Below are 55,758 nucleotides of genomic sequence, written 5' to 3'. Positions count from 1 at the left end.
CTGACCTCTACACAGACCGACAGCACATGTTCGCAAGCACGGGATGCCAGCAGCGCCCGACCCATTTGCATGTTCGGCAATGCCGCAGCGCAACCCTGTCCTACCAGGTCAAAAGCCTGCACGTTGCCGCGCAGACCCAGGCGCTCGGCCACATAGCCCGTAAGCCCGGGGCACACATAACCGGTGCACGTGCTGACAACCACAGCCCCGATGTCCTGCGCACGGAGTCCGGCGGCATCCAGTGCCTGGGTGGCCGCAGCAGCAGCCAAAGTGGGTGCGTGTGCCAGGAAGCGTTGGGCCAGCGTGTCGGGATCAATGTGGAACACTTCATCCAGCGTGTTGACCGCCAGCCGCCGCGCGTCAATGCCGTTGTCCCGTTTGAGGACGGTACGCGCGATCAGGTGGGACCGCGTGTCCAGCCGGTTGTACCAGTCGGATTTCTCGAAGGCTACCAGGCAGTCAGCCTTGGTGTATCTCGTCGGGGGGGTGGCGGTACCAATGCCGCGGATGAACATGCCACCCGCAACCGCCGTATGCTGGATTGTTGGAAGAGGTGTATTCATGGCCGCAGTCTACGCCCGGGAAAAAGGGAATTCTGTGCGCTGGCGTACCAAAAAACTCAAGCGACAAAGAAGAGCACGGTAAAAAAGTGGCTGCTGCTGCCGCCCAGTACAAAGAGGTGCCACCAGCCATGGCCATGGCGCACCCGCTGGTCAGCAACATAAAAAACGATGCCCACGGTGTAGAGGATTCCCCCCATGGCCAGCAACCCAAAGCCACGGGGTGTCAGCGCGTCCCACAGCGGCGAAACAGCGAACAATGCAAGCCAGCCCATCAGTACATAGATGACCAGCGACAGCACGCGAGCGCCCTTGGCAAACCAGATCTCCTGCAGGACGCCAAACAAGGCCAGCGCCCACACCACACCCAATAGGGACCAGCCCCATACGCCGCGCAGTGACACCAACGCGAACGGAGTGTAAGTGCCGGCAATCAGCAGATAGATGGAGCAGTGATCCACCTTGCGCAAGATATTTTTGGCCCGCCCGCGCACGCTGTGGTACAGCGTGCTGGCCACATACAGCGTCACCAGCGTGGCACCATACACACTGAAGCTGATGAGCTTCCAGGGATCGCTCATGCGCGCTGCCACCACGATCAACACAGCAGCGCCCACCACCGCCAAGCAGGCGCCCGCCAAGTGGGTGATGCTGTTGAAGCGCTCGCCGTGGTACATGGTGCTCAGGTATGGGTGGCAAAAGCAATGCTTGGAAAGATAGCCCGCTGTGCCTTCGCGTCTGTTGATCGTGGTCAACCGGTACGCAACTTCTTACAAACTCACTCGGATATGCCTTTACCGAACTTTGCCTGAATAATTGGTATTGACTTGGCACGCCAGCCCCGCCCCTGGACTTGACCGAACAGGAACAATTGGTTAAATTACTAACCAATCAGTCATTAACCAAATGCCCACTTCCCTCAACCTCTGTGGACTTGCCGCTACGGTCCGCGCCAAGCGTGAACGGCGCAAAGATGCGCGCCCGGGGGAACTCCTGGACGCCGCACTGGAGCTTTTTGTCGAGAAGGGCTTTGCAGCCACCCGTGCCGAAGAGGTGGCCAAACGCGCCGGGGTGTCCAAAGGCACCCTGTTTCTCTACTTTTCCAGCAAGGAAGAGTTGTTCAAAGCCGTGGTGCGCGAGAATATTTCAGGGCGCTTGGGAGAGTGGCATGCCGAGATGGACAACTTTCAGGGCAGCACGGCTGACCTGCTGCGCCACAGCATGAATGCCTGGTGGGCCCAAATCGGGTCAACCAAAGTCTCGGGCATTACCAAACTGATGATGAGCGAGGCGGGCAATTTTCCTGAACTGGCCGCCTTTTATCAGGCTGAAGTCATAGAGCCCGGCAACCAATTGCTCCGGCGGGTGTTGCAGCGTGGCATGGACCGCGGCGAATTTCGCCCGATCAACCTCAAATACGGCGTCTATACGGTGCTGGCACCCATGATGTTTCTGGCGATGTGGAAGCATTCGTTCGGCACCTGTAGCAAAGCGGCCGCACAACTGGTGCCCGAAGAATACCTGGCTGTGCAAATCGAAACCATCCTGTACGGCCTGAGCGCGCAACCGGCCCCCTCCCCTTCTAACAAGAAATAAGCACAATGAAACGCTGGTTGAAATGGATTGTCATAGGCCTGATCGTGGCCGTTCTAGCTCTGGGCGCACTGCGGACTTTGTCGGCCCGCAAGGCAAAAAAAGAAGCACTTCAAGCCCAACAGGATTCACAAAAGACGCAGACGGCGATTGAAGTGGCGCCCACGGATGTGGTGCGGGTCAAGACACTGGAGCTGGTGCAGGGCCTGGCCATTTCCGGCCCCCTCAAGGCGGTCAATTCCGCGTTTGTCAAAGCGCGGGTTGCAGGTGAACTGCAAGGACTGACGGTACGCGAGGGCGACGTGGTCAAAAGTGGCCAGGTGATCGCCCGGGTGGACTCCACCGAGTTTCAGGCGCGCGTGCGCCAGGCGCAACAGCAGGCGGAATCCGCCAAGGCCCAGGTCGAGATTGCCAAACGCAGCTTTGATAACAACCGCTCCCTGGTGGATCAGGGCTTTATTTCCAAAACAGCGCTCGATTCCTCGATCGCCACACTGTCCTCCGCTGAAGCCAATTACCAAGCCGCTCGGGCAGGTGCCGATGTAGCGTCCAAGTCGCTTGATGACACCGTACTGCGCGCACCCATTTCAGGTCTGATTGCGCAGCGCCTGGCGCAGCCGGGGGAGCGCGTCGCCATCGACGCACGCATCGTGGAAATTGTGGACCTCAGCCGCCTGGAGCTGGAAGCCAGCGTGAGCGCAACCGATTCGCTGGGTGTTCAAGTAGGTCAGACTGCCCAACTGGCGATTGAGGGCGCGTCCAAACCCCTGCAAGCCAAGGTCGTGCGCATCAACCCGAGTGCGGCGGCATCCAGCCGTGCCGTGCTGGCCTATCTGGCGATCGAGCCCAACCCGGGTCTTCGCCAGGGCCTGTTTGCCCAGGGCATTTTGGCCACCGGCATGACACAGGCCCCCGCCGTGCCCCTGAGCGCGGTGCGCACCGACAAGCCGCAACCCTATGTGCAACTCATCAGCAATGGCCAGGTGGTGCACCAGACGGTGGTGATGGGCGCGCGTGGCGAGTTCGAAGGCCAGACCATGGTGGGCATTCAAGGCGTTGCCGAAGGCACCACGGTATTGGGTGGAAGCGTGGGCAGCATCCGCGCAGGCACGCTGGTCAAGATAGCCGCAGGCGCAAAGTAAGCCATGTGGTTCACCCGCGTCAGTCTTAAAAATCCGGTCTTTGCCACCATGGTCATGCTGGCCCTGGTCGTTCTGGGCATTTTCTCCCTGCAGCGGCTGCAGGTTGACCAGTTTCCCAACATCGACTTTCCCGTGGTGGTGGTCATCGCCGACTACCCCGGCGCCTCGCCCGAAATTGTGGAGAGCGAAGTCTCCAAAAAGATTGAGGAAGGTGTCAACTCCATCGCCGGCATCAATGCATTGACTTCACGCAGCTACGAAGGCCAGTCGGTCGTCGTGATCGAGTTCGGCCTACATATTGATGGACGCAAGGCCGCCGACGATGTGCGCGAGAAAGTGGCCGCCGTCAAGCCCACACTGCGTGCCGAGGTCAAAGAGCCGCGTGTTCTGCGCTTTGACCCGTCCGCGCGGGCCGTGTGGTCGGTTGCCGTTCTGCCCGACACCACCGTGGGCAAAGACAAAACCCTGAGCGCCGTCGAGTTGACCAACTGGGCGGAACAAACTTTCAAGAAGCGTCTGGAAAACGTACGCGGCGTGGGCTCCGTCACCGTCGTCGGCGGTACCAAGCGCGAAATCAATGTCTACTTGAACCCGCAGGCACTGGAATCTCTTGGCATTACGCCGGACCAGGTGGTCGCCGCAGTGCGCAATGAAAATCAGGATCTGCCCGTGGGTTCCATCCGCTCAGCGGAGCAGGAGCGCGTCATCCAGATCGCAGCACGCATGCAGCGACCAGAAGACTTTGGCAAGATCATTGTGGCGCGCAAGAATGGTGTTCCCGTGCGCGTGGACCAGGTGGCCCGCATCGCTGATGGTGCGCAGGAGATTGACAGCCTGGCGCTCTACAACGGCGCGCGAACGCTGGTGCTCAACGTGCAAAAGTCCCAGGATGAAAACACCATCGCTGTGGTCGACGGGCTGCAAAAGACGCTGGCCGAAATGCAAAAGCAATTGCCTCCAGGCCTGAAGCTGGAGCAGATTACCGATGGCTCGCGGCAGATTCGGGTGTCGGTAGACAACGTGCGCCGCACCTTGATTGAAGGCGCAGGGCTGACCGTGCTGATCGTGTTTTTGTTCCTGAACTCCTGGCGCTCCACCGTCATCACGGGTCTCACGCTGCCCATTGCGCTGATTGGCACGTTCCTGTTCATGAACATGTTTGGCTTCACCATCAACATGATCACACTGATGGCGCTGAGCCTGTGTGTGGGCCTGCTGATTGACGATGCGATTGTGGTGCGGGAAAACATCGTGCGCCATGTGCAGATGGGCAAGACGCCGTACCAGGCCTCGCTCGACGGCACGCAGGAGATTGGTCTGGCTGTGCTGGCAACCACGCTATCCATCGTGGCGGTGTTCATGCCTATTGGCTTCATGGGCGGCATCATTGGCAAGTTCTTCCATGAATTCGGCATCACCATCGTGGCGGCTGTGCTGATCTCGATGTTTGTGAGCTTCACGCTCGACCCCATGCTGTCCTCCATCTGGCACGACCCGAGCATTGAGGAGCATGGCAAACACCACGCACCGGTCACGTTCTACGACAAGACCATTGGCCGTGTCACCGGGTGGTTCGACCACGCCACTGACTGGTTGGTGGATGCTTACCAGACGATTCTGCGCTGGGCCCTGGTGCACAAGCTGGCCACGGTGGGGCTGGCGATTGGCATCTTTGTAGCGAGCATCTTCATGGTGCCGCTGCTGGGAACCGAGTTTGTACCCAAGTCAGACTTTTCCGAAACCACGCTGAGCTTCAACACGCCGGTGGGCTCGTCGCTGGAGGTTACCGAGGCCCGGGCGCGCCAGGTGGAGGCCATCATCCGCGCGTTTCCCGAGGTGCGCTACACGCTGACCACCATCAACACCGGCAACGCGCAGGGCAAGATATACGCCAGCATTTACATCCGGCTGGTGGACCGCAAAGCGCGCAAGCTCAGTGTGGACCAGATGTCGGTCACACTGCGGGAACGCCTCAAACAGGTACCGGGCATTGCCGTCACCCACGTGGGCCTGCTGGACTCCGTGGGGGGACAAAAGCAGATTCTCTTCTCCATACAAGGGGCTGATACCGCCGAGCTGGAACGGCTGACCCAACTGAGCATGGAAAAGATCCGCACGGTTCCCGGGCTGGTGGATCTGGACTCGAGCGTCAAGCCCAACAAACCTGCGCTTGACGTGCAGGTCAAACGCGACGTCGCATCGGACCTGGGGCTGAGCGTAGCGCAAATTGGCTCTGCCTTGCGCACGCTGGTAGCCGGGCAAACCGTGGGTAACTGGCGGGCACCGGACGACCAGACCTATGACGTGAATGTGCGCCTGGCACCCGATGCCCGCAACAGCCCGCAGGACCTGGACCAACTACCGTTCACCGTGGGCACCAATGCCGACGGCAGCGCGCGCATCGTTCGGCTCAACCAGGTGGCGAATGTGCGCGAATCCACCGGACCCAACCAGATCAACCGCCGCGACCTGACCCGCGAAGTGGCCATCAGCGGCAACGTGTCGGGTCGATCGGCGGGCGAGGTATCGGCCGATATCAAGACGGCTATGGACAGCATCGCCATGCCACCGGGCTACAGCTACAAGTTCAGCGGCTCCACCAAGGACATGGCCGAAGCCTTTGGCTACGCCATCTCGGCGCTGGTACTGGCCGTAGTATTCATTTACATGATTCTGGCAAGTCAGTTCAAGAGCTTCCTGCAACCGCTGGCGCTGATGACCGCCCTGCCCCTGACGCTGATTGGCGTGGTGCTGGCCCTGATGCTGTTCAATTCCACGCTATCCATGTTCTCGGTCATCGGTGTGGTGATGTTGATGGGCCTGGTCACTAAAAATGCGATCTTGCTGGTGGACTTTGCCATTCGGGCGCGTGAAGACGGCATGGAACGCCACGACGCCCTGCTAATGGCGGCCAAGGTGCGGTTGCGCCCCATATTGATGACCACACTGGCCATGATTTTTGGCATGGTGCCACTGGCATTTGCCCTGACCGAGGGGTCCGAAATGCGCGCCCCCATGGGCCAGGCGGTCATTGGCGGGGTCATCACCTCATCCTTGCTGACTCTGGTGGTGGTGCCGGTGGTTTACTGCTACATGGATGATCTGGCGCAATGGGCGGGACGCTTTTGGCGTGGAACAAAAGCCCCTTCCCGGTAAAATTTACCATATTCGGCTAACATACCCCGTGGAGTATTAAAAATGAACATCGAAAAAGCCCGCTTCAACATGATCGAGCAGCAAATCCGCCCCTGGGACGTGCTGGACCTGTCCGTGCTGGAACTGTTGTCCGTGGTCAAGCGCGAAGACTTCGTCCCTGCTGCGCTGAAGGGTATGGCCTTTGTCGACATGGAAATCCCGCTGCTCAGTCCCAGCGAAGACGCCATGCGTCTGGGTCAATGCATGCTGGCGCCGCGCCTGGAAGCGCGTTTGCTGCAAGACCTGGCCCTTCAGCCAACCGACACCGTGCTGGAAATTGGTGCGGGTTCGGGCTACATGGCCGCCCTTCTGGCGCACAAGGCACACCGGGTTGTGTCACTGGAGATCAACCCAGCACTGGCAAAAATGGCCCGGGACAACCTGCGCAATGCAGGCATCCAGAATGCGGAAGTCCGTTTGGCCGATGGTGCAGAACCTGTGCCAGCCGAGGGCAGCTATGAAGCGATCCTGCTCAGCGGGTCTGTGGCAGAAGTGCCGCACAACCTGCTGGCGCTGTTGAAGGTCGGCGGACGGCTGGCCGCCATCGTCGGGGGTGAGCCCGTCATGCGCGCCACCATCGTGACGCGCACCAGCGATACCAATTTCCGTACGGTTCAGAGTTGGGACACGGTCGCCCCCCGTTTGCAAAATTTCCCTGAGCCGTCACGCTTCAAGTTTTAATTTTTATTGATTGTGAGTCCCGCATGATTGCCCAAGTCCGCCCCCGCGATCTGGCCCAATGGCTTACGGATGCGAGCCCGCACGGCAAGCCCGTGGTGCTGGATGTGCGCGAGCCGTATGAACTGCAAACCGCCAGCGTCAAGGAAAATGGTTTCTCGTTGGTGGCCATTCCAATGGGTGTCATTCCACCGCGGCTCTCTGAACTGGATCCGCAGCAACCCATTGCCTGCCTGTGCCACCACGGCGGTCGGAGCATGCAAGTCGCCCACTTTCTGAAAAGCCGGGGGTTCGCGCATGTTGCCAACATCGCGGGCGGCATCAATGCCTGGTCTGCCGAACTCGACCCGACCATTCCGCGCTATTGACCCTGTGCCCCCTACTTTTATGAGCCTGAGAAAGACCACCATGTCCAGCCCCCATTACCTGCCTAATTTCCGGTTGATTCCCCTGATGCTTGCGTTGGGAGCGACCCTGTCTTTCTCGGCCCAGGCCCAGAGCCTGGTCGACCTGTACTCCGCCGCACGCGGATATGACGCCACCTACCAGGCGGCCAAGTCGCAATTTGATGCGACCTTGGCCAAGGCGGATCAGGCCAAGGCGGGCGTTTTGCCCACGGTTGGTTTGTCGGCGGGTGCCAGCCAGACTAATCAGGACGTTCTGTCCCCGAAATCCGTCAACTACACCTACAACGCCCAATCTGCAACGATTGCTGCTTCACAACCCTTGTACCGTCCCGCCAACTGGGCCACCTATGAACAGGGCAAGAAGCAAGCAGAGCTGGCGCAAGCCCAACTCGCTGCTGCCGACCAAGACCTGATCGTGCGTGTCACTCAAGCGTACTTTGACGTGCTGGCTGCCAGCGACAACCTGACGTTTGTGAAGAGCCAGAAAACTGCAGTGGGCGAACAATTGGCCTCAGCCAAGCGCAATTTTGAGGTTGGCACTACCACCATCACCGACTCACGCGAAGCGCAAGCGCGCTCTGACTTGGTGGTGGCACAGGAACTGGCTGCTGAAAATGATTTGCTGGTGAAAAGCCTTGCATTGAACCAGTTGGTGGGGCAGCAAAGCACCACGCCCAAGCCTTTGAAGGCACCGGTGGTTCTGGCGCCTGTGGAGCCGCCGGATGTGGAGCAGTGGGTCGCTCAGTCTGAAGCCAATCACCCCAGCATTCAGCAGGCCGCCATCGCACTCGACGTGGCCCGCCTCGAAACCCGGAAGGCCGAGGCCGGCCACAAGCCGACGCTGGATCTGACAGGAGGTTACACCGCCTCGAACTCCAGCAACGGGACGTCCAACGGCCCTTCCACGGCAGATAGCCGAGCGAATATCGCCACCATCGGCCTGAGCTTCAACCTACCCCTGTTCGCCGGCTTCTCGACGCAAAATCGCATCAAGGAAACGATTGCTCTGGAAGAAAAAGCCCGTGCCGATCTGGAAAACGCCAAACGCAGCGTGGCGCAGGCCACCCGCACAGCCTATTTCGGTGTGCAATCGGGTCAGGCACAGGTCAACGCGCTGCAGGCCGCAGAGGCCTCCAGCCAAAGCGCGCTGGACGCCAACAAACTGGGCTACCAGGTTGGCGTGCGCATCAACATCGATGTGCTGAATTCACAAAGCCAGTTGTTTGACACCAAGGCCAAGCTGGCCAAGGCGCGTTACGACGTGCTGGTGGGGGGACTCAAATTGCGCCAGGCCAGCGGCACCTTGAAGGCGGACGACCTGCAGCCCATCAACAGCCAGCTAGCCCCGTAATAGCTGCTGCACCGCTTCGGAGGTGCGTTGGGCCGCACCCCGGTGTGCCAGCCCCAGGTTGCGGGCGGCATCGCGGGCACTTTGCAGGGCTTTTGGCGACTGCACCAGCGCAAGGGCTTTGTTCACCGCCTGCGACATATCCGCTTGCGCAAAGGCGGCGCCTGCCGCTTGTGCCAGTTCAGCGGCCTGGGCAAAGTTGAAGGTATGTGGCCCCATGACCACCGGGCATTCGCAGGCCGCCGCTTCGATCAGGTTTTGCCCCCCCAGCGGTGCAAAACTGCCGCCCAGCAAGGCCACATCGGACAGGGCGAAGTACATCGCCATCTCGCCCAGCGAATCACCCAGCCAGACGTCTGCCGCTTCAGGGCTCTGCGCCCAGCTGCTGCGACGTGAAACGGTAAACCCATAGGCCTCACACAAACGGGCAACCTCGTCAAAGCGCTGGGGATGGCGGGGCACCATCAGCCACTGCACACCCGTCGATGCGCTTTCATTTGCTATATTTTTCATAGCTTCCTGCGCAGCATGGACGGGGGCTAGAGCCCTTATTTGCTTCAATTTCTCCAGCAACATCACCTCTTCACCCTCGCGCGAGCTGGCAAACATCACGACCGGCCGCGCCTGCTCGGTGCGCCACGCTTGGCCCACGGCAAGTTGCGCCGCATCGGGGGTGGCGTCAAATTTGAAATTGCCCATGACACCCTGCACCGGGGCATCCAGTTGCCGCAGGCGCATGGCGTCTTCATCGGTTTGGGCCCATACGGCGCGCAAGCCACGGTAGGCCGGGCGCGACAGCCAGGCCACGTGCTGCGCCTGGCGCAAGGACTTGTCACTCAGGCGGGCGTTGACCAGACACAGGGGTATGTGGGCCTTTGCGCAGGCCGCCACCATGTTGGGCCAGACCTCGGTTTCCACCAGCAGGCCAACGCGCGGCTGGAAATGCGCCAGAAACCGCTGCACTGCCCCCGGGGTATCCCACGGCTGCCACACCTGCACATCACCACTTTGCAGCAGCGCGCGGCCCTGTTCGCGACCGGTGGCGGTGCCATGGGTCAGAAGCAGCCGCATGCCAGGCAACGCCAGGCGCAACTGCGCCACCAGTACCTCGGCCGCCCGTGTCTCGCCCAGCGATACGGCGTGCACCCAGACATAAAAATCGTTCCTGCTGGAGCCCACGTTGGCGGCTGGCCGTGTGTAGTAGCCAAAGCGTTCTTCGATGGCCTCTCCATACGCGGGCTCCGCCTGGGCGCGGCGGTGCAGCTTCGCACGCACCAGCGGCTGCAACAGCCACATCACCAGCGAATACAACCCACGCGTCATCGACAAAAAACCGGTGTCGCCAGACTTTCCCAGGCCTGCCAGACGGCATCGACCGTGGGATGAGGCGATGCGAACACGCACACCTGCGAAGCCGCCTTGGGCCCACCGGGTTGTGGCCCGGTGCGCCACGCGGTGTCGAAGTTGTAGATCTGCACATGCGGCAGGCCCAGGGCGACGGCAATGTGGCTCAAGCCACTGTCCACGCCGACCACGCCCGCGCAATGCGCCATGGTGTCGGTCAGGGCGTCCAGCCCCATCGACGGCCAGACCCACGCATCCACCAATTGGGCTGCAATGGCCTCGCTGGTGGCTTTTTCTGCTGCGTTGCCATGCGCCAGCGCAACCGCAAAACCGCTGTGGTTGAGCCGCTGGCCGAGTTCGACCCAGGACGCGACAGGCCACTGCTTGTCGGCGCGCGAGGTGCCGTGCACCAGCGCCACGCAGGGTGTGCGGGGTGCAAAGGAGTTGACAGCCAACCCGGCAGGCACCGGTGCCTGTGCAGCCAGATTGCCGGGTGCCAGCCCAAAACGGACCGACTCGGGAACCGCATACCCCAGAGCAGCAGCGCACAGCAGACGCGAGCGCTGCACTGCGTGCACATGCGGCTCCAGCGCAATCGCCACGTCGGCCACCCAGCGGGCGGGGGCTTCAAAACTGGAGCCATCCGTCTGGTTGGCGAGGCCGAAGCGGCGCCCCTGCGGTGTGGTGCGCGCCAGCCACGACACCAGCGCCGACTTGGTCAGCCCCTGCAGATCAATTACGGCGTCATAGGCCGTGGATTGCAGCGCGGCTTTAAAGGCGCGCCATTCCTGGCGCGTGCGGGCGCTGAATGGCGCTTTGCGCCAGCGACGCAGGTCGCAGGTGATCACCTGCCCAACGCCTTCGCAGCGGGCAACCAGCGGCGCAAAAGCGCTCTCCACGGCCCAATCCACGTGCACACCCGGTAGCGCCTTGCGTAGGTCCTGCACCGCAGGCATCGCGTGGACCACGTCACCCAGGGATGACAGTTTGACGATCAGTACTTTCAGCGCGACCTGGCTTGCGGGTGGTTTCAATGCGCTGCCTCGGCAAAACTGGCATCAGGCTTGACGGAGCGCAGCAGTTGCAGCATGTCCGACTGGATGCGCTCCAGCGCTTCGAGCGTATGTCCTTCAAAACGCAGCACCAGCACCGGGGTGGTGTTGGAGGCGCGGATCAGTCCAAACCCATCGGGCCAGTCCACGCGAATGCCATCAATCGTATTGATCGTGGCGGGCGCCGCAAAGGCGGCTTCGGCCACCAGTTGATCGACCAATGCATGCGGCTCGCCTTCTGCACACACCACGTTGAGTTCGGGTGTCGAGAAGCTGGTGGGCAACGCGTTGAGCAGGGCACTGGCATCCGCCACCCGGCTCACAATCTCCAGCAAGCGGCAACCGGCATAGGTGCCATCGTCAAAGCCGTACCAGCGTTCCTTGAAGAAAATGTGGCCACTCATCTCGCCGCCCAGAGGCGAGCAGATCTCGCGCATCTTGGCCTTGATCAGCGAATGGCCGGTCTTGTACATCAGTGGTACGCCGCCCGCCGCTTCAATGGTCGGCGCCAGGCGCTGGGAGCACTTCACGTCAAACAGAATGGTGCCCCCGGGTACGCGCGTGAGCACGTCGCGCGCAAACAGCATCATCTGGCGATCCGGGTAAATATTGGTGCCGTCCTTGGTGACGATGCCCAGGCGGTCGCCGTCGCCGTCAAAAGCCAGGCCCAGCTCAGCGTCGCTGGCCTTCAGGGCGGCGATCAGGTCGCGCAGATTTTCGGGCTTGCTGGGGTCCGGATGGTGGTTGGGAAAATTGCCATCGACTTCGCTGTACAGCTCCGTCACCTCGCAACCGATTGCACGCAGAATGCCGGGCGCTGACGCACCGGCAATGCCGTTGCCCGAATCGACCACGATCTTGATGGGGCGCGCCAGCTTGATATCACCGACGATGCGCGCGCGGTAGGCTTCCAGCACGTCAGCGGACTGGCGGGAACCACCGGCTTGCAAGGTCCAGCTCTCGGTCTCCATCATGGTGCGCAAAGCCTGGATTTCATCCCCATAAATAGCGCGACCGGCCAGCACCATCTTGAAGCCGTTGTAGTCCTTGGGATTGTGGCTGCCGGTGACCTGAATGCCGCTGCGGCACAGGGTGTTGGCCGCAAAGTAGAGCATGGGCGTGGTCACCATGCCGACGTCGATTACCGTGATACCCGCGTCCTGCAGGCCCTGCATCAATGCGTCGGCCAGGGATGGGCCGCTCAGGCGTCCATCACGCCCGATGGCCACCGTGGTCTCGCCCTCGGCCCGTGCCACCGAACCGAAAGCACGACCCAGCCCACGCGCGACTTCCTCGTTGATGGTGCTCGGCACAATGCCGCGAATGTCATAGGCTTTGAAAATGCTGGCTGAGATTTGCATGACTGGATTTCCCTGTGCGAATGTTTTTTGCTGCTACGGTGACGCCCTCGCCCGTACCCTGTCGAAGGCATTGTAGGCGCGGGCGGTAGGAACAACAGGTCCGAAAACGGCTACTTTGCAGCGGCATCGTGCGTATTATCCCCACCATGTCCACTGCAGCCGATGCAATTCCCACAGCCCCCGATGGCGACGCCCAATACCGGGCGCTCCTGGCGCGGGATGCGCGTTTCGATGGCCGATTTTTCACCGGCGTGACCTCCACCGGCATTTACTGCCGCCCGGTCTGCCGGGTACGCGCACCGAAGCGCGAGAACTGCCGCTTCTTTGCGCTGGCCGCCCAGGCCGAGTCGGCGGGCTTTCGCCCCTGCCTGCGCTGCCGCCCCGAGCGCGCACCCGGGGGCCTGCCATCCGGCGGCTCGTTGATGGATTCCGGCGTGCCGTGGTCCCTGCAGGACGCCGCATCCATCCTGGCGCAACAAGCCACACAGCTGCTGGATACACCCGATCTGTGGCGCGAGAGCCCGCCCAGCATCGCCGGCCTGGCGACCCGGATAGGGGTGAGCGCCCGCCACGTGCGGCGTATTTTCGAGGCCCACTGGGGCGTCTCACCCCTGCAATATCTGCAGACCCGGCGCTTGCTGATGGCCAAGCAACTGCTCACCGATACCCGCCTGCCCATTGCCCAAGTAGCGGGCCTCAGCGGTTTTTCCAGCGTCCGGCGTTTCAATGCGGCCTTCGCCGAACACTACCGGCTGCAGCCCCGCCAATTGCGCGAGACCGACTACCCAGCGAACAAGAGCCCCGCCGGGTCGGGCATCACGCTCAAAGCGTCGTACCGGCCGCCCTATGACGTCGCCGCCATGCTGGGCTTCTTTGCCACGCGCCAGATCGCCGGAATGGAAGTGGTGGACGTTACGCAGCAAACCCTGATGCGCAGTCTTTCGCTGGACGTGGCCGGACGCGCCCTCAGCGGCTGGGTCCATGTGCAGTTTGAGCCGGACCGTTGTACGGTTGTCTTTCATATCAGCGAGTCCCTGAGCGCTGCGCTGCCCACCGTGCTGGCGCGGCTGCGGGCCATGCTCGATCTCGATGCCGACCCCTGGGCCATCAACGCCGGCATGCGCGGTGATTTTCCGGGTGCCGAGGGCCTGCGCGTGCCCGGCAGCCTGGATGGGTTCGAACTGGGCGTGCGCGCGATTTTGGGGCAACAAATTACCGTGCGCGCCGCCTGCACCCTGGGTGCGCGGCTGGTGGAACGCTATGGCGCCCCACTTGTAACCCCTCTGGAAGGATTGACCCGGCTGTTCCCCACGCCACAGGCCCTTGCGAATGCACTGGGCGAGGATCTCGGAAAGTTGGGCATCGTGCGCCAACGCCAGCGGGCCATACAGGCGCTGGCGCAGGCAGTCGCCAGTGGTGCCTTGGCCCTGCATCCGGGTGCGGATGTACCCGCCACCCTGGCCGCGCTACAGGCCTTGCCTGGCGTTGGCCTATGGACCGCCCACTACATCGCCATGCGTGCACTGCGCTGGCCCGATGCCTTTGTGGCGGGCGATGTGGCCCTGCAAAAGGCACTGGGCGTGCGAGACGCCCAAAATCCGCAGCAGGCAGCCGAACTGGCATCCGAGCGCTGGAAGCCGTGGCGCAGCTACGCCGTTGTGCGCGCCTGGGCCAGGCTCGCCCAGTCGCCTGTTTTGCTATGATTTTTATAGCTGCTTACGCAATTAGAATGGGGGCTAGAGCCTGATTCACGATGAAATTTAACCCCACTCCCACTCCCGCTCGCTGCACCCTGTCAAGCCCCTGGGGCACCATGACGCTGGCGGCCCATGACGACGCACTGGTCTGGGCCGGATTTGACGGCCAGGCACACGAAGTCGACACCCACCACTGGCCAGTGGCCAGCAGCCATCCCATTTTGCAAAGGACGGCAGAGCAGTTGCAGGCGTACTTTGCGGGCGAGCGCCCGCATTTCGATGTGCCGCTGGACCTCCACGGCGGCACCGCGTTCCAACAGCGCGTATGGCAAAGCCTGCTGGGCATCGCGCCGGGTACCACCAGCACCTATGGCGCCATCAGCCTGCAAATGGGTCAGCCCGGTGCGGTGCGCGCGGTGGGGGGCGCCATTGGCCGCAACCCCATCAGCATCATCGTGCCGTGCCACCGGGTGGTCGGTGCCAAGGGCGCCTTGACAGGTTACGCCGGTGGGCTGGACCGCAAGGTCGCCTTGTTACAACTTGAAAGCCACTATTGAGCTCCCCTGCCAACGCCGTCACGTCCACCCAATCGGCCCCATCTGCCCAGTCCAGAACTTGGGTGATTGAGTTCATTTTGCTCGCGGCCATTTGGGGGTCGTCGTTCATGTTCATGCGGCTGGGCGCCGTGGAGCTGGGCGCATTGCCCACCGCCGGCTTGCGCGTGGGCATTGCAGCGGTTTTTTTGCTGCCCATTCTGCTGCTACGGGGACATGGCCCGGCCTTGCGCCAGCACTGGAAGCTCACCTTTGTGGTTGGCATCCTGAACTCGGCCATTCCCTTTGCGTGCTTTACCTATGCCTTGTTGTCCATCACCACGGGCTTGTCCTCCATCCTGAATGCCACGGTGCCGCTGTTCGGCGCAGTCATCGCCTGGCTGTGGTTGAAAGACCGGCCCAACGGCTCGCGCATTCTGGGTTTGCTGATCGGGTTTTTGGGCGTGGCACTGCTGGCATGGAACAAAGCCAGCTTCAAGCCCGATGCGTCGGGCAGCTCCACCGGCTGGGCCGTGATGGCGTGCCTGCTGGCCTGCCTGTGCTATGGCGCCGCAGCCAGCTTTACCAAACGTTATATGACCGGCCTGCCCTCGCTGGTGTCCGCCACCGGCAGCCAGATAGGGGCAGCCATCGGGCTGGCGCCCCTGGCTTGGTGGTTCTGGCCAAATCACCCGGTCCCAGTCAACACCTGGCTGGCTGTGGTGGCACTGGGTGTGCTGTGCACTGGCGTGGCCTACATCCTGTTTTTCAGATTGATCGAACATGCGGGCCCGGCCCGCGCGCTGTCGGTCACGTTTGCCATCCCCGTATTCGCAGTGCTGTACGGCGTGGTGCTGCTGGGCGAGGTGGTCACACCGTGGATGGTGGGCTGCGGGCTGGTGATCGTGCTGGGCACCAGCCTGTCCACCGGGCTCGTCCGCCTGCCCAGGTAATTACCAGTTTGGTCCGCTGGCGATTGTTCTTTCATCCCAACGGCGAGACTCCAACGAGCAAGTGCTGGTAGCCGAAGAATTTCTGCCAGTGACTGTTTGTGGCAGATAGCCGGGGCTTCCGGTTTGATCACCACGGTCGGCAGCGGGCCCACGGCAGTCGCATGACTTGGATCTGCCAATGGATGGTGACGCTGGTACAGCGGTCACTCAAGTGGGTCCGTCAGATCTCAGGATCCGACCCACTGCTGACATTGCGACTACTCAAATGATCGCCTGAAAGCAGTCATTCAAGCGCACACGATTCCTGGCTTCAAATTTCCGCTTCAGGGAAGCTCAATCCGATTGTTGAACTTCACGTGATGACCAGAAGCGGTCATACGATCCGATCGCCGCTGTTGCAAGTCAAGGCACGAAGCGGGCGCACACGACAGTCCAGTTACTGGCGGCCAGGCGAAAGTACAGTTGAGCCGTGATTTGTTGAAATTTGACATGCGATTAACTGATGGTCGCAGCAGTGTCGGAATGAGGGCAATAGTGTTTAAATTGTCCGGAGCTGTATGAATATTTCACTTTTCCTTGAATCTCCTAGAGTGGCACGATGCCATGTCCATGTGGTAGATCCGATAGAGGTGTTTGGTAAGCGTGCTAGGTACCCGCTCAGCGTCTGGTTTTTTGTATAGGGCTGAGGCATGCGCGCCATTACAGGGTTAGATTCCACCCTGCAAGTCCGTGGCGGTGGCAGAGACTCCGCGAAGCTGGCGGTGCTTGAGCCTGTAGGCCAGTTGCGGGCGGGTCATTCCCAACAGGCGTGCGGCTTCAGACAGGTTGCCGCGGGCGCGCCCCACCGCCAGGTCCAGCACCAGCGCATCGATATCCTCCAGAGCGCTGCCGCTGTCCAAGATGCGTGCGCACAAGTCATTGTCGTGCGCACTGGGCAGTTTGGTGAGATGCCCATGCGCGTCCAGACTGGTCTGCGCGGCCTCCGGCTGGTTCGGAAACAAGTGCTCCACCTCAACCATGCCGGACTGACTGGCCAGGATGACGCCGCGCTCCACCAGATTTTCCAGCTCGCGCACATTACCGGGCCAGGCATGTTGCTGCAGCGCTTGCAGCGCGCGCTCTTCAAAGCCCAGCACTCGTTTACTGTGCAGCGCGCAGAAGCGCGTGAGCATGGCCTGGGCCAGTGGCTCTATGTCGGTCTTGCGCTCGCGCAAGGGTGGAATGCAGATCGGGTACACATTCAGGCGGTACAGCAGATCCGCCCGGAAGCGCCCGGCCAGCACTGCCTGCTGCAGGTCGACGTTGGTGGCCGCCACCAGGCGCACATTCACCCGGCGGGTGGTCTCGCCACCCACGCGTTCAATCTCGCCCTCCTGCAGCACGCGCAGCAGTTTGGCCTGCGCTGCCAGCGGCAGCTCGCCCACTTCATCGAGCAGCAGGGTGCCGCCATCGGCACGCTCAAAGCGGCCTATTCGCATGGAGTGGGCGCCGGTGTAAGCACCCTTTTCCACGCCAAACAGTTCGGCCTCCACCAGCTCGGAGGGTAGGGCAGCGCAATTTACCGCCACAAAGGGTTTGTCGGCACGGCTGGAGAGTTCATGCAGGGCGCGTGCAAAGCGCTCCTTGCCCACGCCGGTCTCGCCGGTGAGCAGCACCGTGGCCTGGGTGGATGCTACCTTTTGCATTAGCGTGTAGGCCTTGCGAAAGGCGCTGGAGTTGCCAATCAGCTGGCCGCCCTGCGTGGAGGGCTCCAGCGTCGACTTCAAGGCATCCACCTGCGACTGCAGAGCCTCCATCTTTTCCATCAACGAGTCGTCGTTGAAGTAAACGCGGTGCGCCTCGCCATCGGGCCATTCTTCAATCGGGCGCCCGACGATCTGGCAATGCTCTGCACCGCAGGCAGCGCACATGGTTTCTTTATAAAGAATCAGCCGGCCCATGAAGGCGCTGGTGTAGCCACTGGCATAACCCAGCAGCGTCCAGCAGGCCGGGTCGGTATCCAGCCCGTATTTCTGCTGGTGCGCATAGGCCTCCCACGAATGCTCCCAATTGAACTCGCCGTAAAACTGGCCGGCCTGGATATCGAAGTTGAGCTTGACCGGCGTGACATGGGCCGCACCTTCGAGCATGAAGAGTTGCGGGCCCACCAGAAAGCATTCGTTCAGCGACATTTCGGGCCGCGTCTTGCGCGCGTACTCGGCATCGCACATGCCTGCGGCATAGCCCATGCGCGTCAGGATACGCCGCGCGTGCTCGGCGCCGACGGAAGTGATCAGGTCCTGGCGCAAGGCAGTCAGGGCCATGGTGTGCATCAGCACCATGCGCCGGTCACCGAGCCAGATGGCGCCGCTATCCGGCTCAAAACGCAACAGGCGCCGCAAGTCGTCATTGGGTGGATATTTGAAGCTCATTGGCATATCCCTTGTGGTGGTGGCGTATAGCCATTTTCTCGATATTTATCTTTTGACCATCGCCAAGGTGCGATAGGGGGGCTTCTGCCGGCTTTTGATCATCCAAACAAATCTGGCGCCTAACGCTTGTCCTATTGGTAAATATAACCTTGAAAGCTCGGAGATCAATCCGAGGGAAAGCCCTATTGCGCCGCAGTTAAAAAACCCAATCGGTGCAGAAAACGCTTACCGTAGTTAGGGGTTATCCCTATAAATCTCGAGATTTATGACGTCCAAGACAAAGTTGGCAAGGAGCTTGCAAAGTCAGCCAGGCAAGACCTGCCATTTCCTGCAGGCCACTTCGCCCATCTAAAACGAGGAGACTTTCAATGGCTTTGCTGAATCGAATGGACTGGTACGACATTGCCAGGGCCACCAACTGGTCACCGAAATACGTGACCGAACTGGAGCTGTTTCCGGCCGAGATGGCTGGCGACTACGGCCTGCCGCAGGAGGCCTGGGAAAAATACGACGAACCCTACAAGCAGACCTATCCCGAATACGTGAAGGTGCAGCGCGAAAAAGACGCCGGCGCCTATTCGGTGAAGGCCGCGCTGGAGCGTTCGCACATTTTTGAAAACTCCGACCCGGGCTGGAAGTCGGTGATCAAGGCGCACTACGGCGCGCTGGCGCGGCTCGAATATGCCGCCGCCAGTGCCGAGGCGCGCATGATGCGTTTCTCCAAGGCACCCGGCATGCGCAACATGGCCACGCTGGGCTGCCTGGACGAAATGCGCCACGGCCAGATCCAGCTGTACTTCCCGCACGAGCATGTGTCCAAAGACCGGCAAATGGACTGGGCGCACAAGGCGCTGGACACCAACGAGTGGGCCATGATTGCCGCGCGCCATTTCTTCGACGACATCATGATGACGCGTGACGCCATCAGCGTCTCCATCATGCTGACCTTCAGCTTCGAGACCGGCTTTACCAACATGCAGTTCCTGGGTCTGGCAGCGGACGCGGCCGAGGCCGGCGACCACACTTTTGCCAGCCTGATCTCCAGCATCCAGACCGATGAGTCGCGCCACGCGCAGATCGGCGGCCCGGCGCTGCAGGTGCTGATTGACAATGGCAAGAAGGACGTGGCGCAGAAGAAGGTCGATATCGCCTTCTGGCGCGCCTGGAAACTGTTCTCGGTGCTGACCGGCCCGATCATGGACTACTACACGCCGCTGGAGCACCGCAAACAGTCGTTTAAGGAGTTCATGGAAGAGTGGATCGTGGCGCAGTTTGAGCGCGCCCTGACCGACCTGGGCCTAAGCCTGCCCTGGTACTGGGACCACTTCCTGGAGCAGCTCAGCGAGCAGCACCACGGCATGCACCTGGGATCCTGGTTCTGGCGCCCCACCATGTTCTGGAATCCGGCGGCTGGCGTGACCCCGGCCGAGCGCCAATGGCTGGAAGAAAAGTACCCCGGCTGGAACGACACCTGGGGCGAATGCTGGGACGTGATCATCGACAACGTGGTCGAGGGAAACATGGCCATGACCTATCCCGAGACCCTGCCCATGGTCTGCAATATGTGCAACCTGCCCATCAACTACACGCCGGGAAAGCAGTGGAACGTCAAAGACTTTCCGCTGGAATACAAGGGCCGCCTGTACCACTTCGGCTCCGAGCAGGACCGTTGGTGCTTTGAGCAGGAGCCCGAACGCTATGCCGGTCACCTGAGCCTGGTGGACCGCTTCCTGGCCGGAATGATCCAGCCCATGGACCTGGGTGGCGCGCTCAACTACATGGGCCTGGCACCAGGCGAGATTGGCGACGACGCGCACAACTATGCCTGGGCCGAAATCTACAAGGCCATGCGGGCCGAGAAAAAAGCCAGCTGAAACGCTGAGCCCTCACACCACTGACCCATCACGTCGCCGGCCACCGCGCCGGTGCCATGAATCCAACCGATACAGGAGAGCCCCATGGCCCTATTTCCCTTGAGTTCCAATTTTGAAGGTGACTTCGTGCTGCAGCTGCTGCCGGTCGATACCGAAAACACCATGGACGAGGTGGCTGCCGCCGCCGCCCACCACTCGGTGGGCCGGCGTGTGCGCGCCCGCCCCGGCCAGATCCTGCGCATCCGCCGCCAGGGCAGCACCGAGTTGCTGCCGCGCAACCTGAAGGTGGCAGAGGCAGGCTTCAAGCCGACCGAAACCATCGAGGTGGTCTGGCAAGCCCCCAGCCTCTAAGCCGGAGACCGCAACATGACATTCCAAAAAGTATGCACCCTTGATGACCTGTGGGAAGGCGACATGGAGTCCTTCGAGGTCGATGGCAAAGACATCCTGCTGGTCTGTGCCGAGGGCGGTGTGATCAAGGCCTTTCAGGGCATGTGCCCGCACCAGGACATCCCCCTATCCGAAGGTAAGTTCGATGGCAAGACGGTGATCTGCCGCGCCCATCTGTGGCAGTTCGACGCCTGCACCGGCAAGGGTATCAACCCTTCCGATTGCGCGCTGGCCGAGTACCCGGTGCGCGTCGAGGGGGAGGACGTGATGGTGCAAACCAGTGGCGTCGAGGCCCTGTTTGCGCACACGTGAAATCAACAAAAAATCAGGAGACCAACATGAGCAATGCAACCGTAGTGGTGAACAAGCACAGCAACAACCGGGTCGGCCCGGTGATGCGCGCCGGCGAACTGGCCCAGGCCGTGGCCGAAGCCGCGCGCGAAGACAACCCGGGGCGCGTGATCCGCGTAGACGACAAGCGCGCCTATCTGCGCATAGACACCGATGACGAACTGATCCTGCGGCGTGAAACGATTGAAGCCGCGCTAGGTCGCCCGTTCAAGATGAACGATCTGGAAGTGGACCTCAGTTCCTTCTCCGGGCGTATCGAGACGCTGCCAGACCAGGTGCGTTTCTATTTCGTCACGCATCTTTAAAACGAACACCGCAGAGGAAACCCACCATGTCACAAGCACAAGCCCAAACCCAGGTACTCAAACCACTCAAGACCTGGAGCCACCTGGCCGGACGCCGCCGCAAACCCAGCGAATACGAAATCGTCAGCACCAATCTGCACTACAACAACCGCGACGCCAACGCGCCCTACGAGTTGGACCCCGAGTTGGCCATGAACAAGTGGTACAAGAAAAACACCTTCGGCAGCGCGCTGCAGCACGACGACTGGAACGCCTTTCGCGACCCGGAGGAAGTGGTCTACCGCAGCTACAACATGATGCAGGACGGCCAGGAAAACTATGTGTTTGGCCTGTTCGACCAGTTCAACACGCGTGAGCACGACGAGTCCCTGGACCCGCGCTGGGCCGGCACGCTGGCTCGGCTCTACACACCCGCACGCTACCTGTTCCACACCCTGCAGATGGCCTCGGCCTATGTGGGCCAGGTGGCACCGGCCAGCACCATCACCAACTGCCATTACTTCCAGATGGCCGACTCGTTCCGCTGGCTCAGCCACACCGCCTACCGCACCAAGGAACTCTCGCTGGCCTTTGCCGACAAGGGCTTTTCGACCGATGAGCGTGGCTATTGGGAAACCGATGCCGCCTGGCAGGGCTTTCGCGAACTGATGGAAAACGTGCTGGTAACCTGGGACTGGGCCGAGGGCTTTGTGGCCCTGAACCTGATCGCCAAACCGGCCATTGACGAGGCCGTTTTGCGCAAGCTCGGTGAGTCCGCACGCCACAACGGCGACATGCTGCTGGGCCTGCTCAACGACGCCCAACTGATGGACGCCGCGCGCCATCGCCGCTGGGCCACGGCCCTGGCGAAGATGGCGCTGGAGAGGCCGGGCAATGCAGCAGTCTTGCAGGGCTGGATTGCCAAGTGGGAGCCGCTGGCCGACAAGGCGATTGACGCCTATTGCGGCGCACTGGCCGATGTACCCGGTGCAGCCGCATCGGCCAAGCAGGCGACGCGCGATTTCCGCAAGTCTCTGGGTCTGTAAATCCAAGCAGCCCCACGGTAGGCGTTGGACAACCCGTCAAGCGCCTGCCGTGCAACTAGCATCCCTTTGCATAAACATGCCATGACATCCAAAAAAGTAATGACCGAGCCCGAGCACAGCGCCTTTGAGCAACTGGGTGCAGACACCCTCCTGCGTGCCGCCCTGCGCGCGGGCCTGGGCTTTCCCTACGAGTGCAACTCGGGCGGCTGTGGCAGTTGCAAGTTTGAATTGCTGGACGGCGAGGTGGAAAACCTCTGGCCGCAAGCGCCGGGCCTCACCGAGCGCGATATCCGCAAAGGCAAGCTCCTGGCCTGCCAGTGCGTAGCCACGACCGACCTGCGCATCAAGGTGCGCACCGCCCCGGAATGCGTGCCACCCATTCGACCCCGGCGCCTGCGTGCCCGCTTCACCGGCTCGCACGCCATCACGCATGACATCAGCGAGTTCCGCTTTGTCAGTGAAGAGGCCGCTGAATTCTTGCCGGGCCAATACGCGATGCTGGCGATTCCCGGGGTTGGCACGCCGCGCGCTTATTCCATGTCCAACCTGGCCAATGCGCAAGGCGAATGGCATTTTCAGATCCGCCGGGTTGCCAAGGGCATGGCCACAGAAAGACTCTTTGAACATCTGCAAGTCGGCGATTGCGTAGAGATCGACGGCTCGTATGGCCTGGCCTGGTTGCGCCCCGAGGTGCCGCGCGACATCGTCTGCGTAGCGGGCGGCTCCGGCTTGGCGCCCATGGTCTCCATTGCCCGTGGCGCCGCGAAAGCCGGCCTGCTAAAGACGCGCCAGCTGCACTTCTTCTATGGAGGCAGAACGCCGCAAGACATTTGTGGCGAAAGCTTGCTGCGCGAACTCCCCGGCTTTCGCGAGCGCATCCATTTTCATCCGGTGGTGTCGCTGCCGGGCGAGGATGTCGGTACAGCCTGGCGTGGTGAAACCGGCTTCGTACATGAACTGGTGCGGCGCACCTTTGGTGAAGCCATGCAGGGCTACGAGTTTTACTTTGCCGGCCCACCACCCATGACGCAGGGTTTGCAGGAGATGCTGATGGTGGAATACCGTGTACCGTTTGAGCAGATCCACTTCGACCGGTTTTTCTAAAAACCCGCACTGCTATTCAACCGCCCATTTCTACCTTTCGGGCAGTCACTTGCAAGCCTATTGCGTCGCCTCGTCTTCAATGGCAACGAGCGCACCATAAAGGCGCAGAAATGGCGCTCGTTGAAAACGATATCCTTGTGAATCAATCCGTTGCCCACGCCGAACTCATCGCCGCCTTCCGCAGAGCTAAGGCAGAAGCCGCTCACAAATTAGGCTTGATAAAGACGCTGGCAAAAAAGGGGCCGAGGACCACTCAAACCGCCATCGAAATTGCTGCCAAGGCAGAGAAGCGCAGGGATTCGTACGCGAAGAAACTGAAAGTCGTGGGGTTAGACCTCACGGCTTGAGCGGGGCGAAGGCCCGTGCTGCCACCCTCCTTATTTCACTGCCACCCGACTAGCCTGCAAGCGCACGATGTCATGCGTCAACCGAATATGCGCTTCCAGCGCCAGGGCTGCGCGGGCCTCCTGGCGGTCTACCGCGGCACGGAAGATGGCTTCGTGTTCCTTGTGCACATCGCGGCCGCTGGCGTGGGCGGCGGTCAGACGGAAGTTGATGTTGCGGTAGCGCTCGGCGTGACGGTACAGGATGGACAGCAGGTATTTGCTCCACGTCGAGTTGAAGCCGGCAATCAACGCCTCGTGGAAGGCCTTGTTGCGCCGCTCCCAGCGTACGGAACCGGTCTCGGCCAGGTTCCGCTCGGTGGTGCACAGCAGTTCGTAACTTTGTACCAGTGAAGCTTCCCACTCTGCGTCGCCGTGGCGTATGGACTGGCGCAGGGCTTCGGTCTCCAGCATCACGCGGGTGTTGGTCACGTCTTCCAGATCGGCCATGGAAATGGGTGCGACACGAAATCCGCGTTGGCCTTCGGACGTGACCAGCGCATCGGACACCAGCAGCGACAAAGCCTCACGCAGGGTGCCGGAACCGACTTCGTATTGGTCCTTCAGGTGCTCTACGCGCAGGCGCTCGCCAGGGGCGAGTTTGCCGCAGACCACGTCGTGGCGAAGGCTAAGATACGCGCGCTCGACCAGCGTGCGCGGCACCACGGCATCGGGGTCTGACTCGGTGGCCGGGTTGTGTTGAATGGTTGACATGGAGTTGATCCCGCTCTGTGCGTTTTTGGTTTAGGGCGCCGCGGCGCCGCGTTGTTGGCGTTGCTTTTGACGGTAGGCCATTTGCGGGCGGGTCAGGCCCAAGAGGCGTGCCGCTTCCGAGAGGTTGCCGCGGGCGCGCGCCATGGCGTGGTCCAGCACGCGCGCCTCCACTTCGTCCAGCGTGCTGCCGCTGTCCAGAATGCGGCTACTCAGGTCGTCGTCCTGCGCGCTGGGCAATGGGGCGAGATGGCCATGCGCATCCAGGCTGGTTTGGGCTGCGTCCGGCTGGTTGGGGAAAAGGTGCTCCACTTCGACCATGCCCGACTGGCTTGCAAGAATGACGCCACGCTCCACCAGGTTTTCCAGTTCGCGCACATTGCCTGGCCAGTCGTGTTGCAGCAGCGCCTGTAGCGCGCGCTCTTCAAAGCCCAGCACGCGCTTGCTGTGCAGCACGCAAAAGCGCGCCAGCATGCCCTGGGCCAGCAGCTCAATGTCGGTCTTGCGCTCGCGCAAGGGCGGAATGCAGATGGGGTAGACATTCAGGCGGTACATCAGGTCGCGCCGGAAGCGCCCGGCCGCCACGGCCTTTTCCAGGTCCACATTGGTGGCGGCCACCAGGCGCACGTTGACCTTGCGCGTCTTCTCGCCACCCACGCGCTCGATCTCGCCCTCCTGCAGCACGCGCAGCAGTTTGGCCTGCGCCGCCATCGGCAGTTCGCCCACTTCGTCGAGCAGCAGGGTGCCGCCATCGGCGCGCTCAAAGCGGCCGGCGCGCGCTGCATGGGCGCCGGTATAGGCCCCCTTCTCGACGCCAAACAGCTCGGCCTCGATCAGCTCGGCCGGCAGGGCGGCGCAGTTCACCGCCACAAAGGGTTTATCTGCGCGGCTGGAGAGCTCATGCAGGGCACGCGCAAAGCGTTCCTTGCCAACGCCGGTCTCGCCGGTGAGCAGCACGGTGGCCTGGGTGGCGGCCACTTTTTGCATCAGCGTGTAGGCCTTGCGAAAGGCGCTGGAGTTGCCGATGAGCTGGCCGCCCTGGGTGGCGGGCTCCAGGGTGGACTTCAGGGCCTCGACCTGCGATTGCAGGGCCTCCATCTTCTCCATCAGTGAGTCGTCGGTGAAGTACACACGATGTGCCTCGCCATCCGGCCACTCCTCGATCGGGCGACCGATGATCTGGCAATGGTCGGCACCACAGGCGGCGCATTGCGTCTCCTTGAACAGGATCAGCCGCCCCATGAAGGCACTGGTGTAGCCGCTGGCATATCCCATCAGCGTCCAGCAGGCCGGGTCTTCCACCACGCCGAACTTCTGCCGGTGCGCATAGGCCTCCCAGGAATGGTCCCAGCGGAACTCGCCAAAGAACTGGCCCGCTGGAATGTCAAAGGCAAGTTTGACCGGGGTGACCCGCGCCGCGCCTTCGAGCATGTGCAGTTGCGGCCCCACCATAAAGCTGTCCTGCAAGGCCTCGCCCGGCCGCGTCTTCTTGGCGTACTCGGCATCCGACAGGCCCGAGGCATACCCCATGCGCGTCAGGATGCGCCGCGCATGTTCGGGGCCGACGGAGGTGATCAGATCCTGGCGCAGGGCGGCCAGGGCGTTGGTGTGCATCAACACCATGCGCCGGTCTCCGAGCCAGATGGCTCCGCTGTCAGTCTCGAAGCGCAGCAGGCGGCGCAGGTCGCTGTCCGGGGGGTATTTCAGGCTCATGGGTGCTTTGTCTCGCGGTAAGGCTTGAATGCCATTTTCTCGATATTTTTAGTTTCCATGACCCAGGTCACCGAACGGCCGGCGCGACTTTTGAAAATTGATCATTTGGTGAATTTTAGCCGTTTCGCCTGAATCAAATGCAGTATTTCAAAGGCGAATGGGTGGACTATTGGCTAAGGGTTAGCCCTAGTTCATGCCAAATTCCGATGCCTGTGGCGCGTTGTCGGGTCCTATTTCTAGGGGTTATCCCTAGAAATATCGAGATTTTGGCGGGTGTGGCCGTTTTTGGCAGGGTCCTTGCAAAGTCATGAGGCACCTACCCGCCAAACCATGCCCAAGACCTTGACCCTACCCCAAGCACCGACTACCCCGGACGAACGCATCTGCGATGTGTCCGCCAAGTTCGTGCGCATCAAGCAGGTCCGTGCCGACGGCCTGGTGTGTTTCGAGTTCGCCATTGGCTGGCCCGAGTTGTTTGTTGACCTGATGTTGCCCCGCGCTGCCTTTGACGATTTCTGCCTGCGTCAAAAAGTGCTGCTGTTGAACGATTGAATCCCCGCGCCCCTCACTCCCACAAAGGATTGTTCCCATGTCTGTAGATCTGCATACCCGTGAAATCAAGCCCCTGCGCAATACCTTTGCGCACACCGCGCACTACGTGGGCAACGACAAGCCCGCCTCGCGCTACCAGGAGGCCACCCTGGGTACGCAGCCCACGGCCAACTTCCACTACCGCCCGACCTGGGATCCGGAACACGAGATCTTTGATGCGTCCCGCTCCGCCATCAAGCTGGCCGACTGGAACTGCCTGCGCGACCCGCGCCAGTATTACTACGCCACCTGGACCATGGCCCGCGCCCGCCAGCAGGACGCCATTGAAGCCAGCTACGAATTCGTGGAATCACGCAAGCTGGTCTCCAAGATGCCCGACGCCGTGCGCGCCAAGGTCTGCCAGGTGCTGATGCCGCTGCGCCATGTGGCCTGGGGCGGCAATATGAACAACAGCTCGATCGGCGCCTACGGTTACGGCACGCCGTTTACCGCTCCCGCCATGTTCCATGCCATGGACCAGCTGGGTGCTGCCCAGTTCATTACTCGCCTGGGGCTGGCGCTGGATGAGCCCGGTGTGCTGCAGGCTGGCAAGAACGATTGGCTCAACGACGCCCGCTGGCAGCCGCTGCGCCACTACGTGGAAGACACGCTGGTGCTGTCGGACCCGTTTGAACTCTTCATCGCCCAGAACTTTGCGCTGGACGGCCAGCTGTATCCGCTTATGTTCGGCAGCTTTGTCGATGACCACATCGTGCCCCAGGGCGGTACCGCCGTGGCCATGCTCACCGCCTTCATGCCCGAGTGGCATAGCGACAGCGCGCGCTGGATCGACGCCGTGCTCAAGGTCGCCACCGCCGAATCCGCCGACAACAAGCAATTGATTGCCGGTTGGGTACAGGCCTGGGCCGACCGTGCGCAAACCGCACTCGCACCGCTGGCCGAACTCGCACTGGGCGCTGCAGGCGCACAAGCCCTGCTGGAAGCCCGCGCTGCGCTGGACCTGCGCGGCAAAAAGGCCGGCCTGTCCGCCTGAGCCTCACTACACAACACCAAGGAGACAAGCCCCATGTCGAATGTATTTATCGCCTTCCAGGACAACGAAGACGCGCGTCCCATCATCGACGCCATCCTGGCCGACAACTCAGAAGCCGAAGCCACCTATCCCACCGGCCTGGTCAAGATCATTGCGCCCAACAGCTTGGTGATCAAACGCGAAAGCATTGAAGAGCTGATCGGCCGCTCCTTCAATCTGCAACAGATCCACGTCAACCTGGTCACCCTCTCGGGCCACATCGACGAAGACGACGACCAGTTCTCGCTGAGCTGGACCCACTGAACCCCGAACCCCATTAGGAGACAAAAAATGGATACCCGCGTCATCAAGAAGAAGCTCGGTCTGAAAGACCGCTACGCCGCCATGACCCGCGACCTCGCCTGGGACACCACCTACCAGCCGATGGAAAAGGTCTTCCCCTACGACAAGTACGAAGGCATCAAGATCCACGACTGGGACAAGTGGGAAGACCCCTTCCGCCTGACCATGGACGCCTATTGGAAGTACCAGGGCGAAAAAGAGAAAAAGCTCTACGCCGTGATCGAGGCCTTTGCCCAGAACAACGGCCAGCTCGGCGTGACGGACGCGCGCTACATCAACGCGCTCAAGCTGTTCCTCACCGGCGTGACGCCGCTGGAGTACTACGCCTACCGCGGCTTTGCGCACGCCGGTCGCCAGTTCACCGGCGCCGGTGCCCGCGTGGCATGCCAGATGCAGTCGATTGACGAACTGCGACACTACCAGACCGAAACCCACGCCCTGAGCCACTACAACAAGTACTTCAACGGCCTGCACAGTCCGCAGCACATGTTCGACCGGGTCTGGTACCTGTCGGTGCCCAAGTCCTTCTTTGAAGATGCCTACACCGGTGGCCCCTTCGAGTTCCTCACGGCCGTGAGCTTCTCTTTTGAATACGTGCTGACCAATCTGCTGTTCGTGCCCTTTATGTCGGGCGCGGCGCATAACGGCGACATGTCCACGGTGACCTTCGGCTTCAGCGCGCAGTCCGATGAGTCGCGCCACATGACGCTGGGCATTGAGTGCATCAAGTTCATGCTGGAGCAGGATCCAGGCAATGTGCCCATCGTGCAGGGCTGGATCGACAAATGGTTCTGGCGCGGTTACCGCCTGCTCAGCATTGTGGCCATGATGCAGGATTACATGCTGCCCAAGCGCGTGATGAGCTGGCGCGAAAGCTGGGAAATGTATGTGGAAGAAAACGGCGAAGCCCTGTTCAAGGACCTGGCGCGCTACGGCATCCGCAAGCCCAAGGGCTGGATACAGGCTTGCGAAGGCAAGGACCACATCAGCCACCAGACCTTTGCCGTCTTCTACAACTACAACGCTGCTGCCGCCATCCACACCTGGATTCCTTCCGAGGAAGAAATGGCCTGGTTGTCGGAGAAGTACCCCGAGACGTTCGATACGGTCTACAAGCCGCGTTGGGACTTCTGGCGCGCCGAGGCCGCCAAGGGCAACCGCTTCTACCAGAAGACATTGCCCATGCTGTGTCAGACCTGCCAGATCCCGATGATCTTCACCGAGCCGGGTGACGCCACCAAGATCGCCTACCGCGAGTCCGACTACCTGGGCAACAAGTACCACTGCTGCAGCGACCACTGCAAGGAAATCTTCGACAACGAGCCCGAGAAGTACGTGCAGTCCTGGTTGCCACCACAGCAGATTTACCAGGGCAACTGCTTCAAACCCGATGTCGATCCGACCAGGGAAGGCTTTGATCCGCTGCTCGCCGTGCTGGATTACTACAACATGAAAGTCGGCAGCGACAACTTCGACTTTGATGGTTCGGAAGACCAGAAAAACTTTGCCGCCTGGAACGGCGATACCGTGGATGGAGTAAAAAAATGAGCGTCGTTTCCCTCAAGCCCTACAGCTTTCCTGCCAAGGATGTGCGCGAGAACTTTCCCGCACCGCTGCTCTTCATCGGTTGGGAAGACCACCTGATGTTTGGCGCACCCATCGCCCTACCCCTGCCGCCCGACACCCCGTTTGGCGCCGTCGGCCCGGGCGTGCTGCCCGGCACCTACGGCTACCACCCCGACTTCGCCAAGATCGACTGGAACACGGTCGAGTGGACGAAATCGGGCAAGCCCTGGAAGCCGGACCCGGCCAAGTCGCTGGCCGACAACGGCCTCCAGCACAAGGACGTGATCCGCTTTCGCACCCCCGGACTGTCGGGCCTGAACGGCTCCTGCAACTAAGCGTTTTTGAGAAGACCATGAGTTACCAACTGACGATTGAACCGCTGGGCGCCATCATCGAGGTGGAAGAGGGGCAGACGCTGCTGGATGCTGCCTTGCGCCAGGGCATCTATATTCCCCACGCATGCGGTCATGGTCTGTGTGGTACCTGCAAGGTGCAGGTGAGTGAGGGCGAAGTGGACCACGGTCACGCCAACCCGTTCGCGCTGATGGATTTCGAGCGCGACGCCGGCAAGACCCTGGCCTGCTGCGCCACGCTGCAAAGCGATGCCTGTATAGAAGCCGATATTGACGAGGACCCGGATGCCGAAGTGATCCCTGTGCGCGACTTCTACACCACGGTGGCGCGCATCGAGTCTCTGACTCCAACCATCAAGGCGATCTGGCTCAAGCTCGACAGCCCTCTGCATTTTCAGGCCGGCCAGTATGTGCAGGTCGTCATACCCGGCATTGAAGGCAGCCGCGCCTTCTCGATTGCCAATGCACCAGCCGAGGTGCAAGCCAGCGGCGAGATCGAATTGAATGTGCGCATCGTCGCAGGCGGTGCCGGCACGACCTGGCTGCACCAGAGCCTGAAGGTGGGCGACAGCCTGCAAATATCCGGACCCTACGGGCGCTTCCTGGTACGCAAGTCTGCCCGGCTGCCCATGGTCTTCATGGCCGGTGGCTCGGGCCTCTCAAGCCCACGCGCCATGATTCACGACCTGCTTCAAGACAAGAGCGCGCAGCCCATGACCCTGGTCTATGGCCAGCGCACGTGGGACGAGCTGTACTACGACGAGGCTTTTCGCGCACTCGCGGAAAAGTACCCGCACTTCACCTACGTTCCCACCCTCTCGGGTGAACCCGAAGGCTCGGATTGGCAGGGCGCACGCGGCTTTGTGCACGACGTGGCCAAGGCCCATTTCGACGGCACGTTCGCCGGCCACCAGGCCTACCTGTGCGGACCGCCCGTGATGATCGAAGCCTGCATCTCCACGCTGATGCAAGGCCGCCTGTTTGAGCGCGATATCTATACCGAGAAGTTTTTGTCGGCCGCCGACACCAACCAGCAGCGCAGTCCGCTGTTCAAGCGGGTTTAGGGAAGCACCACCATGTTCTTTGACACCCGCCCCAAGGTCAGCGTGCACATCGCGCAAACCGACGAGACCTATGTCTGCGCCACCAGCGAGAGCCTGCTCCAGGGCATGTTGCGTCTGGGCCGCAAGGGCATACCGGTGGGTTGCGTCAACGGTGGTTGCGGCGTCTGCAAGGTTCACGTATTGGAGGGGCAATGCCAGTCGCTGGGCCCCATCAGCCGCGCGCACGTCAGTGCGGAAGAGGAAGCACACGGATTTACTTTGGCCTGCCGTGTGGCACCCCTCACCCCAGTGCAACTGGAGGTGGTGGGCAAGTTCGAGAAGCCATTCAAAAAAGGGTTTGCCGCTAAGGCAAGCACTTAAGTTATTTCAACCAAGAGGAGACTTCAAATGGGTATTGCACGAATCGGTCACGCCAGCCTGCGGGTGATGGACATGGCAGCAGCTGTCAAGCACTATGAAAAAGTGCTGGGCATGAAAAAGACAATGGAAGACAAGCACGGCAACGTGTACCTCAAGTGCTGGGACGAGTGGGACAAATACTCGCTGGTGCTCACGCCCTCCGACCAGGCCGGCCTGAACCACGTGGCCTACAAGGTCGAGAACGATGCCGATCTGGATACGCTGCAAAAGAAGATCGAAGCCTACGGCATCGCCACCAAGGTCTTGGCCGAAGGTGCCATGCCCTCCACAGGTCGCATGCTGCAGTTCAACCTGCCCAGCGGCCACGAGATGCGCCTCTATGCCATGAAGGAATATGTGGGCACCGAGGTCGGCACCACCAACCCCGATCCGTGGCCGGACAACATCACCGGTGCCGGCGCGCACTGGCTGGACCACTGCCTGCTGATGTGCGAGCTCAACCCCGAGACCGGCGTCAACAAGGTGGCTGAGAACACCAAGTTCGTCATGGAAGTGCTGGACTTCTTCCTGACCGAGCAAATCCTGGTCGGCCCCAACGGCGACATGCAGGCTGCCACCTGGCTGGCACGCACCACCACGCCACATGACATCGCCTTTGTCGGCGGACCGCGCATGGGCCTGCACCACATTGCCTACTTCCTGGATTCGTGGAACGACATCCTGAAGTCTGCCGACGTGATGGCCAAGACCAAGACCAAGATTGACGTGGCGCCCACCCGCCACGGCATCACCCGTGGCGAGACGATTTACTTCTTCGACCCGAGCGGCAACCGCAACGAAACCTTTGCCGGCTTGGGCTATCTGGCCCAGCGCGACCGGCCTGTGACCACCTGGACCGAAGACAAGCTGGGGACCGGAATTTTCTACCACACCGGTGAGATGGTTGCGTCCTTCACGGATGTGTACACCTGAGCCCTGCAAGCACTGATACCTCGCGCGCGCAGCCAACTTGTTGCGCGCGAGGTCTTTGAAAGTCGTACACCTGTTTTAGGAAAAATTTTCCTGGAATGAATCACACCCCATGAAGAAAATACTATTTGCAGCCGCTGCCCTGACCGCACTCGTGAGTGCCCACGCCGAAGGCCATTACGTGCCCGGAGTGGAAGGCATGCAAGCCGCCAGCGTGCCTCCCCCCGGCCTCTATTACCTGGGCTATATGGCGAACTACAACGCCGAACAATTCAAGGTACCGGGCGGCAGCACCGCACTGCCCGGCGAGAACAAGGCCACCATCTTTGCCCTGGCCAATCGCCTGGCCTGGATCTCCAACACCAAGGTGCTGGGTGCCGACTTCGGCATGGAAACCATTGTGCCGGTGCAGTCCACCTCGCTGACCATCAGGGCCGCCGGCCTGTCCGATACGCAAAGCGGTTTTGGTGATGTCTATCTGGGCCCCGTGGTGCTGGGCTGGCATGGTGCCTTCTGGGACGCCGTGGGCGCAGCAGGTTTCTGGCTCAAGTCGGCTGACAGCTCCTCGCCCGCCTCGGCTGGCAAGGGCTTTGCCAGCACCATGCTGACCGGTGGCGCCACCTACTACTTTGATGCCAACAAGACGATCTCCGGCTCGGCCCTGCTGCGCTATGAAATCAACCACAGCAAATCAAATGGCTTCAAGCCCGGTGATCAGGTCTCGCTGGAATGGGGCTTTGGCAAGATGCTGGGCACGGTGCAGGTTGGCCTGGTCGGTTATGACCAGATGCAGGTGAGCAACGACAGCGGCACCGGTGCATCCTCCAACAAGTCCGAGCGCCACGCCGTGGGTGCCGAAGTGGTTCTGCCGCTGATGAGTTCGGGTGTGATCCTGAAGGCGGCCGCCTACAAGGAGTACCAGTCCCAGGCAGGTACCGGTGCTGAGCCCATGGGCAATCTGTTGCGCTTCACGTTTGTGAAGTTCCTCTAAACATGAGCCGCCCAGCGAACACCCCCGCGGTTGCTGTGAGCGTCAGCCTGCGCAGCATCGACTGGCGTGCCGCCCATGCGGCCGCAGGTGCAGCCGTGCAGGCCGCACTGGACATGGGCGCCTGCGTCAATGTCGCGGTGGTGGACGCCGGCGGCCTGCTCGCCGCTTTTCTTCGCATGCCCGGCGCGCCCCTGCATTCGTTGGAAATTGCCATCGACAAGGCCTACACGGCGGTCAGCTTCGGCCTGCCCACGCACCAGTGGGCAGAGGCCCTGCAAGGCCATTCGCCCGCGGTGCGCGAAGGCATCGTGCTGCGCCCGCGCTTTGTCGCCTTTGGCGGCGGACTGCCGATTGTCGAGGCCGGTGCGCGCGTAGGCGCTATCGGTGTCTCCGGTGGCAGCGAGGCGCAAGACCAGGCCATTGCCCAGGCCGGTCTGGCAGCGCTTAGCCTCCCCTTGGTGTGATGCACACCAACCCATTTTTCAACTCCTGCGAACAGCCATGAAACAGATCCTAAACTTCATCAACGGTGCATACGTCAGCAACGCCAGCGGCAAGACCTATGAGAAGCGCAACCCGGTGGACAACAGCCTGATCGGCATGGTGCATGAGGCAGGCCAGCCCGAGGTGGATGCGGCAGTGGCAGCCGCCCGCGCCGCTCTGCACGGACCCTGGGGCCGGCTGTCGGTGGTGGAGCGCTGCGCCATGTTGGATGCGGTGGTGGCGGAGATCAACCACCGCTTTGACGACTTTTTGCAGGCTGAAGTGGCCGACACCGGCAAGCCAGGCCATCTGGCCTCGCACATCGACATTCCGCGCGGTGCGGCCAACTTCAAGATCTTCACCGACACCATCAAGAACGTGTCCACTGAATCCTTCGAGATGCGCACCCCCGACGGCAAGACCGCACGCAGCTACGGTGTGCGCACCCCGCGCGGCGTCATCGCCATCATCTGCCCGTGGAACCTGCCGCTGCTCTTGATGACCTGGAAATGCGGCCCGGCCTTGGCCTGTGGCAACACGGTCGTCGTCAAGCCCTCGGAGGCCACACCCAGCACCGCAACGCTGCTCGGCGAAGTCATGAACAAGGTGGGCGTGCCGCCCGGCGTCTACAACGTGGTGAACGGCTTTGGCGTGAATTCCGCCGGCTCCTTCCTCACTGCGCACCAGGGCGTCAACGGCATCACCTTCACCGGCGAGACCAAGACCGGCACGGCCATCATGAAGGCCGGTGCTGATGGCATCCGTCCGGTGTCACTCGAACTGGGCGGCAAGAACGCCGCCGTGGTGTTTGCCGACTGCGATTTTGACAACGCCATCAACACCGTCACCCGCTCCGTTTTTGAGAACTGCGGCCAGGTCTGCCTGGGCACCGAGCGCGTCTATGTGGAGCGCCCCATCTTCGACAAGTTTGTTGCTGCACTCAAGGTGAAGGCCGAGGGCATGAAGCCCGGCCGCCCCTTTGACCACGACACCAAGATCGGCCCGCTGGTCAGCAAGATCCACCAGAAGAAGGTGTTGTCCTATTACGCCAAGGCCAAGGAAGAAGGCGCAACGATTGTGTTCGGCGGCGGCGTGCCCGATATGCCGGACGACCTGAAGGACGGCTGCTGGGTGGAACCCACCATCTGGACCGGCCTGCCCGAGACCGCCACCGTGGTGCGCGAAGAAATCTTCGGCCCCTGCTGCCACATCACCCCCTTTGACACCGAGGAAGAAGCGGTGCGCATGGCCAATGACACCAAGTACGGGCTGGCCACCTCCATCTACACCCAGGACATCAGCCGCGCCAGTCGCGTCGCCACGCAAATCGAAGTGGGCCTGTGCTGGGTCAACAGCTGGTTCCTGCGCGACCTGCGCACGCCGTTTGGCGGAAGCAAGCAGTCCGGCATCGGCCGCGAGGGCGGTGTGCATTCGCTGGATTTCTACACCGAACTTCGCAACGTGATGATCAAATACTGAAAGCCCAGCATGAGCCAGAACCCCGAAATCGGCAAGAGCATTCTTGCCAACGGCATCACCACCAACTACCACGATGTGGGCACCGGTTTTCCAGTGCTGCTGATCCACGGCTCTGGCCCCGGTGTCAGCGCCTGGGCCAACTGGCGTTTGACCATTCCGGCACTGGCCGCAGGCCGTCGCGTCATAGCGCCCGACATGGTGGGCTTTGGTTTCAGCGAGCGTCCACAAGGCGTTCGCTACAACCTCGACACCTGGGTGGCGCAGGCCATTGGCCTGCTGGACGCGCTGAAGATTGAGCAGGCCGATCTGGTCGGCAACTCCTTTGGTGGCGGTCTGGCGCTGGCGCTGGCAATACGGCACCCGAAGCGCGTGCGGCGTCTGGTGCTGATGGGTGCGGCCGGCGTGTCGTTTCCGATCACCGAAGGGCTGGACGCGGTCTGGGGCTACCAGCCCTCGATTGCCAACATGCTCAAGCTGCTCGACATCTTCGCCTTCGACCGCACGCTGATGAGCGACGAACTGGCCGAGCTGCGCTACAAGGCCAGCATCCAGCCCGGCTTTCAGGATGCGTTCGAGAGCATGTTCCCTGCACCCCGACAGACCGGTGTCGAGTCGCTGGCCAGCCGCGAGGAAGACATACGCGCGCTACCGCACGAGACGCTGGTGATCCACGGGCGCGAAGACAAAGTGCTGCCCCTGTCCAACTCGCTGACGCTCAGCGCTTGGATTGAACGCGCGCAGCTGCATGTGTTTGGCCGTTGCGGCCACTGGACGCAGATTGAACACGCCGCGCGCTTCACGCAACTGGTCGGCAACTTCCTGGACGAAGCGGATGCGCTGGTCGCCAAAAAGGCCGCCAGCAAGCCCACAGCCCAGCCCGAAAAGGCCCGCGAAGCGCAGGCCACCCACTGACGCGCCGCCCCCGATTTTTAACAACCCAACCGGACTTTGCAATGGATTCCACACTGATTACCAACTTGGGCGACGAGCTGTACCAGGCCATGACCAACCGCACCGTGGTGGATCCGCTCACCACCCGCCACCCCGACATCACCATCGAGAACGCGTATCACATTCAGCAGCGCATGTTGCAGCGTCGCCTCAATGCGGGCGAGCGCGTGGTCGGCAAAAAGATCGGCGTCACCTCCGCCGCCGTGATGAACATGCTGGGCGTGTACCAGCCGGATTTTGGTTACCTGCTGGACGGCATGATTTACAACGAAGGCCAGAGCATTGACATTAGCACCCTGATCCAACCCAAGGCCGAAGGCGAGATTGCCTTCATCCTGAAGAAAGACCTGATGGGCCCCGGCATCAGCAATGCCGATGTGCTGGCCGCCACCGAATGCGTGATGCCCTGCTTCGAGATCGTCGACTCGCGAATCCGTGACTGGAAGATCAAGATCCAGGACACCGTGGCCGACAACGCCTCGTGTGGCGTGTTCGTGCTGGGCGACCGCGCCGTCGATCCGCGCCGTATCGACCTGTCCACCTGTGGCATGGTGTTCGAGAAGAATGGCGACATCATTGGCACTGGGGCCGGTGCCGCCGCACTAGGCTCACCCGTGAATGCCGTCACCTGGCTGGTCAACACCTTGGGCCGTTTGGGCATTGGCATCAAGGCTGGTGAAGTGGTGCTGTCAGGCGCGCTGGCCGCCATGGCCCCGGCCAAGGCCGGTGACAACTTCCGCGTCTCGATTGGCGGGCTCGGCAGCTGCTCGGTGCGCTTCCACTAACCATCGCACAGCCGGATGTCCTCGGTCCCTGCCATCCCATCGCTGCAGCCAGCTACCGGTGCAGTCACGGTGCTGATCACGCGCCGGGTCACGCCCTGCCATGAGGCGGCATTTGAGCAGGCGTCGAACGACATGACGGCCGCCGCACGCAGCTTTCCCGGCTACCTGGGCGGACAACTGGTGCGCCCGCAGGACGACAGTGGCAGCACGGATGCCACGCTCTACAACGTGGTGTTTGCCTTTGACACGGCCGCGCACCTGCAGGCTTGGCAGGACTCCCCCGTGCGCTCGCTGGCGCTGGCCGCGATTGCGCCGCACATCGAAGGCCAGACGGTGCGCCAGGTCAGCGGCCTGGGCCACTGGTTTGCTGCGCCCACTGGCCCCAAGCAGAATTCGCCCCCGCGCTGGAAGGTGGCCGTGGTCACCTGGCTTGGCATCTGCCCCACGGTGTATGCGCTGTTCCTGTTGCTGGGTGAGGCTTTGGCACCTTGGCCGCTTCTGCCACGCGTGATGCTGCTGACATTGCTGGTGGTCATCACCATGACCTGGCTGGTGGCACCGCAACTGACCCAGCTGCTTAAACCTTGGCTGTACCCGGTACCACCGGCGTCACAGCAACGATAGGAAGACACATGGATTTGCAACTCAAGGGCAAGCGTGCCCTGATCACGGGCTCCAGCTCCGGCATCGGTTTTGCCATTGCCCGTGAGCTCGCCGCCGAGGGCGCGCAGGTGCTGCTCAACGGCCGCGATGCAGGGCGTTTGCAGCAGGCGCTGCAGCGACTGCAGGCTGAGCTTCCCGGTGCCACTCTGGATGCGGTGCAGGCCGATCTGTCCACGCCGGAAGGCTGCCAGCAACTGCTGAAGGTTGCCGGCGACGTGGACATCCTGGTCAACAACCTGGGCATCTTCGAGCCCAAGGCGTTTGAGCAGATTTCGGACGCAGACTGGCTGCGCTTTTTCGAGGTCAATGTGATGAGCGGTGTGCGCCTGGCGCGCGGCCAGCTTGCAGGCATGAAGCAGCGCGGCTGGGGCCGCATCGTGTTTATCTCCAGCGAGTCCGGCATCTGTCCGCCGGGCGACATGGTGCATTACGGCATGAGCAAGTCGGCGCAGTTGTCGGTCTCGCGCGGCCTGGCCGAGACCTGCGCAGGCACCGGCGTCACGGTGAATGCCGTGCTGCCGGGACCCACCCGCACCGAGGGAGTGGGCCACTTCTTTGCCAAGCTGGCCAGCGAGGCGGGCCAGACCCTGGCTGAGGCCGAAATCGACTTTTTCCAGCATGCGCGACCCACCTCGCTGCTGCAACGCTTTATCGAACCCGCAGAGGTCGCCGCGCTGGTGGCCTATGTGTGCAGCCCGCGCAGTGCGGCCACCAACGGCGCTGCGCTGCGCGTGGATGGCGGCGTGGTGCGTTCACTGATCTGACTTTTACTTTACTACTGAGGACTTTATGAAAAAAATCAAATGCGCCCTGATCGGGCCCGGCAACATCGGCACCGACTTGCTGGCAAAGCTGCAGCGCAGCCCCTTTCTGGAGCCCGTCTGGATGGTGGGCATTGACCCCGAGTCCGACGGGCTGAAGCGTGCGCGCGAGATGGGCATCAAGACCACCTCCGACGGTGTGGACGGCCTGCTGCCCCACGTGCTGGCCGATGGCGTGCAGATCGCCTTTGACGCCACCAGCGCCTACGTGCATGCAGAAAACAGCCGCAAGCTCAACGAGCTGGGCGTGCTGATGATCGACCTGACGCCTGCGGCCATCGGCCCGTTCTGCGTGCCCCCTGTTAATCTCACCGCGCACGTCGGCAAAGGCGAGATGAATGTGAACATGGTCACCTGCGGCGGCCAGGCCACCATCCCCATGGTCGCAGCGGTGAGCCGTGTGCAGCCCGTGGCTTATGGCGAAATTGTTGCGACCGTGTCCAGTCGCTCGGTCGGCCCCGGCACGCGCAAGAACATCGACGAATTCACCCGCACCACCTCGGCTGCGGTCGAAAAAGTGGGCGGCGCCAAGAAGGGCAAGGCCATCATCATCATCAACCCCGCAGAGCCGGCCATGATGATGCGTGACACTGTTCATTGCCTGACAGAAACCGAGCCGGACCAGGCGGCGATTACTGCCTCCATCCACGCCATGATCAAGGAAGTGCAGAAATACGTGCCCGGTTACAAGCTGGTCAACGGCCCGGTGTTTGACGGCACCCGCGTTTCCGTCTTTTTGGAAGTGGAAGGCCTGGGCGACTACCTGCCTAAGTACGCCGGCAACCTGGACATCATGACGGCCGCCGCCGCCCGCACGGCAGAGATGTTTGCCGAAGAAATCCTTGCCGGCACGCTGGTGCTGAGCCCTACCGCCGCTGTCGAAGCTGCCACCGTCTAAACCCCCAGGAGAAACACATGAACTTGCAAGGTAGAAAAGTAACCGTCCACGACATGACTCTGCGCGACGGCATGCACCCCAAGCGCCACCTGATGACGCTGGACCAGATGAAGACCGTGGCCTGTGGCCTGGACGCCGCAGGCGTGCCGCTGATTGAAGTGACCCACGGCGACGGCCTGGGCGGCTCCTCGGTGAACTACGGCTTTCCGGCCCACACCGATGAAGAGTACCTGGGTGCCGTGGTGCCGCTGATGAAGCAGGCAAAAGTCTCGGCGCTGCTCATCCCCGGCATCGGCACGGTGGACCATCTGCTCATGGCCAAGGACCTGGGCGTGAAGACCATACGCGTGGCCACGCATTGCACCGAGGCCGATGTCTCCGAGCAGCACATTGGCAAGTCTCGCGCGCTGGGCCTGGACACCGTGGGCTTTTTGATGATGGCCCATATGGCCTCCCCCGAGAAACTGGCGACGCAGGCGCTGCTGATGGAGAGCTATGGCGCCAACTGCATTTACATCACCGACTCGGCCGGCTACATGCTGCCCGACGATGTGCGTGCCCGCCTGGGTGCGGTGCGCTCTGCATTGAAATCCGACACCGAACTGGGCTTTCACGGCCACCACAACATGGCCATGGGTGTGGCCAATTCGATTGCCGCGATTGAGGTCGGTGCCAACCGCATTGATGCCGCCGCCGCCGGCCTGGGTGCCGGCGCGGGCAACACGCCCATGGAGGTGTTTGTGGCCGTCTGCACGCGCATGGGCATTGAGACCGGCGTGGACGTGTACAAGATTCAGGACGTGGCCGAAGACCTGGTGGTGCCCATGATGGACCACGCCATCCGCATCGACCGCGACTCGCTGACGCTGGGCTACGCCGGCGTCTATTCCTCCTTCCTGTTGTTTGCCAAGCGCGCCGAGAAAAAATACGGCGTGTCGGCCCGCGACATCCTGGTGGAGATGGGACGCCGCGGCATGGTCGGCGGCCAGGAAGACATGATTGAAGACACCGCCATGACCATGGCCCGTGAACGTGGCATTGCGCAAAAGGTGGCAGCATGAAACTCGACAGCAAAACCATCACCGCACTGGCCGAGCGCCTTGAGACCTGCGAACTGCAGGCACACGACACGACCAAGATCACCGATGAATACCCGGACATGGATTGGGACGATGCCTACGCAATCCAGAACACCATCAAGGCCAATAAGATCGCCCGTGGCAACCGCATCGTCGGCCTCAAAGCCGGCCTGACCTCGCACGCCAAGATGAAGCAGATGGGCGTGACCACGCCGGTGTTCGGCTTCATGGCCGACTATTATGCCGTGCCCGATGGCGGCGAATGCAACGTGAGCGAACTGATCCATCCAAAGGTTGAGCCCGAGATTGCCTTTGTCACCAAAGCCGAACTGCGCGGGCCCGGCTGCCACATCGGCGCCGTGCTGGCGGCCACCGACTTTGTCATGCCCGGCATCGAGGTGATCGACAGCCGCTACCGCGACTTCAAGTTCGACCTGAAAAGCGTGGTGGCCGACAACACCTCGGCCGCGCGCTTCGTGGTTGGCGGCCAGCCCATGAATGTGGAAGGTGTGGACCTGCGCACCGTGGGCATCGTGCTGGAGAAGAACGGTGTGCCGGTGGCCTTTGGTGCCGGTGCGGCCGTGCTGGGCCATCCGGCCGCAGCCATTGCCATGCTGGCCAACCACCTGGCCGAGCGCGGAGAGTGCATACCGGCTGGCACGCTGATTCTGTCGGGCGGCATCACCGAGGCCGTGTCCGTGGCCGCTGGTGACAACGTGACCCTGCGCGTGCAGGGCATGGGCAGCACCAGCATCCATTTCGTCTGAACCCTTCAAGGAGAGAACCTATGCCATTCGCACAGATTTACATGATTGAAGGCCGCACCGAAGAACAAAAGCGCGCCGTCATTGAAAAAGTCAGCGCGGCCCTGGTGGAGGCCACCGGCGCACCGATCGCCAATGTGCGTGTCTGGATACAGGATGTGCCCAAGGAGAACTGGGGCATTGCTGGGGTCAGCGCCAAGGACCTGGGGCGTTGAGCCCACTTAAGCAAATCAGCGGGGGCCTGCTGGCCTCCCTGCTGGTGATAGGGCTGGCCCTGTTCATCGCACTGGGCCTGCCGGTGCAGGCCGAGATGGGTTGGGTCAGCGTTCTCCTGAACGCGATGGTGCCCACGCAAATGGTTATGACGCTGTTCTGGCACGGGAAATACCCTGTCCGGCTGGGCAGCGTGCGCCAGCCCTTGCGTGGCTTGTTGCTGACACTGGTGAATCTCCTGGTGGCGGTAGCGGTCGCCGCGCTGGCCGTGCTGGTGTGGGGCGGAGCGGAGTGGCAGCCTACCCCGTTCATCCTCATGCCGCTGATCATTTCCATTCCGCTGGCCCTGACGCAGATCGTTCTGTTTCAAGCCTGGCCTTTTACTCGATGGACGCAGTCGACGCTGCTCCAAGGCGTGCTGATACTGATTGCCACCTATTCGCTCGCGATGGCGGTGGATGTGCTGTTGTTTGACTTCGGCTTTCTGCGCGACGCGCCCTTCTATCGCGCCAGCCTCGATCACCAGGGTCTGTTCACAGCATGGCAACCGATGACCGCCCTTGTCGGCGGCGTGGCAGGCATTCTGGTGCTGGTGCTATTGGACTTCTGGCCGATGGAGAAGCTGGCTCGATGGGCACCGGTACTAAACCTTCAACCCTGGCGCGGCCTGGTGCTCAGTGCCATGGTTTCCTTGCTGATGGCTCTTGCCTGGGTTGGCTTTGTCGGCCTAGCCCGTTGGGACCTGGTGGTCTTCATGGTGCGGGGCTGTGTGGCAGCGATTTTCGGGATATTCATAGTGCTGGTCCTGTTCAAGAACCTGCCCGTTTTGCAGTTGCCACAGCCTCTGCGCGGTCTGGTTTTGTGTGGCGGCGCTGCCCTGCTTTCCATGGCCCTGTTTGCGCTCTACCAGGCTGCAGCAGTCACACGATTTGGCCTGGTCAGCGGCCCGCCGCAATACACCTTGGAGTTGTGGATTGCCTCGGCCATGCTGGCTATTACATTCCCTCTGATGGTTGCTTATGCGGAGTATTTTTCTTTCTGGCCTATTGAAAAATCTCGCTGAAGCAGTAGTCACGACAGCCGCCAAGGGTTAACGCCGTGACTTGTAATCTGTAGTCTTCAATGGGCGCAGGATTTTCTGTAGCTGATCAACGGGCAGTTGTCCAAACTGTTCAGGGCGCCAAAATTTGCAATTGGAGAGGTGCACTCACAATTGCGTGTCATTTGTGAACGTACGGTATCTGGCGGGCAATTCGATTCTTTCTATATCCGGCAACGCTGCCCAAGATCCGACTACCTCACTGCCCTGTGTGACTGCTATGGGCACTGATGTGCCCACTGCCAACGTCTGCAGTCAGGCATTTCCAAAGTCAGCACGAGTTGACTATTTGCACAGCCGGTCCACAGTTGCTCTCCCCTCAACTTCTTGGAGATCATTGTGGACACTGCAACCGATACAGCTGCCAAACTTCCTTGGAATAAAGGAAAAATCGTTGGACAAAAGGCTCCGCTCAAGCTCAAAGACATCTGGGCAATCCGCATACGACTGCAACTTGGACACCGGACCCGAGAGCTTGCGCTCTTTGATCTAGGGTTGGACAGCAAGCTCAGGGCATGCGACCTCGTCCGTTTACGTGTTCGGGATATTTGTCATGGCGATCGCGTCTCAACACGCGCAATCGTCATGCAGCAAAAGACTTCACAACCAGTCCAATTTGAAATCACGCCTCCGACTAGAGAGGCAGTTACGGAATGGATCAAGAAGGCAGAACTGTCGACTGAGGACTACCTTTTTCCAAGTCGTGTTCACGATTCGCCTCACTTGGGAACACGGCAGTACGCGCGCATTTTGGATTCCTGGATCGAGGAAATCGGTCTCGATCCAACGGCCTACGGCACTCACACGATTCGCCGGACTAAGGCATCGCTGATCTACCGTCGCACCAAAAACATTCGGGCTGTGCAATTGCTTTTGGGGCACACCAAGCTGGAAAGCACGGTGCGATACCTTGGCATAGAGGTCGAGGACGCATTGGAACTTTCCGAGCAGACTGAAATTTGATCTTCATCGAACCGGTATCTGATGCCAAATTGCTTGCCAGATACCGGTCATTCGCGAATGTCAGCACCTGGCCCATAGGGGTAGTAGGATTTGCCGTCGCCAATGGCTGCAATCGATGGCAGACCGGTCAACCAATTTGAAACAGCGAATGTCGGTTGCTGGCTCGATTCCCGACATACAACTTCCGAACCTGAACACCCGCTATCGCAGCATTCTTGCCCTTCGCGAGCGGCGGGACATGGCAGCAACGAAACGTTCAATGCGTGGCCGCCCGTGTTTTTCTCTTCAAGACCTGTGGGGCGGGTCGCCGGTGGGCTGAGGTTTGCTACCCACCGGTGTACCCAGATTCCTATTTTCTCGGTTGGACATTCGGATACAAGAATATCAGGCAGGCGTAAATCCCCGCGCCGACAAGCAGTGAGCACGCGGCGATCTCCAGTGACCGCGTGAAGCCCATGGTCGTGGAGTCGCTGTGCGCCAGCAGCGTGGTAGCCAGCGGTGGCCCCATGATCTGGCCAATGCCATACAACGCGGTGGCGAGTCCCATGAAACTGGCCGCCTGCGCGGGCCGCAGGCGTCGCACCTCCTGCATAGCAAAGAAGGTTATGGCTGTGAACGGGAGGCCCAGCAACAGGCTACCCAGGGTAAAGCCAGGCAGGCTGGGGCTGATCAGGCTGCATGCGATACCGATCGCCTGTACCAGATAGCTCCCGATGAGCAGCCAGCGCAGGTCCTGCACGCCGCGGATGCGGGAGGCCAGAAGAGCACCCGCCATGACGCCCAGGCCAAAGAGAGGCCAGAAGAGATCCAGCCAGTGCGAGTCCGGCAGGGACTGGCGTGCGATGACAGGCAGAAAGCTGGCTGTAATGATGTAGCCGAACCCCGCCAGCCCGTATGCCAGGGTAAACAGTGGAAGTTCAAACGACACGCCGGGCAGCGGCAACTGCGCGGCAGGCGCAGTGGCAGTTGCTCCGACTGCCGAAACGCCCGAGCCAAAGATGGGCCAGACCCCGGCAGTCAATAGCGCGGCAAGAAGCCCGAAAATCTGCCATCCACTGGAGGCCGACCAGTGTGTTGCCACCATGGCGCTGGCGGCCAGGCCGCTGATCACAATGCCGGCTCCGGGGCCGATGTAGATCAGTGCGCCCATGCTGGAAAACTGCAGTTGTGCCAATTGGGTGAGGCACCAGCCGGAGGTATAGACGAAGACGATCGCACTGGCTACGCCGGCGCAGAAGCGCAGCACTGGCCAGGCATCGGCCCAGGGCAATGCCATGCCCAGTGTCAGCGCCACCGTTGTTACCAGACCACCCTGAACCATGGAAGGTGCACTCGGTATGGCGGCAATACCCAACTGCCGCCAGATCCAGGGCTGGAGCATGCACAGCAGTGCGCCTAGAAGGTAGCCCAGGTAGTTAGAGCTGGCTAGCCAACTGGCCTGTGACAGGGTGACCTTGCCCTCGGCGAGCATCATGGGCAGCAAAGGGGTGAACGCGAAGCGTCCAATGCCCATTGCCACAGCCAACGAGGTCATTCCTGCAACCGCAATCTGCCAGGGGCTCAAGGGCCGTCTGCTGGTGGCCTGAGGCATACGCTTTCCCGCGGGTTTGCGGTTCCTGTGGACATTCGTCATTCTGTTCACTACCTGGAGGCCCCGGTGCAATTGGGCCTCCAGGTATTTTTTTTGAGAGCATCAAATCCGGTGCGCCTGTCGGTATGAATCGGATCTTGCCGCTCGGTTGCTGTCAGCAACCCAAGTCCACAGTATCTCCGCAAATACCGGGGGTTCCCATTCATGAAAGAGATTCAAGCGCAAGGCAGGGGCATTTGGCCTGCTGTCTTTTTTGCTGCGTGTCGTTTCACTATCTATCGGCATCTGCCGCCGGCAACGTTACGACTGGAAGGCACCTGCCATCACGTTGATGCTCAATGCCAGCACCAGCATGTTGAAGGCAAAGGCCGTCAAGCTGTGCAGGAGCGTGAGGCGGCGCATGTGCCGGGAGGTGACCACCACGTCTGACACCTGCGAGGTCATGCCCACGACATGGGCGTAGTACAAGAAATCAAAATAATCCGGCGGCAGTTTGCCGGGAAACTCCAGACCGGCCCCAGCGGGGTGACCGCGTAGCTCGGACTGGTAATAGCGATGCGCATACCGGAAGGCAAAAATGGTCTGCATGAGCAGCCACGAGGTCGCCAGGGCCAGCATGGACAGCGCCAGATGCGCCAGTCTTTGCACGGTGGACAGGTCCTTGAGGTGCTGCAGCATCAGCGCAATGGCGCCCGCACAGGCAAACACGGAAAGCAGCAGCAAAGTGAAGAGCAAAAGCCCCGGCTGGTCTTGGGCCTGCGCACGCTCCCGGGTTCTGGCGGCATCAAATTCCACAGCCAGCCACCAGGCCAGAAGCAGAAAAGTCAGCGCACCCGCGCACCACGCCAGCAACGCATGGGTCTGCGCTGTGAGAGGCAGGGGGATCATGCCTACCGCCACGCCAACGGCCACGCCATACATCACCCGCTGGTGACCCGTCGTTTCCGAGAAGTGGTGGTGCATGCGGGCTACTGCCGTATGACGTCCGCGCCCGCCGGTGGTTTGAACTGAAAGCTGGAAGCCTCCAGCGGCGCATTGGCCTGAAACGCCTGGAAGCGCAGGCTGGAGGTCTGGCCAAAACTGTCCAGAATATCCAGCATGGCCAGCTCGGTACCCCGAAAGCCAATGCGCACACTTTGCAGGGAGCTGTCTTTGGCTTTGGGCGTAGCCAGCACCCACTCCAGCCCGTCTCGCGGTGCCTCGGACACCAGCACAAAATCCGTCTGCAGGGCACGCAAATCAGGCGCCGAGGCGATCAACGCGGCGGGTGTAGACCCCAGCACCTGGGCCTGCTTGCGGGCCGTAACCTGGTTCAGGTCCACGTCGTACAGCCACAGCGTCTGGCCATCGGCAAGAATGATCTGCTCAAAGGGTTTCTTGTAGACAAACTTGAACCGGCCGGGGCGGGAGAACTCAAACGTTCCACTCGATGTTTTGGCACGGGCTGCCTGCCCTTCCTTGGCGGGCGCAGTCACCACCTGGGTGAATTCGGTACGGGCAGTTTTCACCGTCTTGATAAAGCTTTCCAGGCTTTCCAGGCCTGCAGCCCTCGCCGATAGTGCGCAAGCAGCTATTAAAAACGTAGCAGTCAAGTATTTTTTCACACCATCTTTCGTCATTCGGCGCGCGCAGGCACCAGGATTTCACGCTGACCGCTGGTGCTCATGGAGCTGACCAGACCGGCCTTTTCCATGTCTTCCACCAGCCGGGCGGCGCGGTTATAACCAATTTTCAGGTGGCGCTGCACCAGCGAAATGCTGGCCTTGCGGTTCTTGAGCACCACTTCCACAGCCTGGTCGTACATCGGGTCTTTCTCCCCACCGCCGTTGCTGCCGTCCGTGCCGGGCTCGCCCTCGCCATCCAAGGTGCCGCCTTCCAGCACACCCTCGATGTAATTGGGTTCCCCCTGCGACTTCAGATAACTTACAACGCGGTGGACCTCCTCGTCGCTGACAAAGGCACCATGTACCCGAATCGGCAAGCCGGCGCCGCTGGCCATGTACAGCATGTCGCCCATGCCCAGCAGAGCCTCCGCACCCATCTGGTCGAGGATGGTGCGGCTGTCGATCTTGGAGCCCACCGAGAACGCAATGCGGGTAGGAATGTTGGCCTTGATCAGGCCGGTGATCACGTCCACACTGGGGCGCTGGGTGGCCAGAATCAAATGGATACCGGCAGCACGGGCTTTTTGTGCCAGGCGGGCAATCAGCTCCTCAATCTTCTTGCCCACCACCATCATCAGGTCGGCCAGCTCGTCAATCACCACCACGATGTGCGGCAGGCGGTCCAGCGGCTCGGGGGCCTCGGGGGTCAGGCTGAACGGGTTGTAGATGAACTCACCGCGCGCGGTGGCATCGTCGATTTTGGTGTTGTAGCCCGCCAGATTGCGCACGCCCATTTTGCTCAGCAACTTGTAGCGTCGCTCCATTTCGGCTACGCACCAAGTGAGGCCATGGGCGGCCTGGCGCATGTCGGTGACCACTGGCGCCAGCAGATGGGGAATGCCTTCGTAGACCGACATTTCCAGCATCTTGGGGTCGATCATCAGCAGGCGCACATCGCGGGCCTCGGCCTTGTACAAGAGGCTCAAAATCATCGCGTTGATACCCACCGACTTGCCTGAACCGGTGGTACCCGCTACCAATACGTGGGGCATTTTGGCTAGATCGGCCACGACGGGGTTGCCAACAATGTCCTTGCCCAGGCCCATGGTGAGCAAGGATTTGGCTTCGTTGTAAACCTGCGAGCCCAGAATTTCCGACAGCTTGATGGATTGGCGCTTGGCGTTGGGCAACTCCAGCGCCATGAAGTTCTTGCCGGGGATGGTTTCCACCACGCGAATCGACACCAGGCTGAGCGAGCGAGCCAGATCTTTGGCCAGACCGACAATTTGCGAGCCTTTGACGCCCGTAGCGGGCTCAATCTCGTAACGGGTAATCACGGGGCCGGGCTGGGCCAGCACGACCCGCACTTCCACTCCAAAGTCCTTGAGCTTTTTCTCAATCATGCGGCTGGTCATTTCCAGCGTCTCGGGAGCTACGGTTTCCTGTCGCAGTAGAGCGCCGTCGAGCAACGCCACCTGCGGCAGTTTGCTGTCCGGCATTTCGGAAAACAACGGCTTTTGCCGCTCCTTTGCAACCCGCACGCTGGGTGGCAACTCCACCATCACTGGCTCAATGACCACCGGCTGCGGATGGTGAATTTCGATTTCCTCGCGCTCCTCCAGCAGGATTTCCTCACGCTCGCGCACCGCCAACTGACCCATTTCGCGGTCTTGTGCCTGCTCCATTTTCTCGCGGCGGGATTGCACTTTGGCGTCGACCCATGAGCCAATGCGCTCGGCAACGTGCATCCACGAAAAACCAAACACCAACGCAGCCCCGATAACACCCAGCGCAATGGACACCAGACCTGAACCGGAAAAGCCTAACCACTTCACACTCAAGGGGCCCAAGAGGTAACCGAGCGCGCCACCTGCATGACCGGGCAAATGCGACTCCAGGCTGTAGAGGCGGGACCATTCCAGCGTGGTGCTGGCATACAGCAACAAGGCCAGACCCACCCAAAAAACGAACCGGCGCGGAAGAAGATGGGGTCTGAGGTCACTGCGCAACCGGTTCGCCAGCACCGCCAGCCAGAGGCGCGCACCAACGGCAAAACACCACCATGCAGAAAAACCCAGCAAAAAATAGCTGGCGTCGGCGATCCAGGCACCCAGGCGCCCAACCCGGTTAACCACGGACGCACCTGCCCCCGAAGTGGACCAGGCAGCGTCCTGTGGCGAATAAGTCAGCAATGCGACCAGCCACAGCACCAGCAGCACAAAGCCGGCAATCAGGGTAATTTCATTGGCAAACCGGCCCATGCCGGTGGGCTCTGGAGCGGGCTTGGCCGCAGAAGAAGAGGAACGAAGCGTATGCAGGGAATAGGTCATGTAAAAAATTAACGGGGCTTGGTGCGGCGCTCGTGCACGCAAATAATCCCACTTTCAAGTGTCTCGATAAAACCATTTTCCTCAAAATCTTTCATCACGCGGCTGACCATTTCGCGGGACGCGCCCACCATCTTGGCCAGATCCTGCCGCGAGATCTTGTCGCGAATGAGGTGTTCCCCATTTTCCCCCGGTACAGCGTTTTCCAGTAACACCGTGGCCACCCGCCCATAGACGCCCATTAGCGCAAGAGACCCGATTTTCTGATCTGCTCCGCGCAAGCGATGCACCAGACCACGCATGATGGCGTAGGCCATCGACATGTTCTCACCCAGGCATCGCGAAAACGCCTCACGCCCGAGCACCAGCACATCGGTCTGCACCTCCGCAGTGACCGTTGCAGAATGCGCTTCGTTGTCGATCAGGCTCATCTCCCCGATATAGTCACCTGTCCGAAGGGTGGCCAAAATGACCTCGCGGCCCTTGCTATCTGTCATTAAAACGCGGGTGCGTCCGGACAATATGATGTACAAGGCGTCAGAAATATCGCCCTGTGCAACCAGGCATTCGCCCCGCTTGAAGCGTTGCTTTGAGACGGCATTCGCTATGGTCTCCGCTTGAGCGGGCGTCAACATCGCGAAAAGCGACACTCGGCGGATCAAATCCAGGTTAGTTAGCATTGACATTAAATCGTTCCCAGAAATAACAGATCGGTGTTTCTTACAATCTAGCCATCAGGCACGTGTGCAAATTCCGGGGTTGCGATGGGCGCACCCGATTCAAATGGTCTGTACCGTTCCGAAATGTACACGGCCCAGCTTCCGTTCTACCCAAATAAAGGTTACACAATGTCCCAAAGCAAGCACGCCAAGGTCCTGATTCTGGGCTCTGGCCCCGCTGGATACACTGCCGCCGTTTATGCGGCGCGTGCCAACCTCAGTCCGGTTCTGGTCACAGGCATTGCCCAAGGCGGGCAACTGATGACCACCACCGAGGTCGACAACTGGCCCGCCGATGTGCACGGCGTACAAGGACCAGATTTGATGCAACGCTTTCTGGAGCACGCAGAGCGATTCAAAACCGAAATCCTGTTTGACCACATCAGCGCAGTCGACCTGAGCAAGCGCCCCTTCACGCTCAAGGGCGACAGCGAATACACCTGTGATTCGCTGATCATTGCCACCGGAGCGTCTGCCAAATACCTGGGTCTGCCGTCCGAGACAGCCTTTATGGGCCGCGGTGTATCGGGCTGCGCCACCTGCGATGGCTTTTTCTACCGCGATCAGATCTGCTGCGTCGTAGGCGGAGGCAACACCGCTGTCGAAGAGGCGCTCTACCTGTCCAACATTGCCAGCAAGGTCTACCTGGTTCACCGCCGCGACAAATTCAAGGCAGAGCCCATCCTGATTGACAAATTGATGGAGAAAGTCGCTGCAGGCAAGATTGAACTCAAAACCTTCCGCACGCTGGATGAGGTGCTGGGCGACGCGTCGGGTGTTACCGGTATCCGCGTCAAAAGTGTCAAAGACGGCTCGACCGAGAACATCACGCTGGCAGGATGCTTCATTGCCATTGGTCACGCGCCCAACACGGAAATCTTTCAGGGGCAACTGGAAATGGCGGGCGGCTACATCGTCACCCAGGGCGGGCTCAAAGGTTTTGCCACGCAAACCTCGGTCCCCGGCGTATTCGCTGCCGGTGATGTGCAGGACCACGTCTACCGCCAGGCCATCACCAGCGCAGGCACGGGATGCATGGCGGCGCTGGATGCGCAGCGCTTCCTTGAACAACAGGAATAGGGCGTAGCCACCAGCCGGTTGCGGGTAACTTTCGCGAACCCGCTATAATCCAAGGCTTTGCTGAAATCGGCTTGCAAGAGTTCGGATCAGCAGCGAGCAACCGCCATTCACTTGGCGGGGGGTTACCGCCACCCTTTTCATTGGCGAGGTGAGGCCAGCGAGATCAGGCTGTTCTGTGAATAACAGGCAAACTTGATCGCCAGCAACGGCCGTTTAAAAGTATCGGAGTGTCCTCATGGCACGCGTATGTCAAGTCACGGGCAAAGGCCCGATGGTTGGGAACAATGTTTCCCACGCCAACAACAAAACCAAGCGCCGGTTCCTGCCGAACCTGCAATACCGCCGTTTCTGGGTCGAGACTGAAAACCGCTGGATCCGTTTGCGGATTTCCAACGCAGGTTTGCGTCTGATCGACAAAAACGGTATTGATGTCGTGCTCGCAGACTTGCGCGCACGTGGCCAGGCATAAGGAGCAGCACCATGGCAACCAAAGGCGGACGCGAGAAAATCAAACTGGAATCCACAGCGGGTACCGGTCACTTTTACACCACCAGCAAGAACAAGAAGACAATGCCCGAGAAGATGCTGATCAAGAAATTTGATCCAAAAGCTCGCAAGCATGTGGACTACAAGGAAATGAAACTGAAGTAATTCAGTTTTCTGGCCATAAAAAAGCCCGCTTCACAGCGGGCTTTTTTGTGCGCGGTCAGCGCACGAAAACGAGAATCAAACCCGGGCTGCGCGCAACTTCAGGGAGAACTCACGCAATGCAGCAATGCCACTTTCTTCCGCACGGTGGCACCAGGCCTGCAAATCGGCCGTCAACTGTTCGCGGGACACCGTGGTGTTCAACCACATCTGGCGCAACTCCTCACGCATCGTGACCATTTTGTCGAGCATGGGGGACACTGCACGGGCCTTGGCGAGTTCGGATGCGGCAGAGGCAGGGACCTTCTCCACATCCCGGTGCATCCAGTGCCTGGCTGCCTTGATCACCGCAGCATCCGCGCTGCGTGCCTTCATGGCCCCCAACTCGTCGCGCGCCGCCTGACGCACACCTTTGGCATAGGTGGCCATAATTTCGTAGCGGTTCGCAATCAGCGCCTCCAGCGTCTTCTCATCAGCTACGGGGCGGATATCGCCATAGGCGGCCTTGGGTGGCGTCTTCTTGACCTTGGCCAGACCAGCCATCTGCATGAGGCTGATATACATCCAGCCAATATCAAACTCATAGGGCTTGACGGACAACTTGGCCGACGTGGGATACGTATGGTGATTGTTGTGCAGTTCTTCACCTGCAATCAGGATGCCCCAAGGAGATATATTGGTGCTGGCATCCGGTGCTTCGAAGTTGCGATAACCCCAGAAGTGGGCTGCGCCATTGATAATGCCGGCCGCCATGATGGGCGTCCACGCCATTTGCACGGCCCACACGGACAAGCCAGCCGCGCCAAACAGCGCCAGGTCAAGGATCAGCATCAGACCCACACCCTGCCAGGAGAAACGGGTGTACAGGTTGCGTTCAATCCAGTCATTGGGCGTACCGTGGCCGTAGCGTGCCATCGTCTCCTTGTTCCTGGACTCGGCGCGATACAGCTCGGCGCCCTGCAGCAACACGGTTTTGATGCCGTAGACATGGGGGCTGTGGGGGTCATCCGCCTGCTCGCACTTGGCGTGGTGTTTGCGGTGGATCGAAGCCCATTCTTTGGTCACCTGGCCGGTCGTCAGCCACAGCCAGAAACGGAAAAAGTGTGAGGCAATGGGATGCAGGTCCAGCGCGCGGTGCGCCTGGTGACGATGCAAAAACACCGTCACGCTGATCATGGTCACGTGTGTCACCGCCAGGGTAAACAGAACGATCTGCCACCATTGCAGATCCCACACGCCATGGGCGAGCCACTCAATGGCCGCGTTCAACACAGCCCAATCCGGTAACAACATATTCCAATCACCTTCCAACGAGTAATTATTTGTCGCAGCGTCCAGCGCAAAGTACGCTGACTGCCCACGATTCTAGATGCCAAGAGAATATCTGGCTACATAATTAGATTGCAAGTCAAAAGCAGTTAACTTTTGCCAAAATGTTCACTTTTTTTGCCAAACTGCCGCAAAAAAACCATCGGTCGAATGCCGATGGGGCCATAAACGAAGATAAAGCTGACCATTCTCGCCGCCGCTGCACAGTTTTGGCGCATTTTCGACCTTGAGGTCGGTTAGCACTTCTCCAGCAGCCAAGGGCTCGAAATCCGGATTGGCGGCGCTGAAGGCTTCGGCGATGGCTTCGTTTTCCTGGGGTAAAACGCTGCAGGTCGCGTAAACCAGCCGGCCACCCGACTTCAGCAAACGGGAAGCGCTTTGCAGAATGCCGGTCTGCTTGACCGCCATCTCTTCCACCGCTTTTTCGTTTTGGCGCCATTTCAGATCTGGATTGCGACGCAACGTACCAAGACCCGTACACGGTGCGTCCACCAGAACCCGGTCAATTTTTCCGGTCAGTCGCTTGACACGGTCATCCCGCTCATGGGCAATCGCCGCCGGGTGCACATTGGACAGGCCACTGCGCTTCAGACGTGACTTGAAGGCGTCCAGCCGGTGGGCCGAGGTATCAAACGCATACAAACGCCCGGTGCTGCGCATGGCAGCACCGATCGCCAGCGTCTTGCCGCCGGCTCCCGCGCAAAAGTCCACCACCATCTCGCCGCGCTTGGCGTCGAGCAACATGGACAGCAGTTGGGAGCCTTCGTCCTGTACCTCGAAATCGCCACGGACAAAAGACTCGTGCTTGTTCAATGCCGGCTTGCCCGCAATGCGCAGACCCCAGGGGGAATACGGCGTATTCACGGCTTTGATACCGGATTTGGCCAATTCTTTCTGCACGTCGGTACGCTTGGCTTTGAAGGTATTGACCCGCAAATCCAGCCCGGCGCCCAGATTCAGGGTCTCGACCAAAGGCCAGAACTCGTCCCCCAACTGTTCCTTGAGGGGCTGTACCAGCCATTCGGGCAAATTGTGGCGATGACGATCCATCAAATCCGCGGGATTGACCTTCTCGCAGGCGTCGAGCCAGTTGATTTCCTGTTCGGTCAACGCACTGCGCAGAAAATCCCCAGGGCCATAGAAGCCCAGAATCGCCAAACGACGCTCTTTGGGGCCGCTACCGGAGGGCGCAAGGTGGTCAAACAGCAGCTTTTTGCGCAACACGGTATAGACCGTTTCGGCCAGAGTGGCGCGCTCGCGCGGCCCCATGCCACGGTTATCGCGGAAAAAGCGGGACACGGTCGCGTCCGCAGGGTGGTCAAATTTGAGGGTGAGCCGGACCAACTCGGAACAGGCTTCTAACAGGGCTTTTGGATGCATAGCCTACGATTGTCCCATGAGTGAAGAAAAACTGCCCCCTTTGGTTACCACGCGACCCGGAACGTACCGCCACTACAAAGGCAATTTGTACCAGGTGATTGACACCGTTCGCCACAGCGAAACACTGGAACCCATGACCCTGTACCGCGCCCTCTATGGCGAAAAAGGCCTCTGGGTGCGGCCTGCCGCGATGTTTGAGGAAGAGGTCGTGATCGCTGGCGTGCGGCAGCCCCGCTTCGCCCGGATTTCAGATTAAATCAGTCTGTAGCCCACGTCCAATAAGCGTAGACAGCTATTAATTTTGTAGCATCCTTGCAATCGCCCGGGGGTAAATCAGGTGCTCTTGGGTCAGCACCCGGGCGGCCAGCGCAGCGGCCGTATCGCCCGGCAGCACAGGCACCACGGCCTGCGCCAGAATCGGGCCATGGTCCAGCTCGGCGGTAACCTGGTGCACGGTGGCACCGGCAAACTGGCAGCCGGCGTCCAGCGCACGCTGGTGCGTCTGCAAACCCCCAAACGCGGGCAACAAGGACGGGTGAATATTGATGAGCCGGTTGGCATACCGCGCCACAAACCCCGGTGTGAGAATGCGCATGAACCCGGCCAGCACCACCAGAGCCGGTTGCTCGGGGGTATCAAAACTGTCAATGCGTGCCATCAGGGCCGCATCAAACGCCTCACGCGAAGTGAATTCCTTGTGGTCCAGCACTTCGGTAGCAATGCTATGGGCCCGAGCAAAAAACAAGCCCTCGGCATCGGCTTTGTTGCTGATCACGGCGGCAATCTGCGCACCATGCTTGTTGCGCCAACCCTCGCGCTGTGCAGTTTTAACGATGGCCGCCATGTTGGAGCCACTGCCAGAGATCAAAATGACAATGTTTTTCATATAACTAGCCCATGATTATGACTTTGCCAACTGCACCACCGCCCGCCCCCTTCACGCTCTCCCCCACCGAGGCACGGGTCCTGGCGACCCTGATGGAAAAAGCCCGCACCGTACCCGACAGCTACCCGCTGTCGCTCAACACCCTGATGCTGGGCTGCAACCAGAAGACCACCCGCGATCCCCTGATGAACGTGACCGAGGCGGAAATCGCCAGCGCGCTCGACAACCTGATGCCGCTGGGCTTGGTGCGCGAATCCAGCGGGAGTCGTGTGGCCCGCTACGAGCACAATTTCCAGCGCGGGGTGGGCGTGCCGGAACAGTCCGCCGTACTGCTGGGCCTTTTGATGCTGCGCGGGCCGCAGACCGCAGGGGAACTGCGACTCAGCGCCGAGCGCTGGTACCGGTTTGCCGATATCTCGTCCGTCGAGGGCTTTCTGGAGGAATTGCAGGATCGCTCAGAGGCAAAAGGCGGCCCGCTGGTGGTCAAGCTACCTCGCGCCCCTGGAGCCCGTGAGCAGCGATGGGCACATCTCCTGTGCGGCCCGGTGGACCTGGATGCGCTATCGCATGGCACCGCCGTGCCACCTGGAAGCAGCACGACCAGCGCATTGACAGAGCGTGTAGCCCGCCTTGAAA

General features: G+C 60.9%; 58 protein-coding genes (2 of these 58 only partly in view). 42 read left to right on the top strand and 16 right to left on the bottom strand.

Going from position 1 to position 55,758, the window contains the following annotated elements; all coding sequences use genetic code 11:
• Together AC097W_RS01115 and trhA are read right to left on the bottom strand one after the other, a co-directional pair.
• A protein-coding gene (locus AC097W_RS01115) for a type III polyketide synthase (RefSeq protein ID WP_479600407.1) crosses the window boundary here: on the bottom strand, positions 1 to 563 show its 5' portion. 544 nt of this gene lie to the left of the window's left edge; 563 of the gene's 1,107 nt are visible here — the first part of the coding sequence; its start codon is at positions 561 to 563; its stop codon lies off the left edge, out of view.
• A gap of 56 nt (positions 564 to 619) precedes the next feature.
• Positions 620 to 1,237, bottom strand: a complete 618-nt coding sequence (gene trhA / locus AC097W_RS01110) for a PAQR family membrane homeostasis protein TrhA (protein WP_479600406.1) — start codon at positions 1,235 to 1,237, stop codon at positions 620 to 622.
• Positions 1,238 to 1,466: 229 nt separating this feature from the next.
• On the opposite strand from trhA, the gene AC097W_RS01105 reads away from it, so the two are divergent.
• The 6 genes from AC097W_RS01105 to AC097W_RS01080 are packed head-to-tail and all read left to right on the top strand — an operon-like array spanning position 1,467 to position 8,926.
• A complete protein-coding gene (locus AC097W_RS01105; protein WP_479600405.1) occupies positions 1,467 to 2,156 on the top strand; it encodes a TetR/AcrR family transcriptional regulator in 690 nt (229 codons plus the stop codon).
• A 5-nt stretch (positions 2,157 to 2,161) separates the two neighbouring features.
• Entirely contained in the window at positions 2,162 to 3,295 is a 1,134-nt protein-coding gene (locus AC097W_RS01100) for an efflux RND transporter periplasmic adaptor subunit (protein WP_479600404.1), read from the top strand.
• A gap of 3 nt (positions 3,296 to 3,298) precedes the next feature.
• The gene (locus AC097W_RS01095; RefSeq protein ID WP_479600403.1) at positions 3,299 to 6,451 is read left to right on the top strand and encodes an efflux RND transporter permease subunit; all 3,153 of its coding nucleotides are present in this window, start codon (positions 3,299 to 3,301) and stop codon (positions 6,449 to 6,451) included.
• Positions 6,452 to 6,493: 42 nt separating this feature from the next.
• A complete protein-coding gene (locus AC097W_RS01090) occupies positions 6,494 to 7,171 on the top strand; it encodes a protein-L-isoaspartate O-methyltransferase family protein (protein WP_479600402.1) in 678 nt (225 codons plus the stop codon).
• A gap of 23 nt (positions 7,172 to 7,194) precedes the next feature.
• Positions 7,195 to 7,536: a rhodanese-like domain-containing protein gene (locus AC097W_RS01085; protein WP_479600401.1), complete on the top strand. Its 342-nt coding sequence runs from the start codon at positions 7,195 to 7,197 to the stop codon at positions 7,534 to 7,536.
• 19 nt (positions 7,537 to 7,555) lie between these two features.
• A complete protein-coding gene (locus tag AC097W_RS01080) occupies positions 7,556 to 8,926 on the top strand; it encodes a TolC family outer membrane protein (RefSeq protein WP_479600400.1) in 1,371 nt (456 codons plus the stop codon).
• On the opposite strand, the gene AC097W_RS01075 is transcribed toward AC097W_RS01080, so the two are convergent.
• The 3 genes from AC097W_RS01075 to AC097W_RS01065 are packed head-to-tail and all read right to left on the bottom strand — an operon-like array spanning position 8,915 to position 12,680.
• Entirely contained in the window at positions 8,915 to 10,246 is a 1,332-nt protein-coding gene (locus AC097W_RS01075; protein WP_479600399.1) for a 3-deoxy-D-manno-octulosonic acid transferase, read from the bottom strand. The genes AC097W_RS01080 and AC097W_RS01075 overlap by 12 nt on opposite strands.
• Positions 10,243 to 11,301, bottom strand: coding sequence for a lipopolysaccharide heptosyltransferase I (gene waaC / locus AC097W_RS01070; RefSeq protein WP_479600398.1), 1,059 nt, complete (start codon positions 11,299 to 11,301; stop codon positions 10,243 to 10,245). The genes AC097W_RS01075 and waaC overlap by 4 nt, the downstream gene beginning before the upstream one ends.
• Complete coding sequence (locus AC097W_RS01065) at positions 11,298 to 12,680, bottom strand: phosphomannomutase/phosphoglucomutase (RefSeq protein ID WP_479600397.1); 1,383 nt, start codon at positions 12,678 to 12,680, stop codon at positions 11,298 to 11,300. Before AC097W_RS01065 ends, waaC begins: the two co-directional genes overlap by 4 nt.
• Before the next feature lie 146 nt (positions 12,681 to 12,826).
• Between AC097W_RS01065 and AC097W_RS01060 the strand changes: the two genes are divergently transcribed.
• The 3 genes from AC097W_RS01060 to AC097W_RS01050 all read left to right on the top strand — a co-directional run bounded on the left by AC097W_RS01060 (position 12,827) and on the right by AC097W_RS01050 (position 15,863).
• Positions 12,827 to 14,383 (top strand): Ada metal-binding domain-containing protein, encoded by a 1,557-nt coding sequence (locus AC097W_RS01060; protein WP_479600396.1) that lies wholly within the window; start codon positions 12,827 to 12,829, stop codon positions 14,381 to 14,383.
• A gap of 50 nt (positions 14,384 to 14,433) precedes the next feature.
• Positions 14,434 to 14,934: a methylated-DNA--[protein]-cysteine S-methyltransferase gene (locus AC097W_RS01055; RefSeq protein ID WP_479600395.1), complete on the top strand. Its 501-nt coding sequence runs from the start codon at positions 14,434 to 14,436 to the stop codon at positions 14,932 to 14,934.
• Positions 14,935 to 14,996: 62 nt separating this feature from the next.
• Positions 14,997 to 15,863 carry a DMT family transporter gene (locus AC097W_RS01050; protein WP_479601275.1) on the top strand — a complete coding sequence of 289 codons (867 nt, stop codon included), beginning with the start codon at positions 14,997 to 14,999 and terminating at the stop codon, positions 15,861 to 15,863.
• A 707-nt stretch (positions 15,864 to 16,570) separates the two neighbouring features.
• Here AC097W_RS01050 and AC097W_RS01045 read toward each other — a convergent pair.
• On the bottom strand, positions 16,571 to 18,280 hold the full coding sequence (locus AC097W_RS01045) for a sigma 54-interacting transcriptional regulator (protein ID WP_479600394.1): 1,710 nt from the start codon (positions 18,278 to 18,280) through the stop codon (positions 16,571 to 16,573).
• Between the two features lie 362 nt (positions 18,281 to 18,642).
• On the opposite strand from AC097W_RS01045, the gene AC097W_RS01040 reads away from it, so the two are divergent.
• From AC097W_RS01040 to AC097W_RS01010, 7 genes are all read left to right on the top strand, one after another.
• Positions 18,643 to 20,148, top strand: a complete 1,506-nt coding sequence (locus AC097W_RS01040; RefSeq protein ID WP_479600393.1) for an aromatic/alkene/methane monooxygenase hydroxylase/oxygenase subunit alpha — start codon at positions 18,643 to 18,645, stop codon at positions 20,146 to 20,148.
• Between the two features lie 84 nt (positions 20,149 to 20,232).
• Entirely contained in the window at positions 20,233 to 20,499 is a 267-nt protein-coding gene (locus AC097W_RS01035) for a toluene-4-monooxygenase system B family protein (protein ID WP_479600392.1), read from the top strand.
• 15 nt (positions 20,500 to 20,514) lie between these two features.
• Positions 20,515 to 20,850, top strand: a complete 336-nt coding sequence (locus tag AC097W_RS01030) for a monooxygenase system ferredoxin subunit (RefSeq protein WP_479600391.1) — start codon at positions 20,515 to 20,517, stop codon at positions 20,848 to 20,850.
• A 26-nt stretch (positions 20,851 to 20,876) separates the two neighbouring features.
• On the top strand, positions 20,877 to 21,194 hold the full coding sequence (locus AC097W_RS01025) for an MmoB/DmpM family protein (protein ID WP_479600390.1): 318 nt from the start codon (positions 20,877 to 20,879) through the stop codon (positions 21,192 to 21,194).
• A 26-nt stretch (positions 21,195 to 21,220) separates the two neighbouring features.
• On the top strand, positions 21,221 to 22,219 hold the full coding sequence (locus AC097W_RS01020) for an aromatic/alkene monooxygenase hydroxylase subunit beta (protein ID WP_479600389.1): 999 nt from the start codon (positions 21,221 to 21,223) through the stop codon (positions 22,217 to 22,219).
• Between the two features lie 81 nt (positions 22,220 to 22,300).
• Positions 22,301 to 23,323, top strand: a complete 1,023-nt coding sequence (locus tag AC097W_RS01015) for a 2Fe-2S iron-sulfur cluster-binding protein (RefSeq protein ID WP_479600388.1) — start codon at positions 22,301 to 22,303, stop codon at positions 23,321 to 23,323.
• A gap of 110 nt (positions 23,324 to 23,433) precedes the next feature.
• The gene (locus tag AC097W_RS01010; protein WP_479600387.1) at positions 23,434 to 23,670 is read left to right on the top strand and encodes a hypothetical protein; all 237 of its coding nucleotides are present in this window, start codon (positions 23,434 to 23,436) and stop codon (positions 23,668 to 23,670) included.
• A 30-nt stretch (positions 23,671 to 23,700) separates the two neighbouring features.
• Here the strand turns inward: AC097W_RS01010 and AC097W_RS01005 are convergent, their stop codons facing one another.
• Complete coding sequence (locus AC097W_RS01005) at positions 23,701 to 24,420, bottom strand: GntR family transcriptional regulator (protein WP_479600386.1); 720 nt, start codon at positions 24,418 to 24,420, stop codon at positions 23,701 to 23,703.
• A 30-nt stretch (positions 24,421 to 24,450) separates the two neighbouring features.
• Positions 24,451 to 26,130: a sigma 54-interacting transcriptional regulator gene (locus AC097W_RS01000; protein ID WP_479600385.1), complete on the bottom strand. Its 1,680-nt coding sequence runs from the start codon at positions 26,128 to 26,130 to the stop codon at positions 24,451 to 24,453.
• A gap of 330 nt (positions 26,131 to 26,460) precedes the next feature.
• Between AC097W_RS01000 and AC097W_RS00995 the strand changes: the two genes are divergently transcribed.
• From AC097W_RS00995 to AC097W_RS00895, 21 genes are all read left to right on the top strand, one after another.
• The gene (locus tag AC097W_RS00995; RefSeq protein ID WP_479600384.1) at positions 26,461 to 26,682 is read left to right on the top strand and encodes a phenol hydroxylase subunit; all 222 of its coding nucleotides are present in this window, start codon (positions 26,461 to 26,463) and stop codon (positions 26,680 to 26,682) included.
• Between the two features lie 37 nt (positions 26,683 to 26,719).
• Positions 26,720 to 27,715 (top strand): ferritin family protein, encoded by a 996-nt coding sequence (locus AC097W_RS00990; protein WP_479600383.1) that lies wholly within the window; start codon positions 26,720 to 26,722, stop codon positions 27,713 to 27,715.
• Between the two features lie 33 nt (positions 27,716 to 27,748).
• Positions 27,749 to 28,018 (top strand): MmoB/DmpM family protein, encoded by a 270-nt coding sequence (locus AC097W_RS00985; protein ID WP_479600382.1) that lies wholly within the window; start codon positions 27,749 to 27,751, stop codon positions 28,016 to 28,018.
• A 27-nt stretch (positions 28,019 to 28,045) separates the two neighbouring features.
• Positions 28,046 to 29,605 carry an aromatic/alkene/methane monooxygenase hydroxylase/oxygenase subunit alpha gene (locus tag AC097W_RS00980; RefSeq protein ID WP_479600381.1) on the top strand — a complete coding sequence of 520 codons (1,560 nt, stop codon included), beginning with the start codon at positions 28,046 to 28,048 and terminating at the stop codon, positions 29,603 to 29,605.
• The gene (locus AC097W_RS00975; protein ID WP_479600380.1) at positions 29,602 to 29,958 is read left to right on the top strand and encodes a phenol hydroxylase subunit P4; all 357 of its coding nucleotides are present in this window, start codon (positions 29,602 to 29,604) and stop codon (positions 29,956 to 29,958) included. The genes AC097W_RS00980 and AC097W_RS00975 overlap by 4 nt, the downstream gene beginning before the upstream one ends.
• A gap of 17 nt (positions 29,959 to 29,975) precedes the next feature.
• Positions 29,976 to 31,040: a 2Fe-2S iron-sulfur cluster-binding protein gene (locus AC097W_RS00970; protein WP_479600379.1), complete on the top strand. Its 1,065-nt coding sequence runs from the start codon at positions 29,976 to 29,978 to the stop codon at positions 31,038 to 31,040.
• A 12-nt stretch (positions 31,041 to 31,052) separates the two neighbouring features.
• Positions 31,053 to 31,400 (top strand): 2Fe-2S iron-sulfur cluster binding domain-containing protein, encoded by a 348-nt coding sequence (locus AC097W_RS00965; RefSeq protein ID WP_479600378.1) that lies wholly within the window; start codon positions 31,053 to 31,055, stop codon positions 31,398 to 31,400.
• Positions 31,401 to 31,427: 27 nt separating this feature from the next.
• Entirely contained in the window at positions 31,428 to 32,372 is a 945-nt protein-coding gene (locus AC097W_RS00960) for a catechol 2,3-dioxygenase (RefSeq protein ID WP_479600377.1), read from the top strand.
• A 109-nt stretch (positions 32,373 to 32,481) separates the two neighbouring features.
• Positions 32,482 to 33,360, top strand: a complete 879-nt coding sequence (locus tag AC097W_RS00955) for a SphA family protein (protein ID WP_479600376.1) — start codon at positions 32,482 to 32,484, stop codon at positions 33,358 to 33,360.
• Between the two features lie 2 nt (positions 33,361 to 33,362).
• Complete coding sequence (locus tag AC097W_RS00950; protein ID WP_479600375.1) at positions 33,363 to 33,824, top strand: GlcG/HbpS family heme-binding protein; 462 nt, start codon at positions 33,363 to 33,365, stop codon at positions 33,822 to 33,824.
• Positions 33,825 to 33,861: 37 nt separating this feature from the next.
• Positions 33,862 to 35,322 carry a 2-hydroxymuconic semialdehyde dehydrogenase gene (locus tag AC097W_RS00945; RefSeq protein ID WP_479600374.1) on the top strand — a complete coding sequence of 487 codons (1,461 nt, stop codon included), beginning with the start codon at positions 33,862 to 33,864 and terminating at the stop codon, positions 35,320 to 35,322.
• 9 nt (positions 35,323 to 35,331) lie between these two features.
• A complete protein-coding gene (locus AC097W_RS00940) occupies positions 35,332 to 36,234 on the top strand; it encodes an alpha/beta fold hydrolase (RefSeq protein WP_479600373.1) in 903 nt (300 codons plus the stop codon).
• Between the two features lie 41 nt (positions 36,235 to 36,275).
• Positions 36,276 to 37,058 carry a 2-oxopent-4-enoate hydratase gene (gene dmpE / locus AC097W_RS00935; protein ID WP_479600372.1) on the top strand — a complete coding sequence of 261 codons (783 nt, stop codon included), beginning with the start codon at positions 36,276 to 36,278 and terminating at the stop codon, positions 37,056 to 37,058.
• Positions 37,059 to 37,073: 15 nt separating this feature from the next.
• Positions 37,074 to 37,682, top strand: a complete 609-nt coding sequence (locus AC097W_RS00930) for an antibiotic biosynthesis monooxygenase (protein WP_479600371.1) — start codon at positions 37,074 to 37,076, stop codon at positions 37,680 to 37,682.
• Positions 37,683 to 37,690: 8 nt separating this feature from the next.
• Positions 37,691 to 38,485 carry an SDR family NAD(P)-dependent oxidoreductase gene (locus tag AC097W_RS00925; RefSeq protein WP_479600370.1) on the top strand — a complete coding sequence of 265 codons (795 nt, stop codon included), beginning with the start codon at positions 37,691 to 37,693 and terminating at the stop codon, positions 38,483 to 38,485.
• A 25-nt stretch (positions 38,486 to 38,510) separates the two neighbouring features.
• On the top strand, positions 38,511 to 39,440 hold the full coding sequence (locus AC097W_RS00920; RefSeq protein WP_479600369.1) for an acetaldehyde dehydrogenase (acetylating): 930 nt from the start codon (positions 38,511 to 38,513) through the stop codon (positions 39,438 to 39,440).
• Positions 39,441 to 39,457: 17 nt separating this feature from the next.
• A complete protein-coding gene (dmpG, locus tag AC097W_RS00915) occupies positions 39,458 to 40,501 on the top strand; it encodes a 4-hydroxy-2-oxovalerate aldolase (protein ID WP_479600368.1) in 1,044 nt (347 codons plus the stop codon).
• Positions 40,498 to 41,286, top strand: a complete 789-nt coding sequence (gene dmpH / locus AC097W_RS00910) for a 2-oxo-3-hexenedioate decarboxylase (protein ID WP_479600367.1) — start codon at positions 40,498 to 40,500, stop codon at positions 41,284 to 41,286. The genes dmpG and dmpH overlap by 4 nt, the downstream gene beginning before the upstream one ends.
• Positions 41,283 to 41,498, top strand: a complete 216-nt coding sequence (locus AC097W_RS00905; RefSeq protein ID WP_479601274.1) for a 2-hydroxymuconate tautomerase — start codon at positions 41,283 to 41,285, stop codon at positions 41,496 to 41,498. The genes dmpH and AC097W_RS00905 overlap by 4 nt, the downstream gene beginning before the upstream one ends.
• On the top strand, positions 41,495 to 42,559 hold the full coding sequence (locus AC097W_RS00900; RefSeq protein ID WP_479600366.1) for a hypothetical protein: 1,065 nt from the start codon (positions 41,495 to 41,497) through the stop codon (positions 42,557 to 42,559). Before AC097W_RS00905 ends, AC097W_RS00900 begins: the two co-directional genes overlap by 4 nt.
• Positions 42,560 to 42,934: 375 nt before the next feature.
• The gene (locus AC097W_RS00895; protein WP_479600365.1) at positions 42,935 to 43,558 is read left to right on the top strand and encodes a tyrosine-type recombinase/integrase; all 624 of its coding nucleotides are present in this window, start codon (positions 42,935 to 42,937) and stop codon (positions 43,556 to 43,558) included.
• Positions 43,559 to 43,907: 349 nt separating this feature from the next.
• Here AC097W_RS00895 and AC097W_RS00890 read toward each other — a convergent pair whose 3' ends face one another.
• From AC097W_RS00890 to AC097W_RS00870, 5 genes are all read right to left on the bottom strand, one after another.
• Complete coding sequence (locus AC097W_RS00890) at positions 43,908 to 45,122, bottom strand: YbfB/YjiJ family MFS transporter (protein WP_479600364.1); 1,215 nt, start codon at positions 45,120 to 45,122, stop codon at positions 43,908 to 43,910.
• A 327-nt stretch (positions 45,123 to 45,449) separates the two neighbouring features.
• A complete protein-coding gene (locus tag AC097W_RS00885) occupies positions 45,450 to 46,112 on the bottom strand; it encodes a DUF1345 domain-containing protein (protein ID WP_479600363.1) in 663 nt (220 codons plus the stop codon).
• A gap of 5 nt (positions 46,113 to 46,117) precedes the next feature.
• Positions 46,118 to 46,753, bottom strand: a complete 636-nt coding sequence (gene lolA / locus AC097W_RS00880; RefSeq protein ID WP_479600362.1) for an outer membrane lipoprotein periplasmic chaperone LolA — start codon at positions 46,751 to 46,753, stop codon at positions 46,118 to 46,120.
• Positions 46,754 to 46,764: 11 nt separating this feature from the next.
• Positions 46,765 to 49,083, bottom strand: a complete 2,319-nt coding sequence (locus AC097W_RS00875) for a DNA translocase FtsK (RefSeq protein ID WP_479600361.1) — start codon at positions 49,081 to 49,083, stop codon at positions 46,765 to 46,767.
• 8 nt (positions 49,084 to 49,091) lie between these two features.
• On the bottom strand, positions 49,092 to 49,766 hold the full coding sequence (locus tag AC097W_RS00870; protein ID WP_479600360.1) for a Crp/Fnr family transcriptional regulator: 675 nt from the start codon (positions 49,764 to 49,766) through the stop codon (positions 49,092 to 49,094).
• A 162-nt stretch (positions 49,767 to 49,928) separates the two neighbouring features.
• Between AC097W_RS00870 and trxB the strand changes: the two genes are divergently transcribed.
• From trxB to rpmG, 3 genes are all read left to right on the top strand, one after another.
• Positions 49,929 to 50,879 carry a thioredoxin-disulfide reductase gene (trxB, locus tag AC097W_RS00865; protein ID WP_479600359.1) on the top strand — a complete coding sequence of 317 codons (951 nt, stop codon included), beginning with the start codon at positions 49,929 to 49,931 and terminating at the stop codon, positions 50,877 to 50,879.
• 235 nt (positions 50,880 to 51,114) lie between these two features.
• Entirely contained in the window at positions 51,115 to 51,348 is a 234-nt protein-coding gene (gene rpmB, locus AC097W_RS00860; protein WP_479600358.1) for a 50S ribosomal protein L28, read from the top strand.
• Between the two features lie 11 nt (positions 51,349 to 51,359).
• On the top strand, positions 51,360 to 51,530 hold the full coding sequence (gene rpmG / locus AC097W_RS00855; protein WP_011465453.1) for a 50S ribosomal protein L33: 171 nt from the start codon (positions 51,360 to 51,362) through the stop codon (positions 51,528 to 51,530).
• A 75-nt stretch (positions 51,531 to 51,605) separates the two neighbouring features.
• On the opposite strand, the gene AC097W_RS00850 is transcribed toward rpmG, so the two are convergent.
• Both AC097W_RS00850 and AC097W_RS00845 read right to left on the bottom strand, forming a co-directional pair.
• Entirely contained in the window at positions 51,606 to 52,820 is a 1,215-nt protein-coding gene (locus AC097W_RS00850) for a DesA family fatty acid desaturase (protein ID WP_479600357.1), read from the bottom strand.
• A gap of 144 nt (positions 52,821 to 52,964) precedes the next feature.
• Positions 52,965 to 54,236, bottom strand: coding sequence for an RsmB/NOP family class I SAM-dependent RNA methyltransferase (locus AC097W_RS00845; RefSeq protein WP_479600356.1), 1,272 nt, complete (start codon positions 54,234 to 54,236; stop codon positions 52,965 to 52,967).
• 16 nt (positions 54,237 to 54,252) lie between these two features.
• Here AC097W_RS00845 and AC097W_RS00840 point away from each other — a divergent pair, with 16 nt between their 5' ends.
• Complete coding sequence (locus tag AC097W_RS00840) at positions 54,253 to 54,492, top strand: DUF1653 domain-containing protein (RefSeq protein ID WP_479600355.1); 240 nt, start codon at positions 54,253 to 54,255, stop codon at positions 54,490 to 54,492.
• A 39-nt stretch (positions 54,493 to 54,531) separates the two neighbouring features.
• Here AC097W_RS00840 and purN read toward each other — a convergent pair whose 3' ends face one another.
• Positions 54,532 to 55,122: a phosphoribosylglycinamide formyltransferase gene (gene purN, locus AC097W_RS00835; RefSeq protein ID WP_479600354.1), complete on the bottom strand. Its 591-nt coding sequence runs from the start codon at positions 55,120 to 55,122 to the stop codon at positions 54,532 to 54,534.
• A gap of 23 nt (positions 55,123 to 55,145) precedes the next feature.
• Between purN and AC097W_RS00830 the strand changes: the two genes are divergently transcribed.
• Positions 55,146 to 55,758, top strand: the 5' portion of a protein-coding gene (locus tag AC097W_RS00830) for a YceH family protein (RefSeq protein WP_479601273.1). 77 nt of this gene lie beyond the right edge of the window; only the first 613 of its 690 coding nucleotides appear in the window; its start codon is at positions 55,146 to 55,148; its stop codon lies off the right edge, out of view.

The organism is Rhodoferax sp. GT1R46, assembly GCF_056521285.1.
Note: the sequence above shows the minus strand (reverse complement) of the source record. Positions and strands in the feature narration are given on the sequence as shown.

Coding starts and splice junctions, on each gene's coding strand:
- trhA (WP_479600406.1), bottom strand. CDS start 1,237: ATGTACCACGGCGAGCGCTTCAACAGCATCACCCACTTGGCGGGCGCC.
- AC097W_RS01105 (WP_479600405.1), top strand. CDS start 1,467: ATGCCCACTTCCCTCAACCTCTGTGGACTTGCCGCTACGGTCCGCGCC.
- AC097W_RS01100 (WP_479600404.1), top strand. CDS start 2,162: ATGAAACGCTGGTTGAAATGGATTGTCATAGGCCTGATCGTGGCCGTT.
- AC097W_RS01095 (WP_479600403.1), top strand. CDS start 3,299: ATGTGGTTCACCCGCGTCAGTCTTAAAAATCCGGTCTTTGCCACCATG.
- AC097W_RS01090 (WP_479600402.1), top strand. CDS start 6,494: ATGAACATCGAAAAAGCCCGCTTCAACATGATCGAGCAGCAAATCCGC.
- AC097W_RS01085 (WP_479600401.1), top strand. CDS start 7,195: ATGATTGCCCAAGTCCGCCCCCGCGATCTGGCCCAATGGCTTACGGAT.
- AC097W_RS01080 (WP_479600400.1), top strand. CDS start 7,556: ATGAGCCTGAGAAAGACCACCATGTCCAGCCCCCATTACCTGCCTAAT.
- AC097W_RS01075 (WP_479600399.1), bottom strand. CDS start 10,246: ATGACGCGTGGGTTGTATTCGCTGGTGATGTGGCTGTTGCAGCCGCTG.
- AC097W_RS01065 (WP_479600397.1), bottom strand. CDS start 12,680: ATGCAAATCTCAGCCAGCATTTTCAAAGCCTATGACATTCGCGGCATT.
- AC097W_RS01060 (WP_479600396.1), top strand. CDS start 12,827: ATGTCCACTGCAGCCGATGCAATTCCCACAGCCCCCGATGGCGACGCC.
- AC097W_RS01055 (WP_479600395.1), top strand. CDS start 14,434: ATGAAATTTAACCCCACTCCCACTCCCGCTCGCTGCACCCTGTCAAGC.
- AC097W_RS01045 (WP_479600394.1), bottom strand. CDS start 18,280: ATGCCAATGAGCTTCAAATATCCACCCAATGACGACTTGCGGCGCCTG.
- AC097W_RS01040 (WP_479600393.1), top strand. CDS start 18,643: ATGGCTTTGCTGAATCGAATGGACTGGTACGACATTGCCAGGGCCACC.
- AC097W_RS01035 (WP_479600392.1), top strand. CDS start 20,233: ATGGCCCTATTTCCCTTGAGTTCCAATTTTGAAGGTGACTTCGTGCTG.
- AC097W_RS01030 (WP_479600391.1), top strand. CDS start 20,515: ATGACATTCCAAAAAGTATGCACCCTTGATGACCTGTGGGAAGGCGAC.
- AC097W_RS01025 (WP_479600390.1), top strand. CDS start 20,877: ATGAGCAATGCAACCGTAGTGGTGAACAAGCACAGCAACAACCGGGTC.
- AC097W_RS01020 (WP_479600389.1), top strand. CDS start 21,221: ATGTCACAAGCACAAGCCCAAACCCAGGTACTCAAACCACTCAAGACC.
- AC097W_RS01015 (WP_479600388.1), top strand. CDS start 22,301: ATGACATCCAAAAAAGTAATGACCGAGCCCGAGCACAGCGCCTTTGAG.
- AC097W_RS01010 (WP_479600387.1), top strand. CDS start 23,434: ATGGCGCTCGTTGAAAACGATATCCTTGTGAATCAATCCGTTGCCCAC.
- AC097W_RS01005 (WP_479600386.1), bottom strand. CDS start 24,420: ATGTCAACCATTCAACACAACCCGGCCACCGAGTCAGACCCCGATGCC.
- AC097W_RS01000 (WP_479600385.1), bottom strand. CDS start 26,130: ATGAGCCTGAAATACCCCCCGGACAGCGACCTGCGCCGCCTGCTGCGC.
- AC097W_RS00995 (WP_479600384.1), top strand. CDS start 26,461: ATGCCCAAGACCTTGACCCTACCCCAAGCACCGACTACCCCGGACGAA.
- AC097W_RS00990 (WP_479600383.1), top strand. CDS start 26,720: ATGTCTGTAGATCTGCATACCCGTGAAATCAAGCCCCTGCGCAATACC.
- AC097W_RS00985 (WP_479600382.1), top strand. CDS start 27,749: ATGTCGAATGTATTTATCGCCTTCCAGGACAACGAAGACGCGCGTCCC.
- AC097W_RS00980 (WP_479600381.1), top strand. CDS start 28,046: ATGGATACCCGCGTCATCAAGAAGAAGCTCGGTCTGAAAGACCGCTAC.
- AC097W_RS00975 (WP_479600380.1), top strand. CDS start 29,602: ATGAGCGTCGTTTCCCTCAAGCCCTACAGCTTTCCTGCCAAGGATGTG.
- AC097W_RS00970 (WP_479600379.1), top strand. CDS start 29,976: ATGAGTTACCAACTGACGATTGAACCGCTGGGCGCCATCATCGAGGTG.
- AC097W_RS00965 (WP_479600378.1), top strand. CDS start 31,053: ATGTTCTTTGACACCCGCCCCAAGGTCAGCGTGCACATCGCGCAAACC.
- AC097W_RS00960 (WP_479600377.1), top strand. CDS start 31,428: ATGGGTATTGCACGAATCGGTCACGCCAGCCTGCGGGTGATGGACATG.
- AC097W_RS00955 (WP_479600376.1), top strand. CDS start 32,482: ATGAAGAAAATACTATTTGCAGCCGCTGCCCTGACCGCACTCGTGAGT.
- AC097W_RS00950 (WP_479600375.1), top strand. CDS start 33,363: ATGAGCCGCCCAGCGAACACCCCCGCGGTTGCTGTGAGCGTCAGCCTG.
- AC097W_RS00945 (WP_479600374.1), top strand. CDS start 33,862: ATGAAACAGATCCTAAACTTCATCAACGGTGCATACGTCAGCAACGCC.
- AC097W_RS00940 (WP_479600373.1), top strand. CDS start 35,332: ATGAGCCAGAACCCCGAAATCGGCAAGAGCATTCTTGCCAACGGCATC.
- dmpE (WP_479600372.1), top strand. CDS start 36,276: ATGGATTCCACACTGATTACCAACTTGGGCGACGAGCTGTACCAGGCC.
- AC097W_RS00930 (WP_479600371.1), top strand. CDS start 37,074: ATGTCCTCGGTCCCTGCCATCCCATCGCTGCAGCCAGCTACCGGTGCA.
- AC097W_RS00925 (WP_479600370.1), top strand. CDS start 37,691: ATGGATTTGCAACTCAAGGGCAAGCGTGCCCTGATCACGGGCTCCAGC.
- AC097W_RS00920 (WP_479600369.1), top strand. CDS start 38,511: ATGAAAAAAATCAAATGCGCCCTGATCGGGCCCGGCAACATCGGCACC.
- dmpG (WP_479600368.1), top strand. CDS start 39,458: ATGAACTTGCAAGGTAGAAAAGTAACCGTCCACGACATGACTCTGCGC.
- dmpH (WP_479600367.1), top strand. CDS start 40,498: ATGAAACTCGACAGCAAAACCATCACCGCACTGGCCGAGCGCCTTGAG.
- AC097W_RS00885 (WP_479600363.1), bottom strand. CDS start 46,112: ATGCACCACCACTTCTCGGAAACGACGGGTCACCAGCGGGTGATGTAT.
- AC097W_RS00875 (WP_479600361.1), bottom strand. CDS start 49,083: ATGACCTATTCCCTGCATACGCTTCGTTCCTCTTCTTCTGCGGCCAAG.
- AC097W_RS00870 (WP_479600360.1), bottom strand. CDS start 49,766: ATGTCAATGCTAACTAACCTGGATTTGATCCGCCGAGTGTCGCTTTTC.
- trxB (WP_479600359.1), top strand. CDS start 49,929: ATGTCCCAAAGCAAGCACGCCAAGGTCCTGATTCTGGGCTCTGGCCCC.
- rpmB (WP_479600358.1), top strand. CDS start 51,115: ATGGCACGCGTATGTCAAGTCACGGGCAAAGGCCCGATGGTTGGGAAC.
- rpmG (WP_011465453.1), top strand. CDS start 51,360: ATGGCAACCAAAGGCGGACGCGAGAAAATCAAACTGGAATCCACAGCG.
- AC097W_RS00850 (WP_479600357.1), bottom strand. CDS start 52,820: ATGTTGTTACCGGATTGGGCTGTGTTGAACGCGGCCATTGAGTGGCTC.
- AC097W_RS00845 (WP_479600356.1), bottom strand. CDS start 54,236: ATGCATCCAAAAGCCCTGTTAGAAGCCTGTTCCGAGTTGGTCCGGCTC.
- AC097W_RS00840 (WP_479600355.1), top strand. CDS start 54,253: ATGAGTGAAGAAAAACTGCCCCCTTTGGTTACCACGCGACCCGGAACG.
- purN (WP_479600354.1), bottom strand. CDS start 55,122: ATGAAAAACATTGTCATTTTGATCTCTGGCAGTGGCTCCAACATGGCG.